This is a genomic window from Eisenbergiella porci (assembly GCF_009696275.1).
In the GTDB taxonomy this organism is placed as follows: Bacteria; Bacillota; Clostridia; order Lachnospirales; family Lachnospiraceae; genus Eisenbergiella; species Eisenbergiella porci.
On the sequence record NZ_VUMI01000040.1, the window covers coordinates 1 to 53,415 of the forward strand.

The window sequence follows — 53,415 nt, forward strand, 5'->3', positions numbered from 1 at the left end:
TATCCCTGATGCTCCTTTCCTGCTTTTGTTCTAAACGTCGCATCAGGATCGGAAGGATTCTGCAACATACCGGAATGAAATCCCCCATCCTCCTTTGTACGGAGACGGCGAACTGCTTCATCTACAATGGTCTGTTCTGAAAGACAACGAATCAAAAGCTGATATTCTGTGACATCATCATAATCTGATCCACAGACAGACAGCAATTCATCCGCATCCTCAAGGACCGTTTTTAACTGATTATCTGTTTCTGAATCGTTGTTATAGTAAAAGGTTCTGTTGTAATCATTCGGATCACAATAATGATCAAATTTCTTTGGCAGATCTTTCTGATTGTTTTTATGAAGGTAAATGACCATTTTTGCCACACAGGTATAGAGCAGCTCCGTGCGGCTGAGCTTTCGGATGTTTGCAGCGATCATCATGGAGTCCATCCGTTTAATACGTGGATTGATATCCATCATTTTTGCAATCTTATCACTTAGACCGACAATACAGTTATGAAGCAAATCCACACCATAAACTGACTCGTAATCATAACAGCGCTTGCGGAAACGAGAAAGACTTTTATCGCTCAGAGGCTGTTCTTCATAACTTGTCGTGTGAAGAGCATACTGATACCGTGGATCCAGCATCAAATTTTCAACAATCTCGTCATCCGATATGCCGAAAACTTCCTTAATAATCAATGCACCAATGCAAACATTAACCGGTGTATTTGGTCTTGAGGCATTTGAAGAATACAAAACAGCAAAAGGTTCTTCATCAATAGAGGGGAAAATATCCTCTGAAAATGTTTTCGCCCATGAGCGTTCTAATGCTTGCTGTTCACGACAAGTAAGCCCGCTATAACTATCTGTAAGAGATAACTGCTGATAAGAGTTTATTCTGAATGCCATTCGTATTTACCACCTTTACTTGATAAACACAGTATATCACACCGAGCAAGAAATAGAGTGTTTGTGTAAAATTTTCAAGGTACTATTATAGGGCTTTTGACCCCAACATCATCTCCATTAATAATTCATAGGAAGCATAAATGCGTTGCCAAAAAGAATTGCATTCTCATCGAAAACTGACTGTATACATTTCCCTGCTGACCCAGGATCCCCAAGAGGGTATATGATGCTTCCCTGCTGGATAAAGCTGACCACTTGTCCGCAGACATCCTTTTCCCATCCGCCCGGCATATGAAATGGGCGCCTTTCTGATGTAAAGATTTTTAAATAAGACTTATTAAAATCTATTTTATCCGGTAGCAACATTCCCAGATTCAGATATCTTACTGCATTGGATTCGCTTATCCGTGAAACGGCAGTAATATCCTTTATGACAAAAGTATTCATTCCCTGTGAAGAGCGGGCGCCCAGAAAGAATAACCGTTCCTGTTCCTGTGCTTTTTTTATTATCTGAATAAGTTGCTCCATCTTTTCGCCCTTATCCGCTCCTAAATAAAAACAGAAATCTGTTACCTGTGACCTTTCCTCTCTCCCACCGCTTATTCGTACTTCTTCCACAATACATTCAGGTACTGAATATATTTCCGGATCCAGTCCGGGAAGCCCATATTGCAAGCTTTCCAGGGAAGCATGAATCTGGTGGGAATTATAAACACTTATATATGGGTATGAGTTTTCTATCTGCTGTGGATTATCCATCATTTGCATGATTTTATTCTCATCCATATATTGTCTTTGCTTAATCGCTTTATACAGCTTTTTGGGTTCAGCTATTCCATCTGATTTATCCACACAATCCAGAAACCAGGTCTGAGGAACAGGAAGAAAACCCTCCGGCAGCATATCTGACAGGGAACAGAAAACCTTTCTTTCTTTTACATCTGCAACAAAGCTGCCCGCATTCTCAGAGGTGGTATATTCCCCAAGCAAATAGGTAAGCGCCCCAAATATTTTTTGTGAATCAGGAAGCTGTGTTAGTCTGCCCTTTAATTTCATCCCGACTTTGTAGGTACGAATTTCCTCCATGTGACACTCACTCTCCCAATATCTTAACATGTATTTTCCCATAGCCGCGGCTTCCGGAATTTCCCAACCGATACACGCCTTCATTAAATTTTAATAATACGCTCTCTACAAACTTTTTAATCTCTGCTTCGCTTAAATCATATTCTTCCAATGCATTCAGATGGTAAAAAATGATCTCCCCGCTAAAGGCTATTCCCGGACGCACTGTTTTGTAGGTACGGGGATTAGACGAAATTTTATCCGGATCGTCCTGATTTTTTATTGTATTTTTTGTATCGACAGAAAATGGGGCTTTTTCTTTTGGATCTTTCATATTAAAGTCACTAAAAATAAGCTTGGGAGTATCATTAAATGCTTTGATACCAAAAAGATATTGAGCCGAAGCATTATTAATTGCATCATCCATTTTTGCTTCCAGCCGGCTTAAACGCTCTGCCAAACTGCCATTATTTGTTTCCTGCATTTTTTTATTTTGCTCATAGCTATTTCTTTTTAAATTTTCCAGATATCTTTTATAGCTTTCTTTTATCTTAACGGCAATTTCTTCACTTTCCATATCCCTGACAATTTTGCGCATGGTTCCCTTAATGGAAGATGCGGGAATCTGAGGACGGTTATTATAATCCGTTTTGGTATATAAATCAATGCCTCCGATTTCAAAGGTTGAAGGATTATCACCGATAAAAAGATTAGCCTCTGTGATAATTTCTGCTCTTATTCTTTCCATTTGCTTTCCTTTCTTTACTTTTGTTGGACGGGTATAATTTTTTATAAGCCAGGAGCATATCATGATACCTATAAAAAAGCATTAGGCTGTCAATATAATCGTCAGTCCACAATCCTGTAATCGATGCAAATTTGCAGAAGATATTCCTATCAAACGGCGCCATAGGAGGGACTTTATGCTCACTTTGTTTTTTCTCCAGCAGTTCTTTATATTCTTCCCAGTTTCTGTTTTCGGACATCTCTATCATTGATGCACACATCTCAACATCGGGTCCTGTTTTTTTCATTCTGAAGAACATTGATGGAGTTATTTTTCTTTTCAGGAATACCGGAATTCGTTTATCATCTGAAGTCATATAAGATGTAAAGCTAATAAAAGACGACCTTATCGTTTCAGCTGCCGAAAATGGTTCCTTGCGCCATTTTAATTCTTTATCCAGATTCTGCTTATATAAATACTGTAATGCCCGATCAAATACAGCTTTTCTGATTCTTTTTGAGATCTTCCCGTCATACTCACTACAAGATAGTGGATGCTCATCCGTCAATTTGAACCGCTCATCGCAAAACAGAAGAAGCAGCCTTACATATGCCTCCAGCTTCCTGCGGTGTTTTTTATCGAAATGCAAACTGTAAACAGCTTTGTCTGAGGCATTTTTTGTAATGACAGTCACCTGCCTCAACAGGGCTTCCAGCAGCAAAAGCTCTCCTTCTCTCAGCTGTTTATCCGCACTGCCAAGATATTGAGGAATCATATGGTACAAAACAGCATTACTGTATTTGACAGAAGTACTGCAAATGGATGGATCCGTAATTTTATTCAACAAACCATAAAGGAAATAATGTGCTGGGAATTTTTTTACTATTAACAAATTAAGCGTATGTACTGTCTTTATAAAATTTGGCCAGCTTAAATAACCTGCATCATCGCCATCGGCTATTTTACAAACCGAATCGTAAAAAGTATATCCGCCCAAACACAGTTTGGCAACAGATTCATTTACTTCACTTTCGAAAGTAAGCTTCATCTTTTTAGCCGTATCCAGTTCATTCTGTACACGTTCAAAATAGTATCTGATGGGTTCTCTGTTAAAAGATATATCTATCCCCAGGCTTATTGAGAGCTTATCAGCCCATTCCAACTTCTCAAGCTTATCATTTATGTTATTCAATAATGTCTTGCATAAGTCCACACCATTTTGCAAATGCGAAACAGGAACTGCAAACATGATATCGTCCCCGGCTAAATATAAAGGGTAAATCTTAAAGTCGGGATTTTTTTCCTGCAGCCTTTCTACCTCTTTTTCCAGGGCATCCAAATTGATTGTCTCTGAAAGGATTTTACTGACCGAATCATATATTCTGTAATCGCTGATATTTTTAAAAATATTTCCCATACCATCCAGGTCGGCCTTGATGACTGCAATTCGGAAATGGTTTGCATTTACATCCTCTGTATCAGGACATAGCTTATTAATATTTTTTACAAAAGCATGGTATTCACTGTTATCGTAGAAATACAAACTTTTTTCTGTTTTTCGGAATTGGAAAAGCAGTTCCTTATGCTCCTCAATGATTTTATTCATGCATTCTTTATGACGAATACGGCTTTTACTCTCCTTAACAGCCTCCAGCCTGTCATTTTCAGATGTAATATCTTTCTGAAAACATTCATATTTCATCAGCAGCTTCCCGCCAAAATTTACATAATACCATTGAAAAAGCTCTCCCAGCTTTATCCGGATTTCTTCTTCCCGCAAAGTTGTAGTAAATACACAGGAGCCGGAGCACTGAAGCAAAATTTCGTTTATAAATCCGGAAAATACACCTTTTTCCCCATCTAATCCCACCTTCCGATAAAAATCGTCTGAAATCATCCGTGATGAGCTGATAATGCTTTTCAGCGTATTATTATTTGACTGCAATTCCTGTTCCTGCGCATGAATTGCATAATACAAAAAAACCTGCACTTTATCGATTGCTATCGAAACTACATTAACCGTCATTCTTTCTATTTTCTCCTTTTTGGTTGAACATTCTTACATATTCCCGGTGTGGAAACAGTATAGGATTATTAATCAACATCAAAAGCTGATTCAGCTGAAAATTAAACGTCAGAAGTGAAGCCTGTCTATTTTTTTCTCCCAAGATCTCATAATCTTTAAGGCTGATAGTTTCTAACTCTTTTTCCCCATTGATGTTGGTAGTATTGATTTCCTGACTACATTGATAGAAATTGAGCTCTCTGTACCAGTCTTTCAATGTTCTAAAGGCTTCGGTAACAGTGATTTTCAAATGAGAATCCGTCCTGTCACGTTTGACTGCCGTAAGGATAAAATCGAACATATTCGATTCTATTACTTCCTTTCCAACGTTTTCGCTCATACTGCATAATATTCTGAGCGGTCTTGTTGACTGTTGTGCCGGGGCCGGCCCTATTGCGATATAATTCGCAAGCCTTGCTATGGATCCGGTCGCTGTTCTCAGCTTTACTATGCTGTCATACCAGGCTTTTATTGTTTCAGTTTTAATATTCTGGCTTTTGCATTCTACAATTGCTGCTACTGCTTCTATCGGAATAAACTTAATTCTTCCGTAACGAAATATGTATGGAGTATAAGTCTCATCAAAAATAGCGAGATCAACCTCATGGGAAACATTCTTCTGAGAATCAATGATAAAAACAGAGCGTTCTATCACAAACTTTTTGGGTAAAATCGCTTCAAACACCTGGCTCCATACTTCTTCTCTTTCAGTTCCTATCGTGGTTCCATGTAATGCGTGTTTCATATATAACTGCTCAACAATCGAACTTTCCAGTTGTTGATAATTTGTAATAATGTCAGGTATTATTTTATTTTTTCGTTCTCCGTTGTTGTTCATTGTACTTCTCCTTATGTATTTGAGTGTTTTTGTAGGTGGGCAATGGGAGTTAAATTATAATATATTGGTAATTAGTGTAGGAATTCGATATATGAGGCTGTATAAGCCTCGACCAATGAAGGGGATGTAACAAGGCAGGATGTGCTATTTCAATCCACGAGGCTGTATAAGCCTCGACTGGAAAAGGCTCTTGCTGATGCTAACTACTACGATTTCAATCCACGAGGCTGTATAAGCCTCGACCTTCACCTGGATGAGGAAAGTGAAATTAATCACGATTTCAATTCACGAGGCTGTATAAGCCTCGACGAGAGCCTAGAAACAATAAGTTTCAGCGGAAAGATTTCAATTCACGAGGCTGTATAAGCCTCGACCATAAACCACCTGGGACGGCGCCAACCGCACCAGGATTTCAATTCACGAGGCTGTATAAGCCTCGACCAATATGTTCTCTCGGCCTTACTATGGCCGGAATATTTCAATTCACGAGGCTGTATAAGCCTCGACATTCCAGAGAAGGCGGGAAAACGCTACGGTTACAATTTCAATTCACGAGGCTGTATAAGCCTCGACGGGTAGATGATTTAGGGAGAATAGTCCTTCCTAAGATTTCAATTCACGAGGCTGTATAAGCCTCGACTGGTAAGGGCCGTGAACTTCGCTTTCTTACGTTCCTATTTCAATTCACGAGGCTGTATAAGCCTCGACTGAATATCAAGCTGACAGATGCGCAGTTTTATATTTCAATTCACGAGGCTGTATAAGCCTCGACTATCTGGAGGGAGGATATCAGAAACCGTCTAAAGATTTCAATTCACGAGGCTATATAAGCCTCGACGGTGTATGGCCTAATGTCCAGGGTGGGCATTGATATTTCAATTCACGAGGCTGTATAAGCCTCGACAAAAGCACAAGTCTGGCTGTGCTGGACGGAGAGGATTTCAATTCACGAGGCTGTATAAGCCTCGACGAGGATCTGTCAGATGCGCAAGCAGCCCAGGTGAATTTCAATTCACGAGGCTGTATAAGCCTCGACGGATCCAAACATCCGAAAAGCGGAGGTTATAGTTGATTTCAATTCACGAGGCTGTATAAGCCTCGACTTTCCAATCCTTGAATCCAGAAACTATACCGTTATTTCAATTCACGAGGCTGTATAAGCCTCGACGCGGAACAGAGGGCAGGATATACCAGCAGAGAAATTTCAATTCACGAGGCTGTATAAGCCTCGACGTTGAAGATCTTCTTGAGACTCTTCAACATTAGATTATTTCAATTCACGAGGCTGTATAAGCCTCGACGCCCCAGTGCTACTAACACCAGAGCGGAATTAACTATTTCAATTCACGAGGCTGTATAAACCTCGACTTATAGGAGGGTTTTAAGAAAATGAATAAGAAAATTTCAATTCACGAGGCTGTATAAGCCTCGACTGGAAAAACCGATGAAGAAATTGTAACAACAAGAATTTCAATTCACGAGGCTGTATAAGCCTCGACTGAAATTATTGCAGAAGCGGAAAATTACGCTAAAATTTCAATTCACGAGGCTGTATAAGCCTCGACCCTTCTCTCTCTGATGTTTGGATATGGGACGAAATTTCAATTCACGAGGCTGTATAAGCCTCGACAATCAGCAGCCACGTAGCCAATATGCAGTATACAATTTCAATTCACGAGGCTGTATAAGCCTCGACTGGTATCCGGCATACGTAGCCTTCCCGGAAGGCAATTTCAATTCACGAGGCTGTATAAGCCTCGACTGTGCCAGCAGGCTGGCATACTTGTTGATGTAAATTTCAATTCACGAGGCTGTATAAGCCTCGACTACGGAGGACAGAAAGCTTATTACATTGGCTGAATTTCAATTCACGAGGCTGTATAAGCCTCGACACTGCAGCTAAAGCTAAAGACCGAAAGGACCTTATTTCAATTCACGAGGCTGTATAAGCCTCGACGGCGTCCACTCAGGACTATCTATTTCAGCAGTAAATTTCAATTCACGAGGCTGTATAAGCCTCGACGCAGGCGTTCTCCATATGGTATCCCCGCAGGCAGAAATTTCAATTCACGAGGCTGTATAAGCCTCGACATCAACAGGGTAATATGCCACAAATGCCTGTTGTAATTTCAATTCACGAGGCTGTATAAGCCTCGACGACGGACTGCATTTATAAAACAGCAAAGATAAAATATTTCAATTCACGAGGCTGTATAAGCCTCGACACTTTTAAAAGTGATATAATAATCTTAACAACAATTTCAATTCACGAGGCTGTATAAGCCTCGACGAGTCCGAAAACCAGTCCTTTCCCAGGATTGCAAGATTTCAATTCACGAGGCTGTATAAGCCTCGACTGCAAAAATACACAACAAAATTCCTTTAAATTCTCCCAATAACATACTTATTATACAACTCTCCCCGAAAGTTGTCATTATTATATTATTTTATATTTATATTATCCTATATTTCATCATTATACAAGTGCGAATCCCCCCGCAAAACTATGGGCACTTATGATTCGCACCAGTATTTTTCAGTTTTTCTTTACTGATTCAATTATACACTGATGATGTTTCGCGTTTTTGTCATAATTTATACCAACAAGATAAACCTCGTGTATACCCTTGTCAAAAACTCTTATATAGTTTCTTTCTTTAATCTGAGCTATCGCTTTTCCTGCACTGCTGTTATATTTTAATTCCAGTATGATCCCTGGCCGATCCGGCTTTTTAGGTATCATAATACAATCTGCATACCCTTTACCTGCTGTTTGTTCAAATTTCAGTACATAATCATCTGCAGCGGCATAAAATGCCAAATGTATTACACATTTTAAAGTATGTTCATTATTATATTCTTTAAATTCCTGCATTCCGTCATGGACGTCTTCAAGTAAAAAACCAACTTTTTCTTCTTCACAATTTAAAATTGCTTCCAAAAGCTCTCTTGATTGTTTTAAAAGCTGTGAAACCGTTCCCCAGGACAACTTTTTAATCGTGTTGGCAAATTCCTCCCGGATTTCTTTATTCGGAATCCTCACTTTATCTTCTGAATAACTGAGATAACCAAGATGAATCAACGCCGTGATTACCTCATCTTTATCATTAAAACTATCCAAATCATTGGAAAAACCTAACACATCAACACTTATTTCATTACCGGCTACCAGTTCAGTCACAGCTTCTCCCAAACCGTCAAAATTCATTGTAATATATTCTTCCAGTTCGGAAAAACCACCGGTTTTATTCCAATAATCTCTGCAGACACCCTCTTCCAACGCCTCTACAACAGAACGAGGATTGTAAATTCCCCCAATTTCTGCCATATGATAGCCATTGTACCATTCCCGCAATTCTTCAAAACACAATTTCACATCCTGCGAACATAACTTTTTTATCTCATTTTCAGTAAAACCAAAATAAGGCGCAAGCTTTTTAGGTTCCAGCATAGTGTATTCACGAAACATATTCAGCGCAGATCCTGTATTATACTTTTTGATAGGAAGAATCCCTGTCATATAAACCAGCTCTACATATGATTTATCCTTAAACAGCAGTTTCAAAAAACTGAGAAATTCCTCCTGCTCTTTCTTTTTACCTTTATGGAATCGAAAAACACAGTCCCATTCATCAATTAGAAAAATAAATTTGTATCCATACATTTGTTCAATCATATCTAAACAAAGCACTAAATCCTGTCCCTCCGGCAGAACTCCTGGACAAAGCTGTCCCAAATCATGAATCAGATTTTGGGAAATCCTTTCTATCCCCTGCTTAACGGTATTATTTTCAAAATAATCATTAAAGTTTATCATGATTACATTATGGGCATTTAAATGTTCATAGTAAGTTGATACGGATTTAATCTGCAGTTTTTCAAAAAGAAAGTCTGTATTAAGGCCCAGAGTATAATATGCTGCTAACATTTCTACAGCCATTGTTTTACCAAACCGGCGAGGCCTGCTCAGGCATACCCACTTTTCTTTGGTTGAAATCTTTTCATTAATAGTCTGTATAAGCATGGATTTATCAACAAAAAAACGACTATTAAGCGATTCACGAAAACCATTCGCTACATTTTTTCGGTTCAAAAAATAAAAATAATCCTGCATAATTAAATTCGCTCCATTTATGAGTTAACTCTTCTAACACTAACGAAAATTAACATTGTTTCAGTGGACTCAGTTTACTACAGATATCAAAGTATGTCCAATAGACATTTCTTGATTCGCTTAACTAACAAGTGTGAAAACGATTAAAAATAAATATTTATTTTCCATTTAGTAAATCAAGCGTTCACACCGACTTTCGCTCTCAATAATCAAACTAACTTTAAAGTAAAGACTTACCATAAATTATTTGATTTACTCATTACATTTTAAACTTTTCACACTACTTTTTACAATTATTTTAGTACATTAACATTTTTTATATTTTTGTTTTCAATTGTACCTTATCCTTACAGAAAAAAGTATTCAATCAATGGGACTATATAAGTCTCGACGTATTTAGACTTTCTGCATCTGCCTTCTCAACCATTTCAATCCACGAGGCTGTATAAGCCTCGACAAGACAGGAAAGAGAATTTTTTGCCATGTTCTTTATTTCAATCCACGAGGCTGTATAAGCCTCGACTGTGCGGATGACACCATCCGCCACAAGCCGGACGGATTTCAATCCACGAGGCTGTATAAGCCTCGACAGCAAAAACATACAAAAAATCTATTCAAAACTTTATCCTAACACAACAATTATACAACATCTATCAAATTTTATCACTATACAATTACAATATATTTTATAATTTCATTACTACTTACAAAAATTCGGTGCGAATCCCCCGGCAAATTAATGTGAGCTTACGATTCGCACCAATATCAACATAATAATTTGAATTAATCAATCTCATTTCTTTCATTCTTTCATTCTTTCTTTTTATTGATATATATCGCACGTAAATTCATTTGGCAAAATTTATATATAACAATAAAACGCATTCTTTTCAATCCAATAAATATCCTTCTCTATAAGAGCATTCCAAATAATCCGGATTCTGGTAATATACTCCTGTTTTAAAATTTAATATTTCATCACTGAATTTCCTTCCCTGGTTCTGCACAATCCTGAATCATAATACAATATAACTTTCCTATATACATAAACCCAGGAATAACATATTTACAATCAGTAATTGTATCAAAATTACCTTGTGGTATTTTATATGTTTCTATCACTTCATCACTAACCTATTCAAAAGTAAGACAATGATTTACCTCGCTATATATTCAATAAGAGAACATACATAAAAAAATCATTTTTTTCTTTATTCGTCATATACTATTTCACTCCCCTGAAATGTCAAACAATTCAATCCCGCTAAAGTATGGAAACTAATTTGATGTGTCGGATACTTAAACTCCGCTAAACCCCCAAATTGTTTTATACTGATTGTTCCCGACAAAAAATCGTTCACATAATTCCAAATTGTATCATTTGCCATCGGCCCTTCAACAATATCGTAACGATGCGTTTCTCCCTTTCTGCATGCAGCAATAAAATCAAGCCACTCGTCTGTCATACTTTCAAATTTTAAAACTGACAAGGTATTATCCGGAGTATAAATATATGAGTTTATAACAGGACTACCTTCACCTCGATTTGCCCAGCGTACAGCTTGTTCTATTTTATTTGTAATAGAATTTCCATGAAAAATCTTTTGTATATTTAGTTTTCCTTATCTCCGGAAATTCAACAATTTCTTTACTGGCATGATACAATATCATAACGCCTCTGATACCCCCTATAGATTATCATTATTTCTAACACACAAAAAGCACCAGCTTAAACAACATACTTTTTCCCATGCTCTCTAATACACAATCTCTTTAAAGCCCATTATATCTTTATTCCATTGAAACAATGCAGCCTTCCCCTTTTCATCCCTTATTAAATGAACACTGCCCGGTTCAATTTTTACCCTGTCTCCTTCATATGCAATCTTACCTTCTGTTACAGCCGTCAACACAGCCTTTAATATAGCTCCGTGCGCCGCAATAATTACATTTTGAGCATTATATTTTTTTAGAATATTATGAAATGCCAGTCCAGCACGTCCAATAAGCTCTTCCAACGGCTCCATTCCCGGATATATATCATCAGCAAATCTTTTCTTTCTCTCCTCATAATCCAAACCTTCACCCAATCCAAAACCTCTTTCTATAAATAAGGGCTCGGTTACAATATCTTCTTTCTTATAATCCAGCCTGCCTGCAACAATTTCAGCGCTCTTTCGTGCTTCTTGATAAGGGACTGGATATAATAACATCAACATTCTGCATGCAGCCGGCTAATACTTCCGCAGCCTTTTCAATCTGATTAATTCCGTTTTGGTTCATCCCAATATTTTCATGCCCTTGCAGTCTTCCTTCCAAATTCCAATCTGTTTCACCATGTCTCAGCAAATAAATATTCAAACCTATAATTCTCCATTTCGTTTTCTCTCAGACAGTCTTTAAAAAAAGATTATACCTTTTATAAAACATTACCATCATTTTCAACAGTTAAAATAATGACCTGCTAAAATAAAGGCAAGCACAATGCGCTACAAAAAATCAAAGACTGATTCGCATGAATCCCTTTGCATAAACCCATACAAGAAACAGGGCTACTAAATCCAGTGAAGATGCTGTCATAATCAAACAATTTGCATTATTTTCAGGCATGATTTCCTGTGTCATTACACCATTTTGCAATCTCAGTAATAAGTTCTGCAGGAAGCGGCTTATTGTAAGGAAACTGGATCGCACCTTTACTGGTTTTATATTCTTTCAGACGTTCTTCAAACATCTCGATCGCCTGTGGCCCGGGATAAAAACCAATATGTTTCTTAAATCCTGCAAAATGAACAATATTATGCTGATTCCAGTAAGTAGGCATGCTCCATGAAATACGCTCTTGTACATCCGGTAATGCTGCCTGAAGTATTCCATGCATTTGGTACAAATATTTTTGTATATCTTCCGGTTGTTCCAAAATGTAAGCATCAATTGTTTCCGGTGTCTTTCCACAAAAATGATCCTGATTCTGGTTTTTAAATGATCGTCCACATTTGGGGCATGTCCACATAATGATTTCTCCAGTTCTTTTGATTATTATTGTTATCTGATTTCATGTAAGAGGTGTTAAAGCCTTCTTATTTGCCGGCTACGATTTTCCTGATGAAATTATTCTTACCTGAATTGGGAATTCAATTCTTGATATGGAATGAACACTGACCATCTTTCTCCAAACTTACAATCAACGAGGTCACGCAAACCTCGACTGAATTTATGGGAGACGAAGAGTCGGGTGGAGGATTTCAATCCACGAGGTCGCAAAGACCTCGACAGCAAATCCCTCCAAAAACCAAATCCCCTCCCCCGCAAAATCTATATCTATTATACAACCACCCCACGATTATTTCCACCAAATAATCATCTCCACACTATATTTCATCCATTTCTCCCCAAAAACAGGTGCGAATCCCCCGGCAAATCCATGGGATCCTTCTCCTAGCTGTCCGGTTTCCAGGCCAGGCTTCTGCTCATGTGAATCAGCCATTTATCATGAGGTATATATTCCCTGTTTACAATAAAAAGCGTACTAGTCAGCGGTTTTATCGCATTATTAAAAACATAATGCCCCTGCATCGTATCCTGCCTGTATATCCAGATATCACCTGCCAGTCTGTAATTCCAATATGCTTCCCAAAGCAATCCCCCGGCACTGTCTATATCAACCGTACAAGCCAGCTTCCTAAATTTACATTCTGCAATTTTTCCTTATCCTCCCGGTATTCTTTTTCAATTTTTTCTTTCACCCACTGCGTCAGTCTGTTTTCTGCTTCCATATTTTACTTCTCCTTTGCCCCGCTTTTTTATTTGTTTCTTTTACAAAAAGGCCGTCCATACTTACCTTTCGATTTATGCTTTGAACACCCTTCCTATCTCAATTATAGATAAATCCTCTTTTTTATCAATGCCGAATCCCATTATAATCATTTGTTCCCAAATGCAGCTCCCGGCATAAAAATAAAAACTTTGTAAACTTTTGTCGTAATACGCATAAAATAACATAAACAATACTAAGCCTTATAAAAGGGGGCACGAATCCAATGTTAGGAACCATACTTTTATGCGTAGCATGCATTTTGATACTTGGTTTCATTTTGTTTATATGCATATGGAAAATACGCACCAGGAAATTCAAACCTTCCAAAGATAAAACCGGACAGCAGCAGCAGCTGAACCAGGATTTGAAAGATGCAGGCTTTGCTTATGATCTGAAAAATGATTTGTTCTACTCCGTCATGGACTGCTGGCAGCGTGAAATGGGATATTGCCGGCTGTATGACGAAGGCTCCGCCGATTTTAACATGGTTATGCACTGTGAGCCCGTCTGTTTTACGTACAGCGGGAAACGATGGATGATAGAATTATGGAAAGGCCAGTACGGAATAACAACCGGCGCTGAAATCGGCATTTACAATACCGCTTCCGATGATATTAAGACGAAGCAGTTCACCGGAACCTATTACGACTGCGCCTCAAACGATGAACGTCTGGATATGAGCTTTGTCCTCCGCAAAAACGGAAAGGTTCTTTTCAAACGCAGCGGGATTCACTGGTGGCTTACCGGGTTTAAGCTGGGAGAATTTTCCCACCTTGATACTCTCACCATGGATGCCAAAATTAAATTTCCAAACAGAACCATGCGGGACGCTTTTGTAAATGGCCTGGTGGATATCGGTTACCGCAAAAAAGAATACAGCGTTCATTCAAATACGGTTACCATCCATTACACAACGCCCCACAGTCCCCAGCCTCTTTCCAACAGTACGCCTCAGGGAATTCTGGTGCAGAATACAAACTCCATCAACTGCGGCCTTTACAGGCAGGTGACCGGAAAATATACGGAAACTCTCGATAAACTTGAATATCTTAAGACAGCCATGCCCGAACTGTATGAATTCTGTATGCATTCCCTGTATGCGAGATCCTTCTATAAAGCTTTTGACTGGCTGATTGACCTTATTCACAAGGGTCACAACCCCGACCCAGGTCCGGAGCCCGGTCCCAGTCCTTGTCCCGGCCCTGAACCCTGTCCTTGTCCCAAGCCTTGCCCTTGCCCTAAGCCTTGCACTTGCCCTTGCCCTAAGCCCTGCACTTGCCCTAAGCCTTGCCCTAAGCCCTGTCCGAAACCCTGCCCGAAACCTTGCCCCAAACCCTGTCCCTGCTCTCCTGCCACTCATACAAAACGGCTTCCCAACAGGATCTGTACTCCCTGTAATTGCCAGAAGCCGCAGAATCCCTGCTGTCCATGCACAAACAGCACAGCATGTGAATGTGAGGAAAAAAATACTGAAAAAGGGATGTGCCGCTGATGCCTTCGCTTGCCGATAAACTGAATAAAGTCTACACCTCCGCTCCCGTTCTTCCCTATGATAAAAACTCCCGCATCGTAATTATGAGCGACTGTCATCGGGGCCAGGGAAACGGAGCCGATAATTTTCTTCCGAACAGCCCGATTTTTCAAGGCGCCCTGGAATATTACTACAAGAATGGTTTTACCTATATCGAACTTGGCGATGGTGATGAACTTTGGGAAAACAGATGCATCCACACGATTATCAGAACCTACAGCCATATTTTCCGGCTCATGAACCGCTTTTATCAGGATAACCGGCTTTACATGATATACGGTAACCATGATATCGTAAAAAAAAGGAAGAATTTTTCCGCATCAAACTGTACAAATTATTCCTGCGATGCCACAGAACCGGAAGCTTATTTTTATAAGGATTTGAAAATTACAGAAGGAATTATCCTCGAAAATAAAGATACGCTGCAGCGCATTCTCCTAATCCACGGCCACCATGGAAGTCTGCTCAACGATGAGCTTTGGCCCCTTGGCCGGTTCCTGGTGAGATATGTCTGGAAACCGCTGGAAATGATTGGCTTCCGCGCTCCCACAGGCTCCGGCCGATCCGTAAAACTGGTGGAAAAGATAGAGAAAAAACTGTGTGCCTATTCCAGGGAAACTAACCGAATTGTCATAGCCGGCCATACCCACCGGCCGGTATTCCCGAATCCGGGTTCCTGCCCATATTTCAATGACGGCAGTTGTGTACATCCGTACAGCATCACATGCCTGGAAATAGAAAATGATCAAATTGCCCTGGTCCGCTGGTCCTTTTCCACGACGGAGGATCGATTACTTTTCATCAGCCGCGAAGTCCTGAACGGACCGGAAAACCTGTCGGATTATATACTGGACTGAAGTCCTTGCCGGGAAACCTTATTCCTTTGAAACCGTGCTGTCCCTTACTTTCCGATAAAACCAACTTCCGGCAGCTTACCTGGCTGCCGGGTCTGGGCGAACTGTATGTAAAAACTATCAGGCTTTTGCAGGATATTTTCTAACACATACTCACTGCCTGAGCAACAAGTTCTTCGTTTATCATTTTAGGATCACTTAAAAAATAATAATATCCGGTTATACACAACTCTGGAAAAACAACAAAGTCAGTCCCGCTGTCAACTGCTTTTTCAATATAATCCTTCATAAGAGCTATATTTTTAATAACATCTTTTTGTGATTTAAAATTAACTACGGATATCCTCATTTATCTTTCCTCTTTAATTTAATCCTGTCACCTATAATCATCTGCCGATTCATTCCTTAAACTCCGCCATAAATGCCATACTCCCTATAGCAGCCAAACTGCAGCCTTTTACGGCGCTTAGAGAAAGGCGTCAGGCCGCAGCCGGCAGACTGTTCGCCAGTGGGCAGGTCGTATTATCTTTAAATTCTAACTTTGCTGCAAATGCACCGTCTTCCGGATTTTTTCCGTAATAGCAGAAATAAGCGACACGCATGGGTGGCATTTCTTTCAACAGTATAGCAGACACCCGGACAGGTTACCCGACTTTTTTTCTCATTCTGCTTTAGCTCCATGCATTTCAGAATTTCCGGACGCTTTAAATGGGTTCCTGCGTTCACGGACACCTTCCTTTGTACCGACGATTATCCGGTCGCAGAATTTGTCAAACAGGCCGGTTTCCAATACACCCGGTATTCCGCGGACCGCTTTCGCCGCTGTCAGGAAATCAATAATTTCTGAGAAGCTGATGTCCAGTATCCAGTTGCCGTTATCCGTAACAAACGGTCTTCCATCCCTCTGACGGCAGGCCGCCGTTCCTCCCAGCCCTTTGACCGCCTCAGCCGCCCAGGCGGAACCAAAGGGCAGGACCTCCGCGGGAAAGGGGAATGTGCCCAGGCGTTTTACCAGTTTGCTTTCATCCATGATCCAGATCACCTGCTCCGCTCTGCGGGCAACGACTTTTTCCCTGAGAAGCGCGCCTCCCCCTCCCTTTACCGCACAAAAGCTGTCATCGATTTCATCCACGCCGTCTATCGCCAAATCCACTTTAATCCCGGCTTCCGGACGGATAATGGGAATCCCCAGTGAAACGGCAAGCTTTTCCGTCGCTTCGGAGGTTACGGCCGCCTGCAGAGTCCTTCCTGCGCGGACCATAGCGCCAACCTCCTGTATGAGATAATATGCGGTGGAGCCGGTGCCCAGGCCGAGCGTCATCCCGTCGCGGATATATTTAACCGAAGCCAGTGCCGCTGCTTTCTTCAGTTCTTCTTTGTTTTCTACATGATTTCTGCTGTCCATACTGTTTTTCGCCTTTCTGTGAGTCACTTTATTCATTTACTATTGTTCCGTTTTTCATCTGCCCATACTGTAATTATGATTGTTACAGTCATAAAAGTCAATTGGTTTTAAGCAAAATTCTGGGGGCCAGTTGATGGGGGCAATTGTTACGCTTTCCTATGCCGTACATTTCCGGTTTGACAAAAATAACGGCATTCGTTAGACTGAAACCATAACTGGTCCGTGTAACCCTATAATATTGTTCGTCATATTTATAAGGAGGCCGAAATTGGAAGTACCATTTTGGGAAGAAACATATAAAGACGATACAGTTTTTACATTTGGCAACCAGCCAAACCAGTCCATTACTGCAATCGAAAACCTGCTGGACAAATCGGGAAGAGTCCTTGACGTTGGCTGTGGCGACGGAAAAAATTCATTGTATTTGGCTAAACAGGGACTTAGGAATATTGATGCTTTCGATTTGTCGGTAAATGCAATTGAAAAGCTGCGCCGTTTGGCAGTGGCACACTCTTTAGAAATTAATGCATGGACTGGCAATTTATGCAGTTTTTCCTTTGAAAAAGAATACAGTCTCATAATGTCATTTGGGACCTTACATTTTGTAAGTAAGAATGACTGGCACAATTTTATTATGAAATCAAAAAAAGCCACGGAAGTCGGAGGCTTTCATATTATACAGCTGTTTACGAACCAGGTGCCTCCCTCTCCTGATATTGCACCTTTTGCTATCGGTCTGGCAGATGACGGCGAAATCAGGAAGCTGTATGAGGATTGGGAGATTATTGATTTCAGGTCGTATGTTTTTGAAGACGAGCACCTCAATGTTCCCAGGCATCTGCATGCCTCTAACAAAATTACTGCCCGCCGGATAAAGTGAGGCCGCCGTCCTTTTCAGCTTTTTCTTCAAATCACTTAAAGCCCCTCCCCGCCAAAGACGGCAGGAAGGGGCTTCTCTGCTGCAGCTTTATTTCCACTGAATTCTTTCTGCAGATTTATTTTTGTAGCTTCATTTCTGTGACTTTATTTCTGTAATACCATTTATACTGCCTTACTTGTTATTTGTCCCAACCTCTTTATGGTATTACAAACCATCCTTAAAGAAACCGTTCCTCAAACCACCATTTCACATCCGCTTATTCCAGACCAAGCTTTTCCTTCAGCTCATTCCAGATATCAAATGCGGAGAAACGCATCGGTATGCTGTAATCATCCCCACTCCCGTGAACCGGTGTCCACACCTGGGCATAGAACGGGCTCTTGCGGGCCATATCGGCATAGTGCCAGGTGTTCCGCTGGCATTCCGGACACCAGTGGCCGCCGCGCAGCATGGCGTTGACGCTCATTTTATATTCATGGCCTTCCGAACATCTGAACCGCAGAGGCGTATAAATATCGGGAATATTTTCATCCAGCAGCTCACAGCCCCTAAACTGCGCAGCCTTCCTGATATCCTCAGCCTGCAGCTCTTCCAGCGCCTTGCCCTCATCATAGCCGTGATCCATATAAACCGGATTCTCCTCGGAAGGATGGTAAAATTCATATCCTTCCTCCACACTCTTAATCTGCTGCTGTTTTTCTCTGGATCCGAAAAATGCATGAATCCAGTCTTCCTGATTATTCTCCAGCATCCAGGAGGTTCCCATTTCTTTATGGCTGATTTTTTCCAGTTTTTCCTTCATGGACCGGGTATTGGGCATCATGGCGGCAATCATGGGATTTTTCATCATCGCTTCCATCTCCGCCGTCGCCTCCGCCCGGTAGCTTTCCGGCGGGATTACCCTGAAATGTAAAATATCATCCAGTAAATCGGAGTCCGTATAATAGTGGCCATGGAAATTGTAAAGCGCACATTTTGTCACGTCAAATACATCCTGGTAACGGATTCCCATGGGGCCGAAGCTGAAATTCATCAGCTCCCAATGGGCAAAACGCCAGCCCTTGCCGCTGCTTAAATTATAGGCCTTCCTCCAGAACTCCTCAGGCACCCAGTCCTCGCAGAGATTGGCCATGCAGATGCCGGATTCCACCGCCGTGCTCCATTCCAGCACGTTATTTGGATTCTGATGGTGCTGGATCGGCTCCTCGCCCGCTCCCTGATCCGGCGGGTATTGCCCGGTCTGGCGGATGGAAACCCAGTATTTCAGTCCGCTGTCAAACACGGATAACTCGGAAAATACCTTTGACATCGCATAATAATCATGGGCGGAAGGATTGATGGGATCTCCGCAGCGCCCCCAGTTCACAGGCACCGGTCTGTCACCAGTCATGGCCACCGTACCCACATAGGCGAATTTCACCTTGTCCGGATCCGGCTGTTCCTTAATGGCTTTAATAATATTCAGGGTGGAGCCGATATTCGTATACAGCGTTTCTTCCGGATATTTATCCGCTGCCGGAGATACCATGGCGCCGATGTGCAGCACATAATCCGCACCGGTTACACATTTCAGAATTGTCTCATAATCCTTCATGTCTCCCCAGACTACTTCCAGATAAGGATCGGCATTTTTTTTCACAAGCTCTTTATTCTTTGCGGAAGGACGCGCCAGCATGCGGACCACAAATTTCGGTTTTCTTGCAAGCAGCTGCTTCACCGTTTCAATCCCCATTTTTCCGGTTCCGCCTGTTACAAAAACGGTTTTGGGCGCTTTTGAAATCACCGCACGGTATTCAGGCTGATCAAATTTAACAGCCGCTTCCTGCGCTTCAAAGGTGGCATTCATCGCACGGCGGGCACGCAGCGCATCCCCTACCTTCACGAAAGCGATGCCTTCATTGCGGCAGATTTCCTCCAGCGCCGAAGCGTCATTGCTTCTGGAACCAACCGCGACCACCGCATAATCACAGGGGTAAGACTCTTCTTTTCCATCCCTGATTCCATACACGCATCCATTATCAATCCGGTTTACCGTGATATCTGTGACTGTTACAATTCCACGTTTTGCAATTTCTTCCATCACACAGATTTTACGGACAGGCCCGATATCAGCGCATACCTCCGGCAGCATTTCCAGGACGGTAACCTTGCAGCCGCTTTCCGCAAGATATTCCGCCGCTTCCATACCCACAAGACCGCCGCCGATTACCACGGCAGCACCGGAAACCTTCACCTTTCCGCCCAGCACCTGATGGGAGTTCACCACATTTTCCCCATCTGCGCCCGGAATTCTCAGGCTGATGGGTGAGGAACCAATTGCGCAGATTACGGTATGCGGCTTTTCCTCTGCGATTAGTTCAGGGGTTACCGGCGTATTCAGATGCACCTCAATCCCCGCTCTTTTCACCTGCAACGCCATGGAAAGCATGGCCGCCTTCATTTCCTGTTTGCGGGGCGCTTCCCCTGCCAGCAGGAACTGTCCGCCAAGATGATCGCTGCTTTCATAAATCACCGGCCTGGCGCTGCGTTCCTTCAATACAAGCGCCGCCTGCATCCCGGCAATTCCGCCGCCTGCGATAAGCACCTTCTCCGGATCTTTACAGGGAACCGGCGTCATCTCCGCTTCCAGGCCTACCGCCGGATTTCTCAGGCAGGTGATGTGAGGCATATCCAAATTGGAAAAACCGTCATAGCAGCCCTGATCACAGCCTACACAGGTTACGATGTCCTCTCTTCTTCCTGCCTTTGCCTTGCTGCAGAATTCAGGATCCGCCAGCTGTCCCCGGCCGATAACCACCATATCCACCTTGTCTTCTTCCAGAATCTGTTCCGCCAGCTCCGGCGTATTGATTCTGCCGACGCCAACTGTCAGCATGCCTGTTTCTTTCCTGATATATGCCGCATTGTCAATATTGAAGCCGCAGGGCAGATCAAGGGAAGGCACCTCATATTTCAAAGCCGGCGTTATTATATTTCCTCTGGAAATATCCAGGACATCCACGCCTGCTTCCTTTGCCCATTTGCAAAACTGCGCCACTTCTTCTATTGTCAGCCCGTTTTCCAGATAATCATCATGCGCATCTATTCTCATGAAAACCGGCATGTCCGCAGGGACCGCACTGCGGATGGCGCGGATGGCTTCCAGCGGGAAACGCGCCCTGTTTTCCAGGGATCCGCCATATTCATCCGTCCGATGGTTGATTCCGCCCGACAGGAAGGAATGAGGCAGATAGTTATGCGCGCAGTGGAACTCCACACAGTCAAAGCCCGCTTCTGCAGCCCTTGCCGCCGCTTTGCCAAAACAGTCCGCTATGTAATGGATCTGTTCCACGCTGATACCGGGCAGTGTAAGCTCCGCCGACACCGGCATGTCAGAAGCTACATACATCACTGCGGCCGGATCAAAGCTTACGGCAATGCTTCCCTGCCAAAGCTGGATCCCCGCCTTGCCCCCCGCTTCATGAATGGCATCCGTCAGCTTCTTCAGCCCCGGAATATACTTATCCTCTGCAATGGAAAGAAACTGCTTGGGGGAGCTTAACGGCTCCACACTGGCTACCTCCACCATATTCAGTCCGTTTCCGCCCTTCACCCTGGCAACATGATATCGGATCAGCTTATCCGTCACCATTTTATGATCGCTCATACGGGTACCCATTGCGGGCAGGATAACACGGTTTTTCAGCTCCATCCCTTTGATCCTGATGGGAGAAAATAATTTTTCATACATAAGTTCCGTCCTCCTTTTCTTATATCTTATATTGTAAACTATTCATAATCTGTACAGTCAATGGTGTTTTTTTATTCAGATTTTGTTATAATTAACAGAAGATTTGCACATGAAATGTATTTTTATCCACAATATGCCTTTCGAAAACTGTTCACCTGGTGTACAGTTTCCGGTAGAGGGCCGGATCATGTGCAGAGAGAAATATTCTGTGGTGAAGGCTTTTGCACCGGGCGGACGGTAACGTTTGCACCGGACGGCAGCTTTTTTTGATAAAGGAAGGAGTATCCATGAGAATTAAGGAAGTGATTGAAAAAACCGGATTATCCAGGAGAACCATCCAATTCTATATCTCACAGAAACTGATCATGCCAAGAGAAGATCCGGTAAACGGATATCATGATTTTTCGGACGAGGACGTGCGCAATCTCATTATTATTTCACGGCTGCGCAGGCTGGATTTTCCCGTTTCCGATATCCGCCACATCCTTCGTTTCCCAGGAACTGCTTCCTACTATTTCTACCGGCAAATCGACACTCTGACGAAACGGATTGACACCATGCGGCGGAATGTGGACATCCTTGCCCGCTATTTTGAAAATGATCCTGCCCCCATCGACTGCGATTCCCTTGCCGCGAGCCTGAGGCTCATGGAATCCTATGAAGAAAAGAAGGCTGCCGCTGATGATTTTACGGAGCTGGACAAGAGAATCATCCCTCTTTTTATATGGACGCCCTATCTTTCCGGAACCCGCAGTGAATACCAGGAATTCATCTGGAGCAAAATTTCCCGGAAGGTAATTGAGGATTATCAGCCTTTCCTGCGCAGTATGAAGTACATCATTTCTGCCCTTACGCCGGAACAGCTCACCTACAGCAGCGAAAAAACAGCGCAGCAGGCTGAAATTATAGCGTCCTTAAAGCATGACAGCCTTCCTGCCCATGCTGCCTGCATGCTGGAGCAAATTGATGCTTTTCTCCGGGACAGCGCCCTTGTGGAAAAATGGAACCTCGTCTATCCGCCGCTGATTTATCCGCTTCTGACAATCGGATATTCCGAACTGAGCAGTATGATGTTTGAACTGAACAGTGATTATGAGCGTTTTTATAATAATATCTGTGTTCTATGCGGCTTAATCTGGAACCTGCTGCAGACAACAGAACATGGGACACGGATTTATGAGGAAATCGCAGAGAAACTTCTTCCCATTAACTGGGAGCAGAATGGGAAAGGGGAGCTTGAACGGATGACCGTATTTGCGTTCAGCCCCTATGCCCTGCTGGAAAAAGAAGACATTAAAAAGCTGTTATTTTGAAGGATTTTACCGTAACAGTCCGGCAGTTGAACTGTTACTATTTTCCTTCTGTTAAAATAAAAAACAAACGAGGAGTATTACTATGCAGAAAAACCTTTCACTTTCCATTGACATCGGCGGTACCTCCGCCAAATATGCTTATGTCACGGCAGACGGAAAGCTCACCGGGAAAGATTCCTTTCCCACCTCCGGCCTGAAAAACCTGGATGAATTCTATCAGCACCTGCTGCCTGTTATCGATAAGGCTATTGCCTGCGGCGCCGTAAATGTAGGGCTGTCCTGTCCGGGCTTTATCCAATCGGACGGACTGTGCATGGGCGGCGTTGAGAATCTGCCCTATCTTAAAGGCGTGAATATTCCTGAATTCCTCCGGCAACATAATCCGTCTCTCAAGGTGTCTATTATGAACGACGGTACTGCCGCCGCTTTAGGGGAGTACTGGCTGGGCAGCGGCCAGGGCAGCCGTGTCCTGCTGTGCATCACCCTGGGAACCGGTATCGGCAGCGCCCTGATTCTGGATGGCAGGCCATATCTTGGCAGCCATTTTCAGAGCGGGGAAATCGGCTACAGTGATTATTCCTCCTCTGAAGAATACCTGGAAATCAATTATTCCACCCTGGGAATTCTCAGAAGGGCCTCGGAGCTTACCGGCGAACAGCTCGACGGCTTTGCCTTTATCCAGCGCGTCCGTGACAATGATCCCTGCTGCCTCCGGCTGTTGGAGGACTGGACCGAAAAGCTGGGCCGTATCCTGGCGAACAATATCCTGATGCTTGACCCTGACAGGGTGGTAATCGGCGGCGGCATTTCAAAGCAAAGCGACATCCTGATTCCTCTCCTGGAAAAACATACAAACCGCCAGCTTCCGCCCCAGTACCGACAGCTGGCCGAAATTGTTCCCGCCAGGCTCGCCAATGATGCCGGCCTGTTCGGCGCTGTAAAACCGTTTTATGAAACGGGTATGGATGCGTGACGCTGCTTTGACGATTTGCCAGCGCTGCCGTGGTTTAAATAGAAAACGTCAGGGCTTATGGCAAAGCCAGCCAGAAGGCAGTTCTTTGCATCCACCAGCCTAACCAGCCAAACAAACAGGTGCTTCCCGCCGCCGTTCTAAAAATGCCTCACTCCCCGCTCCCGGAGTGAGACATTTTTATTCAGCCAGATCTGTCAACCTCCTGTCCTGCAGGAGGCGTTCCCCTTCGTTTCCTTCCCAACGGGCAGTCAAAGAGTTTTTGCTGCGCAGGAGTGATGATGTCCGCCGCCGGCGTCTCGCTCCCGTCCGGCCAGACAATATGCAGGATTCCCTCTCTCCAGATACGCCCCGGACGCGATATGGTCATGGCCGGCACTGTTTTTTCCTCCAGCGCACAAGCGCAGGCGCGGTGGGCCCATCCAGAAGGACACTCATATATCCCCAGAGCGAATAGGCCAAAACAGGAGGAAGCGCCTCCCCCGCCCTGAGGCGCCGCCGATAGTTTTCCGCCTGCTGAGGATCGTACTTTTGTGCGCTCTGCGCAGGATAGAGATAACAGGGGAAACAGGGAAGCACACGATGCTTATCTGAATCATAGTATTCCGACGTCGCTTTGAATGACGTCAATGACTCCGGTACATCCCAGAAGAAATGCCCGTCACCATCGGTTGGATAATAATCCGAATAGGACAATACATAAATTCCCGGCTGGAGCAGTCCAAGGACCGGCCTCACCCGCTCCAGCGCATCCGCAAGTCCGGCATATGGCTTATCCAATGCAGCCCGGACCGAATAGATTTCCCTGCAATCCTCCGGTATCCCGTAACCCGCCGCCAGCATACTCTCACAGGTAGGGGAGCCGTTGGCCTGTATCCTGAGCAGCGGGGTTTCGCCCAGATACAGGATAGAGCGATAATCCGCTTCGCATCCTCTGGCTTCTTTTTCCGGCTCAAACCAGTCCATGCTTAATCTCCCGCGGCTGCCCCGCACAGCAAGAAGCAGATGCTCCGAGGGAAATGCCGCCAAACACCCCCAATTACCTCTATCTTTTCTTTTTGAAACAGCATAATATCCCTCTCCTTCGCCATTTCCATAGCACCGTCTCATCCTCCCCAGGATAAGCTTTTACTTCCCGGTAAGCTTCACGATGGCATATTCCTCCTTGGTGACGACAGATATCCGGTCCGCTGTACAGAAGAATGCAATGATTCAGCACCTTGTTTCATCCTCCGCAGTCAGCAGCAGCTCCACAATCCCTCTCTGCGCCTCCTGCGTATAATAAAACACCTCATATTCATTCCCTTTGGAACTGACCCGTACCTCGGCTTCTATCCCAAAATCCTTCCCATATTCCGTTATCTTCCGCAGCGGCATCCGATTGACGAATTTCAGTTCAAAAAGCCCTTCCTCCAGCAGCATCTGCTCCACCGCCTTTATGGTCAGACGTTTCGTCGTGCTCTCATCCCGCAAATCATTCATCTGACCCACAAGATCGCTTAAGGACATCCGCGGGGCATAGTGTATCTGGGACGCGATTTCCTCCGTCATCACAAATTCTTCCTTCGTCTTTTTCCCTATTTTCGTACCAGCCGGCAGTTCCTCTTTTCCCGCATCCGCTTCCAGCTCCGGCGCCCCTTCATAATCCTGCACCACATCATAATCCAGGCTGGAAAAATCCACAGCGCCCAGGCTGTCCGGTTCATCCGTCTTGCCGTTCTCCCGGTTGAACCGGGCGATACATTGCAGGAACTGATCTCCGTATTTTTCAAACTTGAACTCACCAACGCCTGATACTGACAGCATCTCATTCTTATCCACAGGCCGTATCACGCACATATGCACCAGCGACTTATCCGAAAAAACTATATAAGGCGGCACGCCTTCCTTTCGTGCGATTTCCCCGCGCAGTCCGCGCAGGACTTCAAACAGCTTCTCATCCTCCTCATCCAGATCGAAGGCGGCGGCGCCCCTGCTCTTTTTGCCTTTCTTTTCACCGGCAGCCTTCGCAGGATGCTCCTGCTCCTTCGCCATTTTCATCATCACCGTCTCATCCTCTTCCAGGATAAGCTTTGACTTCCCGGTAAGCTTTACGATGGCGTATTCATCGTTGGTGACGGCCAGATATTCATTCAGCATCAGATAATTCATCACCTGACGCAGCTTATAGGCAGGCACCTTGGACAGCTCTCCGTAATGCGGATTCTCATCCATCCGGTACTGCCTGATTTTCGCCGTGTTTGCACCATGCACCGTGTCTATAATCACATTCGTCCCATACCGCTGGCGGCAAGCAAGCACGCAGCCCAGCAGGACTCTCGCAATCTCCGTCACGTCCACTTCCTCAAACTGGCTTAAGCAGTTGGAGCAGTTCCCGCAGTAATTGGAGCCATATTCTCCGAAATACCGCAGAATGTAATCCCTCAGGCACTCATTGGTAAAGCAGTAATATGTCATCTTCCGGAGCCGGTCCCTGTCCCTCTCCATCACAAGCTCCTTTGTCAGCGGATCCATCTCCTGATTATCCTGGTTATTATCGATAAAAAACTGGTTCGTCACCACATCCTGGCCGCCGTAGAGGAGGATACATTCCGCCGGCTCCCCGTCTCTGCCCGCGCGGCCGGCCTCCTGGTAATACGACTCCATATTCTTAGGCATATTATAGTGTATCACATACCGCACATTGGATTTATCAATACCCATTCCAAAGGCATTGGTAGCCACCATAACCGGATATCTGTCATAAATAAAATCGTCCTGGTTCTGTCTCCTTTCACCGTCACTGAGTCCCGCATGGTAACGGGTGACCGGAAAACCGTCTCCCCGCAGCCGCTCGCAGACCTCCTCCACCACTTTTCTGGTCAGGCAGTAAATAATCCCGCTTTCTTCCCTGTGAAGCTCCAGATAATTTTTCATCGTGGCATATTTATCTTTGGGAGTCTGCACGGCAAAATAGAGATTCGGCCGGTCAAAACCGGTCGTCAACACCTCCGGGGTACGGAGCATAAGAATATCTATGATATCATCCCTGACCTCTTTAGTAGCCGTTGCCGTAAAAGCGCCGACCACCGGCCGCTCAGGCAGCAATCCGATAAACTCTGAAATTTTCAGATAGCTGGGACGGAAATCCTGTCCCCATTGGGAGACACAGTGCGCCTCATCCACGGCAACCATGGAAATTTTGGCAGTTCTGGCAAAATCCAGGAATTCCTCCGTCACCAGCCGCTCCGGCGCCACATAAATGATGGGATATCGTCCGGCCTTCGCGTATTCCAATGCCTTCCTGTACTGACCATATGTAAGTGAGCTGTTCAGGAAGGCCGCATGGATTCCCACGCTGTTCAAGGCCCCTACCTGATCCTTCATCAGGGATATCAGGGGCGATATCACCAGCGTAATTCCGGGCAGCATTAAAGCAGGCACCTGATAGCAGAGAGACTTTCCCGCTCCGGTAGGCATAATTCCAAGGACATCCTGTCCCTGCAAAATACCGTCTATCAGCAGTTCCTGTCCGTCCCTGAAGCTGTCATATCCAAAATACTGCTTCAATATCTGATATTTATCCATTTCGTTCCTCCAAATAAAAAGCCCGCCGTATCCGGCCGCCTCTTCCTTTTTTCCGTCTGTTCTTTTCCGTTATTTTCGGAAATCCAGGGAGATCTCTCTTCAAGACTCACACAATACACACATGACAAGGCACTTATGGCCTCAACAGAAATTCGATGCTTTCATCCTATCACAGATATGTCCGGTTATGCAATCAAAATGCGCCGTTTACCACGTTTTTTTCCATCCGCCTTTCTTTACGGAAAATCTTTTTTCCCAAAAATCCTGCCGCTGCATACACGCTTTTGCTTTCTGAGGCTTTTTAACTTCTGTTTGTAAGTTTAACGATATAACTGGAATTAATTACCAATTTACATAAATAAATTTGTATATAATTACTAAATTTATGTTTTTTATTGTGATTTATATTGACAAAGTTTATAAAGTAATGGCAATATAATAAAAAGATTTAGTTTAACGATAAATATAATATTAATCAAGAAAGAGGATTGTCCGAAAACAAAACAGCCGGATAACCGGCTGCTTCAGGGGAAAAAGCTTCCCGGAGAGTGTTTTACGGAGAACATAAATTGTACTCAGGAAAATAACGGAAGCGGGTTTTATACCCAAAAGGAGGTTTTCAGACAGTCTGAAAAAGGAGGGATGAAAAAGAGTATGAAAAAGCAGAGATTTAAGTCAGGCTTTGAACCGCCTGCGCATTTTGACAGTGGTTAACCTGTCAGGACAGACACACACCTTCCCTATCCATTAGCTGTCGGATAAGAAAGGCAATTATCTACAATGCAGGGGACTGTAGCTAGAACCTTTTTGCACTGTTTTCCGTTTCGCGGACAATGGGCAGGCAGGACATGCCGGCTGCGGCGGCCCTTACATCATGACCCAGCCCTTGGAGAGGGGCTTTAATAACTACTACTAACCAAGTTAGGAGCGAAATAACATGATTAAATTTTGGAGACAGGGTGCAGCTTTACTGCTGGCCGGCGTAATGGCAGCCAGCCTTGCCGCATGCGGCAGCGCCAGTACAGGCAGCACAGGAAATTCAGACAATGCAGGCGCTTCCAATGAAGGCGCAAGCGCCGAAAATACCGGCGGCAGTGAGAATAACGGCGAGATTGTAAAGCTGGTGGTATGGGGCGTCGGCAGTGCCGATACCGAAGACTGCAACGAGGTTGCCGCCGCTATCAGCGAGATTACCCGCGAGAAAATCGGTGTTGAAATCGAGCTTGTCCGCGGTCAGGACGCAGAACAGATCAATCTGGCTCTTACTTCCGGTGAACCCATCGATATGCTGAACTATAATAACGTTAACGGCCAGCTGGCTGCTATTGTGCGTAACAACTATGCTACAGCTCTGGACGATCTGGTTGAAAAATACGGACAGGGCGCTCTTGAAGTTATCAATCCTGTTGACTTGGATGCCTGCCGTTTCGGCGGTACACTGTATGCGCTTCCCGACATGAAGGACACTTCCCGTTCCGCAGGCTTCTCCATGCGCAAGGATATCGTGGACGAACTTGGAATCGAAGTTCCTGAAATGGGTACTTACGATGATATGTACAAAATCCTGACTCAGGTTCACGAAGCATATCCCGACATGTATCCTCTCGTTCCCACATGGGCCGGCGGCGGTATGCAGGAAACTCTGCCTACTGATCCTCTGGGCGATAACCTGGGCATTCTGGAAAATGTTTATAACGACACCACAGAGGTTGTGAACTATTATGCAACTGAAAGCTACCGTAAATTCTGTGAAATGATGTACAAATGGAATCAGGAAGGCCTGATCATGCCTGATGCTACCACAACCACCGAAAACAACCTGCTCTCCGGCAACGGTTTTGCAATGTTTGAAAACTGGAAGCCCGGCAAGGAATTGGAAAACTATAAGTCCACAGGCAAAGAAGTGGTATTCATGAAAGTGGTTGAGCCTTACAAATATACCGACGTATCCAACGGCAACTCCTTCATCATTCCTTACAGCTCACCCCATCCTGAGAAGGCTATGGAGCTGTGGAACCTGATGTATACCGATCCTGAGGTTTCCAACCTGTTTATCAATGGTATCGAAGGCAAGCATTGGGTATACACCGATGATTCCAAAACCTTTATTACCACTCCCGAAGGCGTGGATCCTAATGCCAGCGGTTATTCCTCCGTTGACTGGGCTTGGCCTAACCAGCAGATTACTCCTCTCTGGAAGGGTGCTCAGGCTGACCTGTGGGATGAGCTGAATAAGTTCAACGAAAGCGGTGTTGCCAGTCCTGCCCATGGCTTCTCCTGGGACAGCAACCCGGTATTGAACCAGGTTACCGCCTGCAACAACGTTGTATCCGCATATCACACAGCTCTTCGCTGGGGCGCTATGGACCCGAATGAAAACCTTCCCAAGTTCATTGCTGAACTGGAAAGCGCCGGCATCAATGAAATCATTGCAGAGAAACAGCGTCAACTGGATGAGTTTCTGGCAGGTAAGAAATAAACTCCGGAAACCCTGATATAAACATATGCATGCAGAAAAAGGAAGGCGGGTATGGGTTGCTCCCCAACCCGCCTCTTCTTTACACATTATCAAATCATAGGGAGGACTAAAATATGAAGAATGTCAGAAAAAAGCTGAAACGATTCTGGCCCCTTTATTTGATGTTCGTGCCTGGCGTCATCTATCTGTTTATCAATTGCTACATTCCCATGTTTGGCATTCAGATCGCGTTCCGACAGTATAACGCCAGAGACGGCATCTATGGCAGTCCGTGGTGCGGTTTTAAAAATTTTGAATTCCTTTTCCGCACTAAAGATGCCTTCGTCATGATTCGGAATACCCTGCTCTATAACCTGGTATTTATCGGGCTGGGCACCATATTGGCTGTTGCAGTGGCCATTATCCTTAACGAAGTCCACAGCAAAAAAGCCAAACAGCTGTACCAGACCGTAATCCTCATTCCCTACCTTATTTCCATGGTTATCGTCAGCTATCTGGCATTTGCTTTCCTGAGCAGCAGCAATGGTTATATCAACAACTCGCTTCTGGCTGCTTTCGGCGCAAAACCTATCGACTGGTACAACAGCCCTAAATACTGGCCTGTCATCCTGGTTGTCATCAACATCTGGAAAGGCCTGGGCTACAACATGATACTGTATTATGCCACCATCTGCGGTATTGACCACACTTTGTATGAGGCGGCCGTGGTAGATGGTGCCAGCCGTTGGCAGCAAATCAAAAATGTAACACTGCCCGGCCTGAAATCTACAATTATCATTTTGACCCTGATGGCCCTGGGCGGTATCTTCCGGTCTGATTTCGGTCTGTTCTATCAGGTTCCCCAGAACTCCGGTCCCCTGATCAGCGTGACCCAGACCATCGATACCTATGTGTACCGCGGCCTGATGCAGACCAACAACATCGGCATGTCCTCCGCAGCAGGCGTATATCAGTCTGTTGTAGGATTCATTCTGGTAGTAACCGCTAACTTTATTGTCCGCAAGGTGGACAATGAGAGTTCCCTGTTTTAAGAAGGAGGCAGCATATTATGGTAGACAAGGGAAAAGGATTCCAAATTTTTGCTCATATCCTGTTGAGCTTTCTTATTATTTGTGCAATTGCACCTTTCATACTGCTGATTATGTCCTCCATCACTGAAGAACAGACTCTGATCACAAACGGCTACAGCTTCTTTCCTGAGAAGTTCAGTACCTATGCATATGAATATCTGTTTACGAAATCTGCCGCAGTATTCCGCGGTTATGCAATTTCCTTTCTGGTGACTGCAATCGGTACGGCGTGCAACCTGCTGTTCACCACACTGTATGCCTATCCGCTTTCACGGAAGGAACTGCCGGGCAGGAACATATTCGCCTTTTATTTATTCTTCACCATGCTTTTTTCCGGTGGTCTGGTTCCCTCATACCTTATGTGGACCCAAACCTTCCATATCCGCAACACCGTATTCGCCCTGCTTATCCCCAACCTGCTGATGAGCGCTTTCAACGTTATTATGATGCGTACCTATTTCACCGCTAATATTCCGGATGCGGTCATTGAGGCGGCCCGGGTTGACGGCGCCAGCGAATTTAAGATACTTTTCGGCATCGTACTGCCCATGGCCCTGCCCATCATCGCCACCATCGGACTGCTTGTTGGCCTGGCCTACTGGAACGACTGGATGAACGGTCTGTACTATCTGAACGACGATCGTATGTTCAGTATCCAGGTACTGCTGATGAATATCCAGAGGGATCTCGACTCCCTGCGGCAACAGGCGCAGGCCGGAGGCAATATTAACACCGCCGATCTGCCTTCCACCTCAGTCCGCATGGCTCTGACCGTAATGGGCATTCTGCCGGTTATGATTATATATCCTTTCATGCAAAAATATTTTGTAAAAGGTATTGCCATCGGCGCTGTAAAGGGTTAAGCAAAAGACTTAATTCTCCAGTGCCCTCACAGCTACGGAAAAATTACAAAAGGGAAAGTCCGTGCGGCACAGAATGCCCGGGACTTTCCCGCTGTCATAAGACAGCAAACTGCCACCCCTTTCAGCGAATTTTTCCCACTCCTTATCCCGTTCCTTCTGTATACGGACTCTTCCGGATTCCTGCTTATCCTGGCTTGTACGCATCCCGATCCCTGCTTATCCTGACCCCGGTCCGTCCGAAATCAACTCTCCGCCTGCGCCCAATCCTTGCAGACATCCACCCATTCACAGGCTTCGGAGTATTCCTCCAGCTCCTCCATGTTAACTTCAATCGCGCTGTTGCTGCTGCCGCAGGCAGGGAACACTGTGTCAAAACGTTTCAGTGATTCATCCAGATAAACCGATATATTCTCATTCACAGCAAACGGGCACACGCCTCCCACGGCATGTCCGATTTTCTCTTCCACCTCGACGGCAGGAAGCATTTTCGCCTTTTTCCCGAATTTTGCCTTATACTTTGCGTTATCTATTTTTGCATCCCCTGCAGTCACGATAAGGATGCAGTGATCCCCTAAATCAAAGGACAGTGTCTTCGCAATTCTTTTGCCTTCGCAGTGAAGCGCCTGCGCCGCCAGCTCCACCGTGGCGCTGGAAACCTCAAATTCCAGAATCCTGCCGTCCGCATTCCATTTTTTCAAATAATTCCTTACCTTGTCAATTGCCATTTTCCTGTCTTCCTTTCCGCTGTCCGGCCTTTTTTACAGACCCTATTTTATAACAATCCCCAGCAGCCTCGCAAGCTCCGCCGCCTGATATAAATCCGTCACCGCTCCCCGCAGCTCCCCTTTTTCCTCCGATAAAACAATGCCCTCAATCTCATTCCCGCGCAGATCCATTCCTTTTAAGGGCGTATGGAAAAAACTGGCCCGCTTCAGGTTCAGCCCCTTCCATTCCATTTTTTTAAAACGACAGTCCGCCAGATAGCTTTCCTGCATATCGCAGGCGTTCCATACCGCCGATTCCCACCTGGTTCCGCTGAAATTGGCAAAAGAAAGGCCGCATTCCTCCATGCGCACCTCCTTCAGCAGGCTTTCATGGAAATCCGCACCCACCCCTTTTACTGAAAGGAATTCGCAGCGGCTGAAATAACAGTCGTCCAGGCGGCTGTTGGATAAATCGCAGGTCTTAAACCGCACATCGATAAAACTGGCTTTTTCGAAATTACAGTGCAGGAAGGTACAGTTTTCAAAAATCACGCCTTCCAGATTTATTTTATAAAAATCCTGGTTTTCCGCAATTAGTCCGCGGATATGGCATTGCTCCACAGGCATATCCTCCCTGCAGGCATTGCCAAGAAGCGCCATGCCGTCCTCTGCTTCCCTGAGCGAACGCCCCAGCTGCGGCGGCGCGACTCTTACTATTTTTTTCTCCATGCCCATTTCCCCCTGCATTATTTTCTGAGGATAAGTCTAACACAGTACGTGAAAAAGGAAAATGGCATAATTGCACAAACCTCCGCGAACAAAAAAAGACACCGGCAAAGCGGGAAACGCTGCTGCGCCCGGCTTCGCCGATGCCTATAAAGAAGGAAACTTCCAATTCCGTATTATCCAAAACGATTGTCCGGCCTGCCATGCGGCAGACGGAATCAGCCTTCAATCGCTATATAATTATGCTCTTCCACCTGTTTCTTTTCTTCCTTTTTGGGAACGGAAAGCTTCAGGATACCATGCTTGAAGCTGGCCTTAATATCCGCCTGTTCCAAATCCTCGCCAACATAGAAGGTACGGCTGCAGGCTCCTGCATAACGTTCTCTGCGGATATACCTGCCTTTCTTCTCGTCCTCCTTATCCAGGCCCTTCTCCGCGCTGATTGTCAGATAGCCGTTCTCCAGCTCTACCTGAATCTCGTCCTTCTTGAATCCGGGCAGATCCACATCCAGTTCGTAGGAATTATCTGTTTCACGCACATCGGTCTTCATCAGGCGGGAAGCATTTTTGCCGTACAACGGATTCTTTTTCCCAAAGAACTCCTTGTTCAGCTTCTTCTCCCATTTATCATCAAACGGAAAATCCATGAAATCATCAAATAAATTCTCTCCAAAAATACTGGGCATCAACATAAGTCATTCCTCCATTCTTCTGAAATAGACTCTCGGAATCTCCAAGCCTTATTTTATGCGGCTTCTGAGATTCCATTTTTATAAATTCCCCCAACTTTTTTCAAAAAAAGGGTTGACAAACCGCTCAAAAAATGCGGCGCTCCGCGCCCTTAATCAATAAGGTATCTTCTTGATTGGGGGTGTTTCTTAATTGAAACCTATTAACATTGGCGGACATGCCGCCTACCAGAACCGTGTTCTGGAACAACTGCGTAAATACTATCCGGATGCCGCCGAATCCCTTCCGTCATCCACATGGGATATCATGGAAAAATTCTGGAACCTTGACCTCTCTGAAATCGATCTCATCATGCAGGACCGTTATTCTGATTTCGGTCCTGAGCCAAGGCTTCCTTCCGACATGCTCCGTTCCATCCTCCTCTCCGTGGAGTTCAAGGTCACTTCCTATACAAAGTGGTCTGCCGACCTCAGGGAGAACCATCTCCACGCCATCCTTTCTGGCTTTTCTGTCGGGGATACTCCGGGAACCGGCACTTTTTATGATTTCCAGTCCCGGGCTCAAGATTCCGAGAGCCTATTGAAATCAGACACCAATTACCACAGCATTCTCCTCTTACAGCGGCCTTTCTCTATCCGAGCCGCTGCATCCGGCTTTATTGCCGCCGGCCTTGTAAGCCTTGCCACTTTGTCAGCCTTCAATCGCAATGTGCTTATCTTCTTCCACCTTCGGCTGCGCTTCTTTCTTAGGAACGGAAATCTTCAGGATACCGTTCTCAAATTTCGCCTTGATATCGTCCTGTTTAATATCCTCGCCCACGTAGAAGCTTCTGCTGCAGGATCCCACATATCTCTCTCTTCTGATATATCTGCCATTCTCGTCCTTCTCGCCATTATCTTTGTTCGTGGAAGCGCTGATGGTAAGGTAGCCTTCCTTCAGCTCCGCCTTTAAATCCTCTTTGTTAAACCCGGGCATATCAATGTCCAGTTCAAAGCTGCCGTCCGTTTCCCTGATATCGGTTTTCATAAGGCTGTTCGTGTTGAAATTCCTGAACGGAAAGCTCATCCATTCGTCAAATAAATTTTCTCCAAAAATACTAGGCATTAACATAATTATCGCTCCTTTTCTGTAAAATAAAAATTATCGTTTACATGTCTGGAACGCAGGTTCCGACTCCGGTATAAAAGTACCCTCATCTTTCGATGTTTATTGCTTTTTGTATCTTTGTCCTTTCCTTTGTTCTATTTGTAATATAACACGCATTATTAGCAATGTCAAGAGGTGAGTGCTAATTATTTTTTTAATTTGTGGAGGCCCAAAATTACTTACACCCAGTCCATCCAGGTGCGGAGGCTTTCTTTATATACTCATCTACAGCCTTCCTTATCCTCGGAACCTGTCACAGGTTCGCCCACCAGCATTCCTTCGCTGTCTACGAAGTAGGTTGTGGGATATCCCGCCTGCCTGCTGACTGCCGATTTTGCCAGTTTATTACCAGCCCCTTAATTCCTACTTTTACGCCTTCCGCTTTCAGCTCCTGCGACAGTTCGTTTAATTCCGGAAGCTCTCCCACACAGGGGCCGCACCAGGTAGCCCAGGTATTAATCAGGGTCAGGTCGTTTTCCTTAAATACGGCAGCCGTCACTTCATTGCCTTCAAAATCCACCGTATCCAGGTTGGAAAATGTATCCTGGAGAACTGTGCCGCTTTTTCCTCCTGCACATCCGGCGCATATCATAACCGCCGCTGCAACGATTATCCCGATGATATGATTTTTTTCATAACATTCTCTCCTTTTCTCTTGTTCTATGATTGTGTGTTTTCTCATGTGATGACCTTAGTCTAGCATTCTGTTAAAACACAAACAATTTACTTACATTACATTTGAATTACATTTTTGTAATGTTGCAAAGCATAAAAAAGCCGGAAGAACTGCCGCATCCTGCGGTATGTTCTCCCGGCATGGCCGCAATAAAAGCTGTACAATATTTCATTAAAATTCAAAAAAATAGACAGGCCGGTGTCTTCACCAGCCTGCCTGCGCAGGAATCCTGTTCCGCCTTATTCCTTACACCACTTTTTCCGCTCCACCATCCGTCCCATCAGGAATGCAATTATCCCCACTCCGATCCCGGTCTGGACGCAGAATAAAAGGCTTTCAACCTCGCCCGGGATTTCCCCGTTCAGGGCAGTTTCAAAGACAGGCGTGAACCAAGGCTCATATTCCCCGGCAATCTCCTCTATCTTCTGGCTCCCCGCGTCGTCGGAGCCGCCAAATTCCGCTCCTTTCCTGGCAAACAGCGGCACCACCACAATCAGTACCACCAGAACTATCAGTATTATTGCTGTTTTTGCTTCTTTTTTCATGGATTTACCCCTTTCATACCGCAGGCAGGCCTGCGATACTGCATTAATAAGTAGTTTGAAGGAACTTTCAAACTTTTGCCTCCTGTATACCGCAGGGAAAGCCTGCGGCATCAAAGCAATCTCTGCCCGTAACTGCACGTTCCTTCACAGCTGCCTCTGTTCTATTATTTACCGGCCTTCATAAAACCGATTGCCTTTAATTCCGGCTTCGCATAGTTTTCCAGCGCCATCATAATCAGTACGGTCAGCAGGCCTTCAACAACGGCCAGCGGCAGCTGGGTCGGTGCAAACACGCCGAGAAATTCCAGGGCGGATGCAAATACGCCTCCCTGCGTGCTGGGATATGCCAGCGCAAGCTGTACACTCGTTACACAATAGGTAAAAAGATCCCCGAAGAAAGCGGCGAGGAAAATCCCGGCCATCCTGTTCACCTTACATTTTTTGCACAGCAGATAAATTCCATAAGTAACGAACGGCCCTGCAATCGCCATGGAAAAGGTATTGGCTCCCAGCGTTGTCAGTCCCCCATGCGCAAGCAGAATCGCCTGGAACAGCAAAACAATAATGCCCAGTATGCTGACGGTGCTGGGGCCGAAAAGGATTGCGCCCAGGCCGGTCCCCGTCATATGGGAACAGCTTCCTGTGACGGAAGGAATTTTAAGTGCGGACAGGACAAATATGTATGCGCCCGCCATGGCCAGCATAGTGATTGCCTTTCTGTTTTCCTGAAACAGCCTGCGTATGGTAAAAAAACCTTTTACCAGGAACGGCAGGCAGACAACGCCCCAGGCGATGCAGTAGCCGACCGGAAGGTAGCCCTCCATAATATGCATGGCATTGACCGTTGGATATACCGCAAAGGCAACGGAAAATGCAATGCTCAGCTTCAGAATTTTCTTTTGTTTCTCTGTCATTCTTTTGAATCTCCTCTCTCATTTTTACAGGCAGCGATCCATTCCGCCGCCTGTTGCGGGGTGGACGGATATCCCTTTCGATCCGCCACTAGTTCATTTTGAATCAGTGCGTCCCAGACCTCCATAATGGATGGCTTTTTTAAATGGGCCCTTTCCATCATTTCCTTCCGGGAAAATATTTCAGCCGGCGTTCCGTCTCCAATCAGCATTCCGTCGCAGAAAACAAGAATCCTGTCTGCAAAATGCCAGGCGAAATCCACATCATGTGTTGCAACCAGCAGAGTTTTTCCATCCTCATGAAGCTTACCCAGAATATCCTCCACCCTCTGCGCGTTCATAGGATCCAGCGCAGCCATCGGCTCGTCAAATATGAGCAGCTCAGGCTCCATCGCCAGAATATCGGCAATGCTGACCTGTTTCTTTTCCCCTCCGCTCAGATAATGCGGCGCACGCTGCTGCAGCTCTTCCAGGCCAAGATAGGAAACTGCAGCATCCACCCTGCGTATTACCTCACTGCGTTCCAGGCCCAGATTCATGGGCCCGAAGGAAATTTCCGCCCGTACATTCGCCGCGATAATCTGGCTGTCCGCATCCTGGAATACAAAACCTACTTTTTTGCGCAGCAGGTTCAGCTCTTTTTTCCCTATTTTGCTTCCACAAAGAAGGATTTCCCCGGCATCAGGCTTCAATACTCCATTCAGATTCAGGAAAAAGGTGGATTTTCCCGCTCCGTTCGACCCCATAACCGCAATTCTCTCACCGCGCCTGATTATGAGATTCACCTCTTTTAAAACCGGTTCCTCCCCGTAGGTAAAGGACAGTCCCTTTACCTGCAGCAATACTTCATTTTCCATATGCTCTCCTACACAATGACCGCGATACCCAAAAGGACAATCAGGTAAAGCCCGGTAAAAACAAGCTGTCCTCCCGCAGGCGGATTTACTTCCGATAAAAATTCCAGCTTCCCATCGTATCCTCTTGACAGCAGGGCATCGTAATAAGCATTCGCTTTTTGTAACGATACAAGAAACAGGTTCCCCGCTATCAGGGCAAAGCTTTTGCATGACTGGCGAAAGGAATGGCAGCCCAGCCGCGCCTTCGCTGCGATCTGCATTTGCTCCGAGACATCTATCAGGATAAAAATATATCTGTATATCAGGTTCATCAGTTCAACCAGCAGACGCGGAAGGTGAAGCCTCTGAAGCACCAGAACCAGTTCGCTGACCGGCGTGGCAAGGGACATCATATATAAAGCGCTCATTCCGGCCATTGCCTTCAGGAACACCCTCCCTGCCAGAATCAGGTTTTCCTTATAAAGGCATATCCAGAAAAAATAGGCCGCAAGATTCCAGTCTCCCAAAGGCGCGCGGCCAAATTCCACGGCAATCGCCGCGCCGCTGAAAACCATAAAGGCAAGAGGCACCGTCATAAAATGTATGTAGACCTTCCATGGTATTTTCCCTATCATCAGCGTAATAGCTCCCATGGTGAGTATCACGTAAATGGAAACCGCCGGCTTATCAAAGGCTATTACCAGGCAAAGCGCCATGACCGCAAGAAACATTTTCAGCCCTGCATTCCAGCAGCGCATTCCTGAACGATATGCATAATAATCTATTTTCATCCCGCATTCCCTGTATGTCCGCGATCCGGCCCGGCGCAAATGAATGTGCCGCCTGAATCGCAGCCTCTTTTGAGCATAAAAAAGAATCTCGCCTGCGAGATTCTCCGCCTGCGGCGGGTCGCTTTAGCGACATAATTCCTTTCCGCCGCAGTGCGATCCTCGCGGAGCGTTTTTTATTCCATAGGAGTACTTTCCTAGGGAATAAAAAAACCCGCTTGTACACAATCGGACTGTGCGCACAAACAGGCAACAAAAATAAGGCCCTCAAAGGGGCTTATTTTATAAGTTCCTGTCCATCGCAGTCCCTATAAACACAAATAAAAAGGCAGGTCTTCTGACTTGCGCATCCTCACATTTTCTCGTCTTCCCATTTCCACAGTGACCGCCTTCCGGCTGAAAAAAATGCTCCGCGTATACAGCGACGGGATCGTCCGGGATTCCCACCCGGTTCCCTATTATCCTGAACTGCAGCTAAAACCGCATCAGGCACCTTTTTACTTCTAATTTCCATCAGTATATCATTCCTTGTAAAATTTAGCAATGACATTTTGAGATTACAGCCGCTCCGAGCAAAACCACTCAGGCACATCCCTCCTGAAATTATCAAACCACCGCAAAACATCCTTCACAGCATATGGAAGCTCATCCTTCTGCAAATAATATGCCCAGGGCACCATAATAACCGCGCCCACAGCCAGATAAAAGCAGCTTCCAAAATTGCAACGGAGGTTCCCCGCCAAAATATCCCCGGATCAGTCCCGTAACAAAATGCGGATGCACATCGGTAAGGCCTATGCTGCCAAACTCCTTCCAAGGATCCACTCCGATACCGTCAGCTTCCTGATAACCTCGCATAAAACCCTGATCCCCTCCGCAATTCTGTTTCTGGGAGGGAAGGTGTAGTTCAGCCGGATATAATTTTCCCCCTTCTGTCCCGGCAGATAGAAGGGCGTTCCCGGAAGGACGGCAACGCCGTTTTGCGCCGCCTGGGTGGCGAGCAGATCCGCAGGCAGCCCCTCCGGCAGCCTGCACCACAGGTAATAGCCCCCACCTCAGGTGCAATCTCCTGTTCCGGCAGGAATTCCTGTGAATCCATATAGCTGTATTATCCAGAATATCTCCCGTGGAATAGACCAGTGGGCTGTACAGGTTAAACACCTGATCAAAGCCCGCATTCAGAACATTTCCTAATCCCAGGACAGCTACCACGACGATCGTCGGCGCAATTCCCGGCAGCGTAATATGCCATACAGCCTTCAGCCTGCTGCAACCGTCTGTGGCCGCAGCTTCATACAGATCCTGGCTGACACCTGTTAAGGCCGCCAGATAAATAACCGCATTATATCCGAATTCTTTCCATACATCAGAAAAAATAACCAGCTGCCTGAAATATTTTTCTTCTGCGAACCAAATCTTAGGCTCCACACCAAAAGCCGATACTATCGCATTAAAAGCTCCCTGAAAGCTGAACAGCTCCAGAAAAATACTCGCCAGAATAACCCATGAAAGGAAATGGGGCAGATAAGCCACCGTCTGAACGATCTTCTTAAATTTCATTTCTCTTATTTCATTCAGAAGAAGTGCAAAAGCAAGAGGTACAATTACGTTTACGGATTTTCCAGTGATTACCTTCATAACCATTTCCTTTTCCATAGACAGAAGGTTGGACCATTTGCTCTCCATAGTTGGTGTCTGGCTGAAAACACAGCTACGGCTCTTCTTGTCAACAGTCGTGGTAGCATACGGCCTGTCACCGATAAGCAGGGAATACATTCTCTGGAAATTACCGAAGTTCTCCATGCTGAAGTCCTCAATAGAAAGCTGTTTTCCACTCTCATAGCCTGGAACAACATCCTTTACCACGGAAACATCGTTGGCCAGCAGCTTGTATGCACTGGAAATACCCTGATAATCCTCGGGAGAAGTTTTTCCATCCAGTACGTTAATCAATTCGTGATAGGTATATTCACACTCATCCGCTGGAGCCATCAGCATTCTTACCGGCCAGAAATTCAAGGGCTGCTCAGATACATCAAACTTGCTCTCGTCTCTGAGCAATACGTTAGCCATAATAATAACCGCTTTCGCCACATCCGCAGAAGCATTTTTATTGATTACACAATAGCCAGTGGTGGCAGAGCCTGCCTTTACATAATATTTATTATCATCCGTAAAAATGGGATATGCCTGCCAGTTCGCCGTGGGATCATTTCTGTATGCATCCCCGATGCCGTAACTGGATACCCACCAGGCTCCAAAAAACATTCCGACCTTTCCGGAATTAATCAGTTCGATTGTAGAATCCCTTGTATCCATTTCCTGATCGATATATCCCTTTTGATACCAGTCGGCCAGACGTTTCAGGGTTGCTCTCGTTGCCGCGCTATCCGTTCCATAAGTCACATTTCCGTTCTCATCCTTCAAAAAGATACCTGGATAACAATCATTAGCTGAAAATACGGCGTCGAAACCGCCTGTAGTAGTCGCTGTTTCCTGGAAGGTTGTATAACAGCTGGAGCTACGGCTGACTGGCGGCTGCTGCGCTGGACGATTTTTATATCGTGGTGGGGACAGGGCATAACGGCTTCCTCCTTCCTGTGGTTAATTTTAGGCAAAAGAAAAGCAGGAAACTGTTTCTGATTTCCTGCTTGATGGTGCCGCCGGTGGGCGGCCGGTATTCAATTCACGAATTCAAATCGGGACATTCCAAAGTCATGCAGATTGACATATCGGATTAATTATCAACAGAATTCTAGGGATTTACTTTTCTCTGCACTTAATTCCGTAATTGCCACGGCTTCCGCTTTCATAGCCCCTATATATTTCATAGAGCTTGCCGTTTATTGCAACTTCGTCATCACCATTAAAAGAGTACGGATAACCGTTTTCTTCACAATACTTGGAAATTGCTTGGTGCGCTTTTGCCACAGTAGGATAGGTATCACTCTCGTCATATGGAACCCAAAAAGCTTTTTTGAACATACTAAGCATTAATATCACTCCTTCCTGAACGTATCTCGATTCGTTATTATTGATATTATACCATTTCTGTTGTTTATTTTGAATAGCTAAACTGTAAATTTCTGAGTAGCGATGTCCACCGCAGACGTGATTCATCTACATGGGGTAGCTGGCGGCAGCCAGCGCAGGGGAAGCGTAGCGTCCCCTGTGATGATTGGAATCAGCCGCAAGTGTGCTGGCAATCATCCGCTTTACGCAGAAAGCCCCCGGCAGGGCGCAACGCACCGGCTCGACCGGTGTATAGTTGCGCCCTATCCGAGTTCTGGGATAGGGCGCATTGAACAAAATCGCTGCGCGATGGCTTGATCTACATTTTACCGAAGTATGAAATCTGCATAAATAATAAAAACAGTGGACTACTCTAGGAAAAAGTTGTATTGTTTAATCACCACAAAAAAACAAATACCACTGCCTATGACGATATTAACACAAGCCTGGCTTTCAGACAACAACTTATTTTATTGCCATTCCCCGCCCATCCTTATTCTGAACATTTGGTGATTTGATATTCAGAATACTAGGAGGAAATACTGATGAATGAAATGTATCTGTTAAAGCTCAAAGAGGATATGGCTTTAAAAAATAGGAAAGGATGCCATGCGCATCACCTATGCTGATATCCGGAAATTCATTTTCCATATGAAAGACGTGGAAAACAAAAAAGCTGCCACAATCAACTGTTACACTGCCGCAATCAGGTTCTTTTTTGAATATACCCTCGGTTACTCCATGTCTGTCTGACGGGTTTTCGGGTTTGTATGTGTCTCAGCCCAACGGTCAGCGCAGACCAGAAGGGTCTGTATTTCCTCGTCCGAAAAGATGTAAGGGACATAACTGTCTGATGTTTTGGGGCAGCCCGGCATAAAAAGGCATTCTGGTCTGTATGAGTTTTCCTTACCACTTCATAAGGGATGTTGTCATTTACCATAGAGCTTGTAAGGGATGAGAGAAAGCATGCGGCCCCTGTTTGCGCCCGTCAGGGTCAATCCCGGCTGCCGCAATGGCAGTCTTTACAATCTTAGTGATTGTCTGAACAGAGATGTGACTGTAAGGCGGGACAATGCGCAAGAACACATACGGGCTGTCATAGCCGGCACGTTCTTCCTGTAAATATCGTTTTAAAGCAGCCTTTATATCGGGAACCATGGGAAGTTCAATGGCAACGCCGGTTTTATGCTGTGTGAGCAGGATTAAATCCTTTGAAAAATCCAGTTTCCCGAACGTCATGGATGAAATATCGCCGCTCCTGATTCCAAGGCGTGACGCAAGGAGCAAGGCAGCGTAGTCACGCTTCCCATGCGGGGAATCCTGGTCAACGCTGTTTTCAATCTTCAGGATTTCCCCTGCCGTGTAAACAGAGGGGTACGGCTGCGGCCTTTTAAACAGAGGGACTACACCGCTATAATCCCTGCCGGTATATCCGGAATGATAAGCATACCGGAGGAAAGTCCGGATATGTGGGAGATACCACTTGCTACTGATTCTCAAGCAGGCGGCCCCTATACTTTGAGCATCCATTTCCTGTGGCTTCAAACAGCCTGTTTCAGTTACAGCAGATAAAAAGTAATGGCCAATCTTGTCATGGAGCGGCGTTTTTATCCTTAGCCGGATTGCAGGTAGCGAAAGTATCAGCGGCATGATTTGTAAGGTTTCGGTATCATTTCGGGGCGGTCTTTAACGCTCCTGTTCCTGCTTTTTCTGCTGGCTCGGCTCCCGGCGCAAAATCTGGTCGAGATTGCCCTTGATCGTCTGAAGCTCCCGGACACGCTCACGCTTTTCCAGGTAGTTGTTATATCCGGCGTTCTTCTGGACGGTAAGCTGCTCAATCTCCCGTTGTAAGGCTTTGCTGGCTGACTGCTTGGAAATGCCATGCTCCCTAAAATACCGGGCGGCTGCGTCCGCCATGATAAAATCGCTCTGGTGCTGTTCCCGGTAGGCGTTCCGGGCTTTCTCCTATTTCTACGCTTTCAGACCGTCACGGGCGGGCTTGGTGCCGATGTAGTTCAAGAGGTTGCGCTGCAACTCCTTTTTCTCCCGGATAGCGGCTTCCAGCCCTTTCAGCCCGGATTGGAGCGCATGCAGGCAACGGCAAAATCCTCCCCGCCACAATTCAGAGAGGAAATGCGGTAGTCTGCCCTCGGTATCAGCCGCCCGTCTGCGTCAAGGGTGGGCTTCATGGTAAACTCGTCATGCTCAAAGGTAAGATACTTTTCAGCGCGCGGCGGTGGGGCGTGTTGTATTTCTTTCGCATGGTGCAAGACCTCCTTTCTGTTGCCGCAGGAATGCAGCGGTAATGGGCGGCGCAAGCCGCATAGCAGGGTTTGGGGAAAGCACTCCCCAACAAGTTTCCCGCAGGGGCAAAATGAGCAGTAAGCGAATTTTGGTACTGTGGTAGAAACTTGCTCTAAGAAACTGACGCTTTCCTCTGCGGCTCACTTTGCGGCAATCTATAAGGGGCGGGGTGGCTGCTTTCTCAAACATAGCGATTGCGGCAGCTCGTCCTGCCCGCTGTGGTTTTGCTTTCTTCCACGGACGGAAACAGAAAATGCCAAACGCATTTTTTCTTTTTCATCACTACTACGGCAAGCACGCCCGGTTTGGGCAGCCGCTTGCCAAAAATGGGCGAAAAAAACGCCACGGATTTCAAAAAATCTGTGGCATTGCCGCCTGGTCGGTATTCAGTTTTAGGCTGTTGCGCCCTCTTTTGGAAAAAAGAAAAAGACAGCCGATTTTCGACTGTCCCTGAAAATATGTATTCTGTTGTATTCTTGTAAGATTGACAATGTTATATTTAAAAAATCATTCTTCTACGAAATATCTGTATACGGCGGCTTCAAGCTCCCCACATTCATTAAGCAAGTTACCATTTTCATCATACAGCTTATAGGCAATTTGTTTGTCCCCTAACCCGGATAAACCGGAAAAAGTTATTTTTATTTTCTCCCCTTTATGCTATTCTAAAGAAAAAGGGGGGTTTCATGCTGAAGCTATGACAACCTATATGAAACTAAATAATTTCCGTATTTTTGACTATCCCAGTTTCTCCCAGCCCCTTACAGAGCAAGTCCGGGAAAATGCGGAACAGATTGCCTGTGACAACGGAATTGAAATCGAGTTCATCCGAAAATTTCATGCTTTCCGAAAAGATGACCGCATCCAGAAAATTATTTCTCAAACCGGGAAAACGGAAGGACTAATTCATATCTTTTCTGCCATGGAACGCTGCAATACCTATAAACCCTGGCACGATATAATAACCGGCAAAACATTCCTTAAATTTGACCAAAGCAAATGTCTTCACTATTACTTTTACTTTATCGACAGAGAACTTGGTCTTTGTTATCTTCGTGTTCCTACCTGGCCGCCTTTCCGCCTTCAGTTTTATATGAACGGGCACAATCTACTTGCCCACAAGCTAGACAAAAAGCAAATCACTTATAGGATGCATGACAATGCGTTCCTTGAAATTTCTGATACGGAAACTGCACAGAAACTTTCTGACCGCATCAATCCAGAAGATCTCCATAAGATTCTTGATGTCTTTGCCAAACGCTATAGTCCTGTTCCTGGCTCTCTTGGTCTTGGCTATACATGGACCGTCCAGCAGATTGAATGCGCAACAGACGTCATGTTTCAGAAACCGGAATATCTCGAACCACTTTATGATGAAATCATCCGCACTGCTATCTTTACAGTAAAACCGGATAATATCGCCACGTTCCTTGGACAACGAATCACCTATAACTGTATCAAGGAAATCGGGACCAATTACAATCAACGAATTCTCGGCACGAGAATCAAACACCATATGGGTGATGTATCAATCAAAATGTATGATAAGTTCGGACATGTCCTGCGGATTGAATCTACCTGCAATGACATCGGTACTTTCCGTGTTGAACGGGAAGTCAATCACCAGGATGGTTCCAGTAGTGTGCAGAAAGCTCCGCTGAAAAAGAGCATCTACAGTCTGTACCAGTTGTTCACAATTATGAAATCTGCAAACTATCGATATCTGGAATTCATTTCTTCCTTCGATGACCACAGTAGCGGAAGAAAAAAGCTGGCTGAAGTCAGTCGTCCGCAGAAAGAAAAGGAACGTAAATATCTGATCACAGCTCTTGGAAAGGAAATCATAGCAGCTGGTTTAACTGAAAATAACCTTATTCTGGTTCCAGCACTGACATCTTAATCTTGCTTTGGCAAAATTCTGCCATTTTGCGTAGAAAATCATTTATAAGTGCCTAATGTTGCTTCTCCGTCCAATCCAAGCAGCTAGCATAATTTAACAACTTGTTCTCCTGCCATTTTTGTACTCCCCATACCGTAACGTTAAGATTTGCATTTTTATTTCATACTGTCGAAATTATTACATCATAGATATGACAATTTCCAACGCATCTGTTCATAATGGATGGGAGTGGCAGCATTTTAGGCTACTGCTCCCTTGATTACCCATCAGCGGAAACAGGCGGGGCTGTCAACGACGGTGCGTCAGTTCCCGTTCATCTTGACCGTCGACTGCTCCGGCTGGGTTTGCTTTTTTTGAATGTTTAACCCTCTATCCCATAAAACTGTATTTTCCAACCATTAGACTGCTTAATCAATTCGATAGTCAAGTATTGGAACATATCACTTTCCGGACTACTTTTATACTCCAAAGAAACAACGCATACATTCCCAGTATCATTCTCGCCTATTTCCGTTAATCCTTTAATCGACATGTTACTTACCGTATCGGCAGCACCCCCGTAAATATCTATATCCCATTCATAGGGAGTTGCTAAATAATTCTGAATGCTTTCTTTATCGCCGCTAAAGTATGCCACTGCAAATTCTTCTACTATACCTTTAATTTGCTGTCCGTCTGCCGATAAAGTTTCTTCTTTACTTACCGTGCTATTAGGTTCTTTAGTATCTGCCTGTTTTGTTTCTGGTGGAATAGATGGCAAATCATTGTTAGTTTCATTTGGAATAGATTTATTCGTTGTAGCTAATGGTTCGTTGGAATCCGGTTCCGTAATGGAACAGCCTACTAACGTTCCCAAAACCAGGGTTATACTGACAACGCATACCAACAATGAAAATCCATTTTTCTTTCTGGTTTTTATTAAAATGTTTTTAAATCGCTTTTTCATAATGTTTGTCCCTCCATAAAATTGTGTAGATAAAATCACAAAGTAATTTTTGACTATCTTTTCAAAAGTTCTTATATGCCGGTATAGCCTATTGTTACAGGCTTTTCCGGCATTTTTCGTTATGGAAGATATTCTCAAATCTTCTTATATCCCCGTATGTTTTGGTGTTCAAAAGTAGTATGTGGAGTAGTAAATTCTCCGTTTACTTCTTATGCAATCAGCCGCTTCATTTCTGTTATTGACGTTTCGGAAGTTGTGTGTGCGTAATAGTTCAGCGTCATATTGATGTTGGAATGTCCCATGATATACTGCAATGCCTTTGGGTTCATTCCTGCATTTGCTAACGTGGTGCAGAATGTGTGGCGTAAGGTGTGCGGTGTCATTACCTTTGGCAATGCTACCTTTTGCGTTTTATTGTATTTCCTTACAAGCCCCCGGAACATACTTTCATAATTGACTGCCACTTTTGGCAAGCCGTTCCGGTTAAGGAACAGAAACTTTGTGTAGCCCTCCAAAATAACGGGCTGTGCATATTTCCGTTTGTTCAGCACCCGCTGAAATGCTTCCAACACTTTTTCACTCATAGGAATAACCCGGTTGCCGCTTTTCGTCTTAGGCGTTTCCACATAGTAGCCCACATCTGCAATCTTCAAAAGTTGGTGGTCTACATGGATAAGCTGTTTGTCTAAGTCAATGTCAGCTTCCGTCAGTCCGCAGAGTTCCGAAATGCGAAGCCCTGTCCCTAACAGTATGATAATCTCGTCGTAGTATTTCTGATAGACTTTATCATGCTGCACAAAGGATAGGAAAGCCGCTTCCTGCGTAGGGGATAGAGGTTCCTTTGGTTCCGTATCATCTTCAAGGACGGTGTTCAACTGGAAGTCAAATGGATTTTTGCGAATACAATCGTCCTGTATGGCTGTGTAAAAAGCAGCCTTTAAGGAACGCTTGTGGTTGTTGATAGTTTTGAAGCCATAACCTTTTTCTTTCATGCGTAACGCCCATTCCTTTGCGTCGGAGAGCTTTACATTTTCAATCCGGCAGGCTCCAAGTTTATCCTCCTGCAAAATCCGCATGAGCTGTTTTCGCCCCTGTTTTGTACCATGCCGCACATTTGCCCGGTGGCGTATCTGCTTTGCGTAGAGTTGGCAGACCGTCATTTTCTTTCCGATATGGTCGATACCGTCGTCAAGGTCTTTTTGGATTTCTTTCTCTTTTTCTCTCAACGCTATATCGTCGCGCTTTCCTGCCGGGGTTTTGTCCGTAGGTACTAACTTTCAAGAATAAACAAACTGCGGTTTTCCAAAGGTATCTATATATTTGTAGGCATATCTTCCGTCTTTTCTCTGGCTCTCTCCGGTGCGGAGAATACGATTTTTATTATCCCGTCTTTTTTCCGACTTCGTTATGCTCCTTTCCATAATGGAAAGAGCCTTGTGATATGCTTGACTACATTGTACCACATTCAAGGCTCGATTTCACTATCAGATTGCGTCCACCGTATCAATCATTTTTTCAAATTGCTTCCGCTTAATCTGAATACGGTTTCCATTCATCATTACCCAGTCCGGGACGGGATTTTCTTCTGCCAGTTTTCGCAGCTTGCTTTCTCCGATACGAAAATATTTTGCGGCGTGGTGGTTCTCGTTCGCTTTTCCAGTAGGGGAAAGGTCATGGCGCACCCGCCGTATGGCTCGGCACAAAAGGAACGTATCCGATTTGCCTTATGCTGCGTCGCCGTTCTATTGCGTCGCTTTCTTTGTCAAAGAGCAAGGGGCGGTCATGCGGTATGGAACGGAAAAGGGGGAAGAAACGTTCCAATATCGCATAGATTATTCAGCCCGAAAAGTGAGGATAGCCCTCATCAGTCTTGCTTGCAGCCGTTCCCGAATATCCTCGTCAACGCCATAATAGACATTGCCGCGCTCGTCGTAGAACTTCCGCATAGAAAGACTTGCTATGTAGCCGCTGAAATGCTGCAAGACCATTTTCATAGCGTCCGGGTCGCCTTTGCTCGCCGCCAAAATAACGGGATAGGGAACAAGGGCATTTTCCGGGTAGTCGTTTTGATTACCATTCGTTCCATTCATCTGCGTGTTCCTCCAAATATTTCTTTAACAGTTCAAAAGAGCTTGTCCGTCTGTACTGTATCGTGCTGCGCGACGTATTGAACATCTGATTTCCACGTCAGTCATGCCCTCGAAATAGTACAGAAGTATAGCGGTTCTCTTTTCCTCCGGCAGGGTGCGAATTGCTTCAAGCAATAGCTTCGGGGTTATATCTGATAAGTCGGTTCGGCTGTTTTAGCTTGAAAATACTTATCCGTAGTGTAAAGCTGCCGTTCCTCATGCAAGGCAAGGTCACAAAAAGAAACTTCCCGTTTCCTGCGTCGCCGGATTTCATCATGGGCGTTGCAGGCTTCGTTGTGCAGCACCCGTTTACAGAAACTTTGAAAGGCACATTGCTTCTGAAATTCTCTGCGATTAGGTTCCATGTAATCACCTCCTTTCTGCCGAAAGGCGGTAGTACCTCCCCTTTTCGCGTGATAATACAGGCAACTTTTTCAAACGCCGGACGAATAGGAAAATTTATTTGAAAAATCTTCTGTAAAATGCAAAATGCGCTTGCCCGCAAAAAGGCGCGGACAGGCGCAAAGGAATAATAAACAGTATTTAGATGTATTGATAGTTCATATTCATAGCCAAACTTACCCGGTGGGGAAACTGTACTTTTTTTAATGAATGTAATCTATGTATGCTATATAGCAGCAAAGAAATTCCCATAGTCCCTCCTAAATGCCGTTAATTTATGTTATAGGTTGTCGTTAATTTAGCAGCGTAGACAAAAAGAAGCGGCGGCTCTGAAAATCAAAGCCGCCGCTTCATAGGCGCGTGGAAATGTGTCTGCTTTACGGCGGCTTTTTTTCTTTTGCCGTCGTTCGGCAGGTACTGTTAAGCAAATTATTTACCACCCCTTTTTTCTAACAGTTTTTTTCTTTTTAACAACAGTCAGTGTGCTGGGTTCTTTCTTTTTATTTGCAAGAATAATTACAGAAATCAAGAAAGTCAAAACTATTGTGATGAAAGCAGGGAAAATGTGATAAGTATAACCATATTCCGCACTACAAGTAGGGTCTACTAAAATCATGCTTGCTTTAATCGGATAATAATTTAACAGTGTTCCTTCAAAAGTTCCGAAATACCCGTACACAAAAGCTAGTGCAACCCCACCTAAAAAATTATTTGCCGAACAACAAAACAGCAAAATAATCGGCAAGACTGAAATATAAATCCCTATATTCGCCCCAGTAATACGAATAAACATATTAAACAGATTGCCAAAATGCACTCCCGTAAATCCAGCAATAATGTTGATTACTAATGCTATCACACAACCGATAAGGCTAAAGATGATTGTCAACAACAATAAAACAAGTAATTTTCCAGAAAGCAACTGTTTATATGGAATAGGAATTGTTGATATATTCTTCATCGTATCGTCTGTATATTCCCTTGTTATAATATAACCTGCTATCAATGCAATGATAATCGGAAAAAACAAGGTACAGTTACTAATCATAACCTGTTGCATAAAATAGTCAAACGTCCATGTCTGTCCACCGTTAGCTGTAGAATAAAACAGCGACAGCAACGGAGAAAGTGTTGTCATAATAATTCCGGCTTTTATTACGGAATACCGCTTTAATTTTAAAAATTCAGTTTTTATTATATTTCTCATATCTTTTACCTCGTCCATTTTTTATAAAAGCGAATTATCAGCCACAAAGAAAGTATAACTGTAATTGCCATAATAAAAATTGTATGGCAAGTGGTTGGTACAATCGCATAGGCTTCCGGCAAAAGATTATCTTTTTGCAAATTATCCATCATTAAGCCGCTTGTCCAGTTCATAACACACATAACTGGGAAAGAATTTAAGAAAGAAATTTTTGCAGCACTTATAGATGTCCCAATTGTTCCCATTAAGCCCCAGTTAAAAATAGAATAAAAAAATGCAAGCAGGATAGAAAGCAAAAAACTTTTGTTAAAGTAAATAATTAAAACTACAATCGGCAAAGAAGCTGCTACAATAAGAACTCCAAAAATAAGGCTCATATATATCTTATAAGCCATACCATAAACCATTCCTACATGAAACAGTTTAGAGAACAATGCGACAGATAATGTGCTTGTCAGACAAAATGCAATGCTGAAAATAAAGAGCATAGAAATTTTCGCCATAATGAGCTGTGTATTTGTAACAGGAATTGTTCTGAGGTTTTTGGAAGTATCGCAATCTCTTTCTATAAAAAACAAAATAGCGGCAATAATACCAATTAGACATGGGAGCAAGAAAACTAAGCCATATCCCAACATCATTGTATAAACATAATCAAATCGGGTTTGAAGATAATGTTCTGTTGTATCTGCACCTGTTCCCGCCTTTGCCATATATGCCAAAATCAACGGAAAAAATAACGATAATGACATCAGTGCATACAACAGTCTTTTTCGCTTTAATTTCCAAAATTCACACTTAATCAGTTTAAGCAATTCCCTCGCCTCCCGTCACTCGCTTGAAGTAATCTTCAAGACTTTCTTCGCAGGTATGAGCTTCTGATACCTCCAATCCATTTTCTACAAAAGCAGTCACAATTTTTCCTACGGACAAATCAAGATTATGCAAGCGTAAATTGTGGTCATCCTGTATAGAGAAACGGCTCTCATGGAAAGTACGCTCTAAAATTCTTGCAGCCTGTGCGGTATCAGAAAGAGTAAATCGGATATGTTTACTGCTTTTTTGTTCCAGTTCCGCAAGACTTTCTTCTTCCAGTAGTGCGCCATGGTCGATAATTCCAATATCATCAGCCAATAGCGAAATTTCTGAAAGAATATGGCTGGAAATTAAAATTGTTTTTCCTTTCGCGTCACAAAGTTCACGAATAAAAGAACGAGCCTCTGCAATTCCAATCGGGTCAAGCCCATTGATAGGTTCATCTAAAATCAAAAGTTCCGGGTCGTGCATAACAGCAAGTGCAATCGCAAGCCGTTGTTTCATACCAAGAGAATACTGGGAAAATAGTTTCTTGTCCTTATAAGGCAATCCGACCAAATCTAAAGTGTCTTTGATTGCGTGGCTGTTTGGTACGCCCCGTAATGTTGCAAAGATACGCAAATTTTCCGTAGCAGTCAGATTAGGATAAAAGCCAGGGGACTCAATCAGACTACCGATACGGGGCAACAATTTCTTTTCGTTCCCTTGCAAAGGCTTTCCCCATATTTTAACTTCGCCGGAAGTTGGCTTTGTTAATCCGAGCAGCATTTTCATAGTGGTCGTTTTTCCGGCTCCGTTTCTTCCAAGCAGCCCATAAATTCTCCCTTTCTGCACATGAATATTTAAGTCAACGACACTCTTTTGTGAGCCGTACTGCTTTGTAAGATTTTTTGTTTCAATAATATAATTTTTGCTCATATTCAAACCTCCTGTTCTGTAAAATATTCTATCACATCAACCTTGTCGCAACCTTGCATTAACCTTGCAATTTGAAATATTTCTCCCCCCAAATAATTAAGGCTCCCGTCATAAGGACGGGAGAACCTTAATTTGCTAAGGGAAAAAGTAAAGTAAATTCCGTTCCTTTTCCCTGTATGCTATTTGCTGTTATTGTGCCGTTCATCTTTTCTACAAGTTGGTGTGCGATAGAAAGCCCAAGACCGCTGCCTTTTTCAGACCGTCCCTTATCGCATTTATAGAGCCGTTCAAAAATATGCTTCAAATCTTCTTTTTCAATCCCTATTCCATTATCTGCTAATCGGATTTGCATATTTTTTTCCTGCTTTGCTGTCTGTCTGTGGATCAGATTATGATGATGTCACAGAATATCAGCTTTTGATTCGTTGTCTTTCAGAACAGACCGTTGTAGATGAAGCAGTTCGCCGTCTCCGTACAAAGGAGGATGGGGGATTTCATTCCGGTATGTTGCAGAATCCTTCCGATCCTGATGCGACGTTTAGAACAAAAGCAGGAAAGGAGCATCAGGGATA

Annotated in this window: 45 protein-coding genes, 5 pseudogenes, 1 CRISPR repeat array and 1 riboswitch; of the genes and pseudogenes, 10 read left to right on the forward strand and 40 right to left on the reverse strand. The window is 44.5% G+C overall.

What is annotated here, in order from left to right:
- The 10 genes and pseudogenes from FYJ45_RS30905 to FYJ45_RS20305 form a co-directional block, all read right to left on the reverse strand.
- Window positions 1-899, reverse strand: an 899-nt coding sequence (locus FYJ45_RS30905; RefSeq protein WP_235930915.1) for a transposase, incomplete at its 3' end; no start/stop codon positions are given.
- 117 nt (window positions 900-1,016) lie between these two features.
- Window positions 1,017-1,985: a hypothetical protein gene (locus FYJ45_RS20265; RefSeq protein ID WP_154466994.1), complete on the reverse strand. Its 969-nt coding sequence runs from the start codon at window positions 1,983-1,985 to the stop codon at window positions 1,017-1,019.
- Window positions 1,986-1,992: 7 nt separating this feature from the next.
- Window positions 1,993-2,712: an RAMP superfamily CRISPR-associated protein gene (locus FYJ45_RS20270; RefSeq protein WP_195841907.1), complete on the reverse strand. Its 720-nt coding sequence runs from the start codon at window positions 2,710-2,712 to the stop codon at window positions 1,993-1,995.
- Window positions 2,675-4,393, reverse strand: coding sequence for a Cas10/Cmr2 second palm domain-containing protein (locus tag FYJ45_RS20275; RefSeq protein ID WP_154466996.1), 1,719 nt, complete (start codon window positions 4,391-4,393; stop codon window positions 2,675-2,677). The genes FYJ45_RS20270 and FYJ45_RS20275 overlap by 38 nt, the downstream gene beginning before the upstream one ends.
- Before the next feature lie 313 nt (window positions 4,394-4,706).
- Window positions 4,707-5,594, reverse strand: coding sequence for a DUF6602 domain-containing protein (locus tag FYJ45_RS20280; RefSeq protein WP_154466997.1), 888 nt, complete (start codon window positions 5,592-5,594; stop codon window positions 4,707-4,709).
- Between the two features lie 81 nt (window positions 5,595-5,675).
- Window positions 5,676-7,951: direct repeats of the CRISPR family, unit length 32 nt; unit sequence ATTTCAATTCACGAGGCTGTATAAGCCTCGAC.
- A 179-nt stretch (window positions 7,952-8,130) separates the two neighbouring features.
- Window positions 8,131-9,708: an AAA family ATPase gene (locus tag FYJ45_RS20285; protein ID WP_154466998.1), complete on the reverse strand. Its 1,578-nt coding sequence runs from the start codon at window positions 9,706-9,708 to the stop codon at window positions 8,131-8,133.
- A 1,211-nt stretch (window positions 9,709-10,919) separates the two neighbouring features.
- A pseudogene (locus tag FYJ45_RS20290) lies at window positions 10,920-11,379 on the reverse strand (DUF3990 domain-containing protein).
- An 86-nt stretch (window positions 11,380-11,465) separates the two neighbouring features.
- A complete protein-coding gene (locus tag FYJ45_RS20295) occupies window positions 11,466-11,921 on the reverse strand; it encodes a histidine phosphatase family protein (RefSeq protein ID WP_207708439.1) in 456 nt (151 codons plus the stop codon).
- Window positions 11,875-12,069, reverse strand: a complete 195-nt coding sequence (locus FYJ45_RS20300; protein WP_154467000.1) for a histidine phosphatase family protein — start codon at window positions 12,067-12,069, stop codon at window positions 11,875-11,877. Before FYJ45_RS20300 ends, FYJ45_RS20295 begins: the two co-directional genes overlap by 47 nt.
- A gap of 241 nt (window positions 12,070-12,310) precedes the next feature.
- Entirely contained in the window at window positions 12,311-12,721 is a 411-nt protein-coding gene (locus tag FYJ45_RS20305; protein WP_154467001.1) for an iron chaperone, read from the reverse strand.
- Between the two features lie 1,027 nt (window positions 12,722-13,748).
- Between FYJ45_RS20305 and FYJ45_RS20310 the strand changes: the two genes are divergently transcribed.
- The gene (locus tag FYJ45_RS20310) at window positions 13,749-15,017 is read left to right on the forward strand and encodes a DUF4474 domain-containing protein (protein WP_154467002.1); all 1,269 of its coding nucleotides are present in this window, start codon (window positions 13,749-13,751) and stop codon (window positions 15,015-15,017) included.
- On the forward strand, window positions 15,017-15,913 hold the full coding sequence (locus FYJ45_RS20315) for a metallophosphoesterase (protein ID WP_154467003.1): 897 nt from the start codon (window positions 15,017-15,019) through the stop codon (window positions 15,911-15,913). The genes FYJ45_RS20310 and FYJ45_RS20315 overlap by 1 nt, the downstream gene beginning before the upstream one ends.
- 139 nt (window positions 15,914-16,052) lie before the next feature.
- Here the strand turns inward: FYJ45_RS20315 and FYJ45_RS20320 are convergent, their stop codons facing one another.
- Complete coding sequence (locus tag FYJ45_RS20320; RefSeq protein ID WP_154467004.1) at window positions 16,053-16,259, reverse strand: nitrilase-related carbon-nitrogen hydrolase; 207 nt, start codon at window positions 16,257-16,259, stop codon at window positions 16,053-16,055.
- A 312-nt stretch (window positions 16,260-16,571) separates the two neighbouring features.
- A complete protein-coding gene (gene rpiA / locus FYJ45_RS20325) occupies window positions 16,572-17,351 on the reverse strand; it encodes a ribose-5-phosphate isomerase RpiA (protein WP_235930916.1) in 780 nt (259 codons plus the stop codon).
- Window positions 17,352-17,583: 232 nt separating this feature from the next.
- Between rpiA and FYJ45_RS20330 the strand changes: the two genes are divergently transcribed.
- Entirely contained in the window at window positions 17,584-18,195 is a 612-nt protein-coding gene (locus FYJ45_RS20330) for a methyltransferase domain-containing protein (RefSeq protein WP_195841909.1), read from the forward strand.
- A gap of 256 nt (window positions 18,196-18,451) precedes the next feature.
- Here the strand turns inward: FYJ45_RS20330 and baiCD are convergent, their stop codons facing one another.
- Window positions 18,452-21,925 (reverse strand): bile acid Fe-S flavoenzyme BaiCD, encoded by a 3,474-nt coding sequence (baiCD, locus tag FYJ45_RS20335; RefSeq protein WP_154467006.1) that lies wholly within the window; start codon window positions 21,923-21,925, stop codon window positions 18,452-18,454.
- 287 nt (window positions 21,926-22,212) lie between these two features.
- Here baiCD and FYJ45_RS20340 point away from each other — a divergent pair, with 287 nt between their 5' ends.
- Together FYJ45_RS20340 and FYJ45_RS20345 are read left to right on the forward strand one after the other, a co-directional pair.
- Window positions 22,213-23,238 (forward strand): MerR family transcriptional regulator, encoded by a 1,026-nt coding sequence (locus tag FYJ45_RS20340; RefSeq protein ID WP_154467007.1) that lies wholly within the window; start codon window positions 22,213-22,215, stop codon window positions 23,236-23,238.
- Between the two features lie 82 nt (window positions 23,239-23,320).
- Entirely contained in the window at window positions 23,321-24,211 is an 891-nt protein-coding gene (locus FYJ45_RS20345) for an ROK family protein (RefSeq protein ID WP_154467008.1), read from the forward strand.
- Between the two features lie 181 nt (window positions 24,212-24,392).
- On the opposite strand, the gene FYJ45_RS20350 is transcribed toward FYJ45_RS20345, so the two are convergent.
- The 3 genes from FYJ45_RS20350 to recQ form a co-directional block, all read right to left on the reverse strand.
- Entirely contained in the window at window positions 24,393-24,587 is a 195-nt protein-coding gene (locus FYJ45_RS20350) for a hypothetical protein (protein WP_154467009.1), read from the reverse strand.
- A complete protein-coding gene (locus FYJ45_RS20355; protein WP_154467010.1) occupies window positions 24,575-25,174 on the reverse strand; it encodes a hypothetical protein in 600 nt (199 codons plus the stop codon). Before FYJ45_RS20355 ends, FYJ45_RS20350 begins: the two co-directional genes overlap by 13 nt.
- Before the next feature lie 246 nt (window positions 25,175-25,420).
- Window positions 25,421-27,775, reverse strand: coding sequence for a DNA helicase RecQ (gene recQ / locus FYJ45_RS20360; protein ID WP_154467011.1), 2,355 nt, complete (start codon window positions 27,773-27,775; stop codon window positions 25,421-25,423).
- Window positions 27,776-28,712: 937 nt separating this feature from the next.
- Between recQ and FYJ45_RS20365 the strand changes: the two genes are divergently transcribed.
- From FYJ45_RS20365 to FYJ45_RS20375, 3 genes are all read left to right on the forward strand, one after another.
- Window positions 28,713-30,254, forward strand: a complete 1,542-nt coding sequence (locus tag FYJ45_RS20365) for an ABC transporter substrate-binding protein (RefSeq protein WP_154467012.1) — start codon at window positions 28,713-28,715, stop codon at window positions 30,252-30,254.
- A gap of 113 nt (window positions 30,255-30,367) precedes the next feature.
- The gene (locus FYJ45_RS20370) at window positions 30,368-31,285 is read left to right on the forward strand and encodes an ABC transporter permease (RefSeq protein WP_021640000.1); all 918 of its coding nucleotides are present in this window, start codon (window positions 30,368-30,370) and stop codon (window positions 31,283-31,285) included.
- 17 nt (window positions 31,286-31,302) lie between these two features.
- Window positions 31,303-32,187 carry a carbohydrate ABC transporter permease gene (locus FYJ45_RS20375; RefSeq protein ID WP_154467013.1) on the forward strand — a complete coding sequence of 295 codons (885 nt, stop codon included), beginning with the start codon at window positions 31,303-31,305 and terminating at the stop codon, window positions 32,185-32,187.
- A 242-nt stretch (window positions 32,188-32,429) separates the two neighbouring features.
- Here FYJ45_RS20375 and FYJ45_RS20380 read toward each other — a convergent pair whose 3' ends face one another.
- From FYJ45_RS20380 to FYJ45_RS20465, 15 genes and pseudogenes are all read right to left on the reverse strand, one after another.
- The gene (locus tag FYJ45_RS20380) at window positions 32,430-32,912 is read right to left on the reverse strand and encodes a YbaK/EbsC family protein (RefSeq protein WP_154467014.1); all 483 of its coding nucleotides are present in this window, start codon (window positions 32,910-32,912) and stop codon (window positions 32,430-32,432) included.
- Window positions 32,913-32,954: 42 nt separating this feature from the next.
- Window positions 32,955-33,620 carry a pentapeptide repeat-containing protein gene (locus FYJ45_RS20385; protein WP_195841910.1) on the reverse strand — a complete coding sequence of 222 codons (666 nt, stop codon included), beginning with the start codon at window positions 33,618-33,620 and terminating at the stop codon, window positions 32,955-32,957.
- Window positions 33,621-33,835: 215 nt separating this feature from the next.
- Entirely contained in the window at window positions 33,836-34,309 is a 474-nt protein-coding gene (locus FYJ45_RS20390) for an Hsp20/alpha crystallin family protein (protein WP_021640005.1), read from the reverse strand.
- A 286-nt stretch (window positions 34,310-34,595) separates the two neighbouring features.
- A complete protein-coding gene (locus FYJ45_RS20395; RefSeq protein WP_154467016.1) occupies window positions 34,596-34,871 on the reverse strand; it encodes a hypothetical protein in 276 nt (91 codons plus the stop codon).
- 126 nt (window positions 34,872-34,997) lie between these two features.
- Window positions 34,998-35,417 carry an Hsp20/alpha crystallin family protein gene (locus tag FYJ45_RS20400; RefSeq protein WP_154467017.1) on the reverse strand — a complete coding sequence of 140 codons (420 nt, stop codon included), beginning with the start codon at window positions 35,415-35,417 and terminating at the stop codon, window positions 34,998-35,000.
- 322 nt (window positions 35,418-35,739) lie between these two features.
- On the reverse strand, window positions 35,740-36,135 hold the full coding sequence (locus FYJ45_RS20405) for a TlpA disulfide reductase family protein (RefSeq protein ID WP_235930917.1): 396 nt from the start codon (window positions 36,133-36,135) through the stop codon (window positions 35,740-35,742).
- A gap of 233 nt (window positions 36,136-36,368) precedes the next feature.
- The gene (locus FYJ45_RS20410) at window positions 36,369-36,674 is read right to left on the reverse strand and encodes an energy-coupling factor ABC transporter substrate-binding protein (protein WP_035324267.1); all 306 of its coding nucleotides are present in this window, start codon (window positions 36,672-36,674) and stop codon (window positions 36,369-36,371) included.
- Window positions 36,675-36,838: 164 nt separating this feature from the next.
- The gene (locus FYJ45_RS20415) at window positions 36,839-37,588 is read right to left on the reverse strand and encodes an energy-coupling factor ABC transporter permease (RefSeq protein ID WP_154467018.1); all 750 of its coding nucleotides are present in this window, start codon (window positions 37,586-37,588) and stop codon (window positions 36,839-36,841) included.
- The gene (locus FYJ45_RS20420; RefSeq protein ID WP_154467019.1) at window positions 37,585-38,442 is read right to left on the reverse strand and encodes an energy-coupling factor ABC transporter ATP-binding protein; all 858 of its coding nucleotides are present in this window, start codon (window positions 38,440-38,442) and stop codon (window positions 37,585-37,587) included. The genes FYJ45_RS20415 and FYJ45_RS20420 overlap by 4 nt, the downstream gene beginning before the upstream one ends.
- Window positions 38,443-38,450: 8 nt before the next feature.
- The gene (gene cbiQ, locus FYJ45_RS20425; RefSeq protein ID WP_154467020.1) at window positions 38,451-39,212 is read right to left on the reverse strand and encodes a cobalt ECF transporter T component CbiQ; all 762 of its coding nucleotides are present in this window, start codon (window positions 39,210-39,212) and stop codon (window positions 38,451-38,453) included.
- 307 nt (window positions 39,213-39,519) lie between these two features.
- A riboswitch (cobalamin riboswitch) is annotated at window positions 39,520-39,719 on the reverse strand.
- 135 nt (window positions 39,720-39,854) lie between these two features.
- Window positions 39,855-41,615 (reverse strand): ABC transporter permease subunit, encoded by a 1,761-nt coding sequence (locus FYJ45_RS31880; protein ID WP_276892745.1) that lies wholly within the window; start codon window positions 41,613-41,615, stop codon window positions 39,855-39,857.
- Window positions 41,616-41,972: 357 nt separating this feature from the next.
- On the reverse strand, window positions 41,973-42,203 hold the full coding sequence (locus FYJ45_RS20440; protein WP_235930918.1) for a DUF4318 domain-containing protein: 231 nt from the start codon (window positions 42,201-42,203) through the stop codon (window positions 41,973-41,975).
- A 951-nt stretch (window positions 42,204-43,154) separates the two neighbouring features.
- Window positions 43,155-43,721: a tyrosine-type recombinase/integrase gene (locus FYJ45_RS20455; protein ID WP_235930919.1), complete on the reverse strand. Its 567-nt coding sequence runs from the start codon at window positions 43,719-43,721 to the stop codon at window positions 43,155-43,157.
- A gap of 186 nt (window positions 43,722-43,907) precedes the next feature.
- Window positions 43,908-44,300, reverse strand: a pseudogene (locus FYJ45_RS32800) (relaxase/mobilization nuclease domain-containing protein); the annotation flags it as partial.
- Entirely contained in the window at window positions 44,291-44,491 is a 201-nt protein-coding gene (locus FYJ45_RS20465; protein WP_195841911.1) for a hypothetical protein, read from the reverse strand. The gene FYJ45_RS20465 and the pseudogene FYJ45_RS32800, both read right to left, overlap by 10 nt.
- Window positions 44,492-44,694: 203 nt before the next feature.
- On the opposite strand from FYJ45_RS20465, the gene FYJ45_RS29740 reads away from it, so the two are divergent.
- Entirely contained in the window at window positions 44,695-44,979 is a 285-nt protein-coding gene (locus FYJ45_RS29740; protein ID WP_207708440.1) for a hypothetical protein, read from the forward strand.
- A gap of 243 nt (window positions 44,980-45,222) precedes the next feature.
- Window positions 45,223-46,425: a hypothetical protein gene (locus FYJ45_RS30920; protein ID WP_321170273.1), complete on the forward strand. Its 1,203-nt coding sequence runs from the start codon at window positions 45,223-45,225 to the stop codon at window positions 46,423-46,425.
- Between the two features lie 361 nt (window positions 46,426-46,786).
- Here the strand turns inward: FYJ45_RS30920 and FYJ45_RS20475 are convergent, their stop codons facing one another.
- The 9 genes and pseudogenes from FYJ45_RS20475 to FYJ45_RS20515 all read right to left on the reverse strand — a co-directional run.
- Complete coding sequence (locus tag FYJ45_RS20475) at window positions 46,787-47,371, reverse strand: hypothetical protein (RefSeq protein WP_154467023.1); 585 nt, start codon at window positions 47,369-47,371, stop codon at window positions 46,787-46,789.
- Window positions 47,372-47,580: 209 nt separating this feature from the next.
- Window positions 47,581-48,792 (reverse strand): annotated as a pseudogene (locus tag FYJ45_RS20480) (tyrosine-type recombinase/integrase).
- 63 nt (window positions 48,793-48,855) lie between these two features.
- Entirely contained in the window at window positions 48,856-49,053 is a 198-nt protein-coding gene (locus tag FYJ45_RS20485) for an excisionase (protein WP_321170274.1), read from the reverse strand.
- Window positions 49,054-49,203: 150 nt separating this feature from the next.
- On the reverse strand, window positions 49,204-49,461 hold the full coding sequence (locus FYJ45_RS20490) for a helix-turn-helix domain-containing protein (protein WP_154467024.1): 258 nt from the start codon (window positions 49,459-49,461) through the stop codon (window positions 49,204-49,206).
- A pseudogene (locus FYJ45_RS31885) lies at window positions 49,442-49,865 on the reverse strand (RNA polymerase sigma factor). The gene FYJ45_RS20490 and the pseudogene FYJ45_RS31885 overlap by 20 nt, the downstream one beginning before the upstream one ends.
- Window positions 49,866-50,335: 470 nt before the next feature.
- Window positions 50,336-51,109: an ABC transporter permease gene (locus tag FYJ45_RS20500; protein WP_154467025.1), complete on the reverse strand. Its 774-nt coding sequence runs from the start codon at window positions 51,107-51,109 to the stop codon at window positions 50,336-50,338.
- Window positions 51,110-51,114: 5 nt separating this feature from the next.
- A complete protein-coding gene (locus FYJ45_RS20505) occupies window positions 51,115-51,924 on the reverse strand; it encodes an ABC transporter permease (RefSeq protein WP_154467026.1) in 810 nt (269 codons plus the stop codon).
- On the reverse strand, window positions 51,917-52,843 hold the full coding sequence (locus FYJ45_RS20510; RefSeq protein ID WP_154467027.1) for an ABC transporter ATP-binding protein: 927 nt from the start codon (window positions 52,841-52,843) through the stop codon (window positions 51,917-51,919). The genes FYJ45_RS20505 and FYJ45_RS20510 overlap by 8 nt, the downstream gene beginning before the upstream one ends.
- Window positions 52,844-52,970: 127 nt before the next feature.
- Window positions 52,971-53,210, reverse strand: a pseudogene (locus FYJ45_RS20515) (ATP-binding protein); the annotation flags it as partial.
- Between the last annotated feature and the right edge of the window lie 205 nt (window positions 53,211-53,415).

What these genes read in the sequence shown, in the direction of transcription:
- FYJ45_RS20265 (WP_154466994.1), bottom strand. Translation starts at nt 1,985, where the DNA reads ATGGAGGAAATTCGTACCTACAAAGTCGGGATGAAATTAAAGGGCAGA.
- FYJ45_RS20270 (WP_195841907.1), bottom strand. Translation starts at nt 2,712, where the DNA reads ATGGAAAGAATAAGAGCAGAAATTATCACAGAGGCTAATCTTTTTATC.
- FYJ45_RS20275 (WP_154466996.1), bottom strand. Translation starts at nt 4,393, where the DNA reads ATGAAATATGAATGTTTTCAGAAAGATATTACATCTGAAAATGACAGG.
- FYJ45_RS20280 (WP_154466997.1), bottom strand. Translation starts at nt 5,594, where the DNA reads ATGAACAACAACGGAGAACGAAAAAATAAAATAATACCTGACATTATT.
- FYJ45_RS20285 (WP_154466998.1), bottom strand. Translation starts at nt 9,708, where the DNA reads ATGCAGGATTATTTTTATTTTTTGAACCGAAAAAATGTAGCGAATGGT.
- FYJ45_RS20295 (WP_207708439.1), bottom strand. Translation starts at nt 11,921, where the DNA reads ATGTTATTATATCCAGTCCCTTATCAAGAAGCACGAAAGAGCGCTGAA.
- FYJ45_RS20305 (WP_154467001.1), bottom strand. Translation starts at nt 12,721, where the DNA reads ATGTGGACATGCCCCAAATGTGGACGATCATTTAAAAACCAGAATCAG.
- FYJ45_RS20310 (WP_154467002.1), top strand. Translation starts at nt 13,749, where the DNA reads ATGTTAGGAACCATACTTTTATGCGTAGCATGCATTTTGATACTTGGT.
- FYJ45_RS20315 (WP_154467003.1), top strand. Translation starts at nt 15,017, where the DNA reads ATGCCTTCGCTTGCCGATAAACTGAATAAAGTCTACACCTCCGCTCCC.
- FYJ45_RS20320 (WP_154467004.1), bottom strand. Translation starts at nt 16,259, where the DNA reads ATGAGGATATCCGTAGTTAATTTTAAATCACAAAAAGATGTTATTAAA.
- rpiA (WP_235930916.1), bottom strand. Translation starts at nt 17,351, where the DNA reads ATGAATAAAGTGACTCACAGAAAGGCGAAAAACAGTATGGACAGCAGA.
- baiCD (WP_154467006.1), bottom strand. Translation starts at nt 21,925, where the DNA reads ATGTATGAAAAATTATTTTCTCCCATCAGGATCAAAGGGATGGAGCTG.
- FYJ45_RS20340 (WP_154467007.1), top strand. Translation starts at nt 22,213, where the DNA reads ATGAGAATTAAGGAAGTGATTGAAAAAACCGGATTATCCAGGAGAACC.
- FYJ45_RS20345 (WP_154467008.1), top strand. Translation starts at nt 23,321, where the DNA reads ATGCAGAAAAACCTTTCACTTTCCATTGACATCGGCGGTACCTCCGCC.
- FYJ45_RS20355 (WP_154467010.1), bottom strand. Translation starts at nt 25,174, where the DNA reads ATGGACTGGTTTGAGCCGGAAAAAGAAGCCAGAGGATGCGAAGCGGAT.
- recQ (WP_154467011.1), bottom strand. Translation starts at nt 27,775, where the DNA reads ATGGATAAATATCAGATATTGAAGCAGTATTTTGGATATGACAGCTTC.
- FYJ45_RS20365 (WP_154467012.1), top strand. Translation starts at nt 28,713, where the DNA reads ATGATTAAATTTTGGAGACAGGGTGCAGCTTTACTGCTGGCCGGCGTA.
- FYJ45_RS20370 (WP_021640000.1), top strand. Translation starts at nt 30,368, where the DNA reads ATGAAGAATGTCAGAAAAAAGCTGAAACGATTCTGGCCCCTTTATTTG.
- FYJ45_RS20375 (WP_154467013.1), top strand. Translation starts at nt 31,303, where the DNA reads ATGGTAGACAAGGGAAAAGGATTCCAAATTTTTGCTCATATCCTGTTG.
- FYJ45_RS20380 (WP_154467014.1), bottom strand. Translation starts at nt 32,912, where the DNA reads ATGGCAATTGACAAGGTAAGGAATTATTTGAAAAAATGGAATGCGGAC.
- FYJ45_RS20385 (WP_195841910.1), bottom strand. Translation starts at nt 33,620, where the DNA reads ATGGAGAAAAAAATAGTAAGAGTCGCGCCGCCGCAGCTGGGGCGTTCG.
- FYJ45_RS20390 (WP_021640005.1), bottom strand. Translation starts at nt 34,309, where the DNA reads ATGTTGATGCCCAGTATTTTTGGAGAGAATTTATTTGATGATTTCATG.
- FYJ45_RS20400 (WP_154467017.1), bottom strand. Translation starts at nt 35,417, where the DNA reads ATGTTAATGCCTAGTATTTTTGGAGAAAATTTATTTGACGAATGGATG.
- FYJ45_RS20405 (WP_235930917.1), bottom strand. Translation starts at nt 36,135, where the DNA reads ATGAGAAAACACACAATCATAGAACAAGAGAAAAGGAGAGAATGTTAT.
- FYJ45_RS20410 (WP_035324267.1), bottom strand. Translation starts at nt 36,674, where the DNA reads ATGAAAAAAGAAGCAAAAACAGCAATAATACTGATAGTTCTGGTGGTA.
- FYJ45_RS20415 (WP_154467018.1), bottom strand. Translation starts at nt 37,588, where the DNA reads ATGACAGAGAAACAAAAGAAAATTCTGAAGCTGAGCATTGCATTTTCC.
- FYJ45_RS20420 (WP_154467019.1), bottom strand. Translation starts at nt 38,442, where the DNA reads ATGGAAAATGAAGTATTGCTGCAGGTAAAGGGACTGTCCTTTACCTAC.
- cbiQ (WP_154467020.1), bottom strand. Translation starts at nt 39,212, where the DNA reads ATGAAAATAGATTATTATGCATATCGTTCAGGAATGCGCTGCTGGAAT.
- FYJ45_RS20440 (WP_235930918.1), bottom strand. Translation starts at nt 42,203, where the DNA reads ATGCTTAGTATGTTCAAAAAAGCTTTTTGGGTTCCATATGACGAGAGT.
- FYJ45_RS30920 (WP_321170273.1), top strand. Translation starts at nt 45,223, where the DNA reads ATGACAACCTATATGAAACTAAATAATTTCCGTATTTTTGACTATCCC.
- FYJ45_RS20475 (WP_154467023.1), bottom strand. Translation starts at nt 47,371, where the DNA reads ATGAAAAAGCGATTTAAAAACATTTTAATAAAAACCAGAAAGAAAAAT.
- FYJ45_RS20490 (WP_154467024.1), bottom strand. Translation starts at nt 49,461, where the DNA reads ATGAATGGAACGAATGGTAATCAAAACGACTACCCGGAAAATGCCCTT.
- FYJ45_RS20500 (WP_154467025.1), bottom strand. Translation starts at nt 51,109, where the DNA reads ATGAGAAATATAATAAAAACTGAATTTTTAAAATTAAAGCGGTATTCC.
- FYJ45_RS20510 (WP_154467027.1), bottom strand. Translation starts at nt 52,843, where the DNA reads ATGAGCAAAAATTATATTATTGAAACAAAAAATCTTACAAAGCAGTAC.